Here is a 55,442-nt window from a genome sequence, read left to right as displayed (position 1 = left end):
TAGGGCACGAGGACGGCGGGTTTTTCCTGGGAGGCGAGCTCTGCCAAGGTGCTCGCCCCGGACCGGCACAGGACGAGGTCGCATGCCGCGTAAGCCCATTGCATCTCCTCGAGAAAAGGCAGGAGCTTCACCGCAAACGCCGAACCTTCGTAAGCGCGGCGGGTTTCCTCGAAGTTATTGACGCCAGTCAGGTGGAGAACTTGAAGCGCGCATCCAACCGGCAGCTTTTTGAGAGCTGCCGGCACGCTGCGATTCACAGATCTTGCGCCCTGGCTGCCGCCGAAGACTAGAAGTAGGGGCTGGCCGCAGGCCAGCCCCAGGCGTTTTCTTGCCTCCTCCTTGGGCTTTATTTCCCATAGGGATGGGCGTATCGGCGTGCCCGTGAGCATGCCTCCTCCATGGACCGTGGGCAGGCCCCAAAACAGCTTGGCGCCTAGGAGACGGGCGGCCCGGTTGGCCAGGCCCAGGACCGCGTTGGAATCATGGAGAACGCCCGGGATGCCTTGGAGCCTTGAGGCCAGCAAGCAGGGAAAAGTAAGATAGCCTCCCATGCCGATAGTGATGTCCGGCTTGAAATCCTTGGCGATTTGGCGCGCAAGAAGGAAGCCTTTCCACAGCTTCCACGCGAAAACGATGAGCCCGGGGCCGAGCGACCTTGGCAGGCCGGAAAGATCCATTTCCACCGAGGCGAGGCCCTCTTTCTCCAATACGGCCAAGGCGGGGTCGCCCCGTCTCACGCAAAGCAACGGCTCCCAGCCGCGCCCTCGCAGGGTCTTGGCCAGGACGAGACCCGGATAAAAATGCCCCCCGGTGCCCCCCGCCGCGATCAGGGCTCGCTTGCGCCGCTCCGCTAATGGCGTTGAGGGGGTTCCCATGGGGCGGACTGCCGCGAGATATTGAGGAGTATGCCGATGCCGATGAGGCTGGTCAAGAGAGAGGAGCGGCCGTAGGAAATAAAGGGCAGGGGAATGCCCTTGGTGGGCAGAAGGCCGATCGACATGCCCACGTTGAAGAAGGCCTGGAGGCAGAGCGTGAAGGTGATGCCGCAGGCGAGCAGGGTTCCGAACAGGTTGGGTGCCGAGCGCGCGATGCGCGCTCCGCGCACGAGGATCATGGCGAAAAACCCCAGCATCGTGAGCGCTCCCAAGAGCCCCAACTCCTCGCATATGACCGGGAAAATGAAGTCCGTGTGGGGCGTGGGCAAGTACATGAGCTTGAGCTTGGAGGCGCCCAAGCCCTTGCCGAACCAGCCTCCGGAGCCCACGGCCAGGATGGATTGGGCGAGCTGATAGCCCGCGCCGCGCGCGTCCTTGAACGGCGTTAGGAAATTGAAGAGGCGGGCACGTCGGTAGGGGTATTTGATGAGCTCGTAGGCCACGATCGGGAGCGCGGCCAGAATGGCCGCCAACAGATATTGGACGCGGCTTCCCCCGATGAAGAGGACGAGGATCGTTACCGAGAACATGAGCACGGGAGTGCCGAGGTCGGGCTCGCGCGATATGAGGAACCACAAAGCTGAGACCGCTCCTATGGGAACCGCGAGGCCCCAAACCGGCGATCCGATCTTGCTTTTCTTGCGGTCCAGGTAGCTGGCCAGGTAAATCGCGGCCGTGAGCTTGGCGAACTCCGCCGGCTGGAGGCCCAGAGGGCCGATCCTGATCCAGCGCTTGACCCCGGCTACGGCGGGGCAAAAGAGCACGACCACGAGAGCCAGGGTCGTCGCGGCCATCAAGGGAAAAACCCAGTCCATGAGGCGGTTGTAATTGAAGCGGCTTACGGCCGCCATCAGCGCCAGTCCCGCCGCGGCAGAGATCATTTGGCGCTTGAAGAAATAGAGGGGATTTCCCATATTCTGCTCGGCCCAAATGGCGCTGGCGGAATACACCATGACCAGGCCCCAGCAGACCAGGGCCATGGTGGCCGCGAGCAAGGTGTAATCGAGGCTATTTCTTTTTCTGAACACCATGGGTTTTGGCTCTGGCCCGGACCAGGGCCTTGAAGCGACTTCCCCTCTCCTCGAAATTCTTGAACTGATCAAAGGAGGCGCAGGCCGGGGAGAGCAGCAGGACGTCCCCAGGGGAGGCCACCTGGAAGGCGGTCTCCACGGCGGTTTCCAGGTCGGAGCAGGGCAGTAGGGGCTTGGTTCCCCGCAGATCCTCCTCGATTTTCGCCGCGGCGCTGCCGATGGTGAGAATCGCCTTGGCGCTCTTGGCGATGAAAGGGGCCAAGGGCTTGTAGGAACTGCCCTTGTGCAGGCCGCCCAGGATCAGGAAGACGCGATTTCCCACTGACTCGAGGGACTTGAGCGCCACCATGGTGGAGTCCACGTTCGTGGCCTTGGAATCGTTGAGGCAGCGCAGGCCCCCCAGGAGCCCCAAGTCCTCCAGGCGGTGCTCCACGCCGCGGAAGGCTGTGAAGGCCTTCTGTATCTTGGGTAGCTCAAGATCCAGGCCCAAGGCCAGGAGGGCCGAGGCCATGGCGTTTTCGAGATTGTGCCGCCCGGGCAAAGCCGGGGGCGAGAGCGAGAGTTCCCTCCGGCTTCCCGGAAGCCGGATCCTTATCTTGCCCCGGCTCATCCAGGCGTGGATGAAGGGCTGGGGAGTCAAGCCGAAGTAGAGTTTTTTTGCCGGGCAGTCCCGGGACATCTTGAGGCAGAGGGGATCCTCGGCGTTGAAAACGCATAGATCGGAGGCGGACTGCTCCTGGAAAATCCTGGCCTTGGCCGAGAGATACCGGTCCATCCCTCCGTGGTGGTCGAGGTGGTCGGGGGTGATGTTGAGGATGGCAGCGGCGCGCGGCCGAAAATGGCGGCTGTCCTCCAACTGGTAGCTCGAGACTTCCGCGACGAGGCAGTCCTTTGCGCCCAGTTTTGGGGCGGCCTCGGAAAAGGGGATGCCGATGTTGCCGCACACCGCGGCCCGGCGCCCGCGCGGCAGGGCCTGGCGGAATACTTCCCCGGTGAGGGTCGTCGTGGTCGTTTTGCCGTTGGTGCCAGTGACGGCCACGATGTCCCGAGCCTTGCAGAAGGCCAACGCTACCTCCAGTTCGCTGTAGACCGGGACGCGAGCATCGCGCAGGCGGCTCAGGATGGGAAGGTCCGGACTCAAGCCGGGGCTCTTTACCACGAAGGCGCATTGGAGCAGCTTGCGGCTGTGCCGGCCCCCTTCCCAATCTAGTCTTTTGGGGGCGCGCCCTAGCATGGCTTTTAGCTCGGGGGCTGGGCGCGAGTCGCTGGCGAAAACCGAGAAGCCTTTTGAGAGCAGTAGCTTGGCGCAGGCGGTGCCAGAGCGTCCCAAGCCCAGAACCCCGGCCTTGCGGCCCTTGAAGGCCCCGGGCTCGAAGCGCTCCATCAGCGGATTTTCAAGGAGGCTAGGGCCAGAAGCATCAAGACGATGCCGCCGATCCAGAATCTTACGGTGACCTTGGGCTCGGAGATCCCGGAGAGCTCGAAGTGATGGTGCAGGGGCGCCATGCGAAAAATCCGTTTTCCCTTGCGCAGCTTATAGGAGGACATTTGCAGGATGACGGACAATGTTTCGAGGACGAAAATCCCGCCGATGATGGGCAGCATGAGCTCGGCCTTGACGCAAAGGGCCACGGTGGCGATGATTCCTCCCAGGAACAGGGAGCCGGTGTCGCCCATGAACATCTCGGCGGGGTAGGCGTTGTACCACAGGAACCCCAGGCAGGAGCCCACCAGGGCCGCCAGGAACACGGTGATCTCCCCCGCTCCCTCCACCGGGATGATCCTGAGGTAAGAGGCGAACTTCGCGTTGCCCGCCGCGTAGGCGAAGACCCCGTAGGCTATGGCGCAGAAGATGAGGCTTCCGCAGGCCAGCCCATCGAGGCCGTCGGTCAGGTTGACCGCGTTGGAAGCTCCCACGATCATCAGGGCCGCGAACACGAAGTAGGCGGGCCCCAGGTCCCAGAACAGCTCCTTGGTGTAGGGAAGGTTCAAATGAGACGGGAACATGCCGTTGGGAGGCCGCACGGCCAGGTACAGGACCACGCCCAGGGCCACGGCGATCTGAACCGCGAACTTGGTCCGGGATGAGATGCCGGCCGAGTTTTTCAGGACCAGCTTCTGGTAGTCGTCCCAAAAACCCACGGCAGTGAGCAGGAAGACCACGCCCATGAGCAGCCACAGGAAGCGGTTGTCCCAGCGCATCCAGAGGAGCGCGCTCGAAACCAAGGTGAAGAAAATGAGAAGCCCGCCCATGGTGGGGGTGCCCTGCTTGCCCAGGTGGCTCTTGGGCCCGTCCCGGCGCTGAATCTGTCCGATTTTGTGCCGGCGCAGGCTTTCGATGAGGGAAGGCCCTATCAGGAGGGAGGCCAAGAGAGCGGTCAAGGCGGCGCCTCCGGCGCGGAAGGTGATGTACTGGAAGATGTTGAAGGCGCCGCCGAGCTCCTTGTAGCGGGCTAGGTAATAGAGCATGAGAGGGAGTCCAGGATGGATTCGAATTTCATGACTCGGGAGGCTTTGAAAAACACCGCGGTCCGGGCGTCGAGCCGCCGGCGCAGGTCATCGGTCCAAGCCAGGGGATCCAGGGCGTAGCGGAACGCGAATCCCGGCGCCTTGCGCTCCAGGGCGATCCGCGCGGCCGCCATCTCCGGACCCGCCAGGTAGACTCCGGCCAGCGGGAGCTCGGCGAGCCACTCCCCCAACTCCGCGTGGAAGGCGCCTGACTGGGGGCCCAGCTCTTTCATGTCGCCCAAAACCAGGATTTTATCGCGGGATTTGAACTCGTCGCAGAAGGCTTCGACGGCCGCGCGCATCGAGGCCGGGTTGGCGTTGTAGGCGTCGAGGACTATCTCGCTGCCAGAGGGGTGGCTCAGGCGCTCCAGTCGCATGGCGGAGGGGACATAGCTCTCGAGACCCAAGCGGATTTTCTCCGCGTCTATGCCTAAAGCCCAGGCCGCGGCCGCGGCCGCGGCCGCGTTGTAGCGGCTAAGGGTTCCGAAGGCCCTGAGCCGAACACGGGTCTTGTGGCGGTCGACCACGAGTTCATCGGGGCCAGCGAAATAGATCCTGGCCCGCGGGCTCATCCCGAAAGTGATGGCCCTGGCCCCGAGCCGCGGCTCCAAGCCCGCCAGCCAGCGGTCGTCGATGTTGATGACGGCCCTGCCCTCCTCGGGAAGGCTTTCGACGAGCTCCGATTTCGTCTTGAAATTCTGGTCGAGGCTTCCGTAGAATTCGAGGTGGTCCGGGCCGATGTTGGTGAGAACGGCCAGGCTCGGCTGGGCCACCCGCGCGACCTCCGCGATGTCTCCCGGGCGCGAGTCGGCCAGCTCGAAGATGCCGTAGCGATGCTCGCAGCCGAGCTCGAGCACGGACAGGGGAACCCCCACCTGGTTGTTCCAATTCCCCGGATTGGCGCAGGAGGGACCCACTTGGAGGCAGATGCTCTTGAGCATTTCCTTGGTCGTGGTCTTTCCGTTGGAGCCGGTGATGCCCACGACCGGGATGTCGAAGCGGCGCCGGTGTTGGGCCGCCAGGGCGGCCAAGGCCTTGAGGGTGTTGGGAACCTCCACCACGTGGGCGGGGCGCGGGGCGCTGTCCGGGAGCCTGTCTTTCTCGATCACCCACCCCGGGCAGACCCGCGCCAGCTCCGGGCTCAGGAGGTCGTGGGCGTCGAAGCGCGGGCCTTTCAAGGCCCAAAAGGCTTGGCCGGTCTTGAGGGATCGGGTGTCCGTGGAAAGGCAGTCCACCAGATCCTGCGCGCCGCCGTGGGTGAGCAGCCCTCCCGCCCCCCTGGCCAGCTCCGCCCACGTCATGTTCAAATTCATCGCAGCTTTTTCTCTAGAGCCTCGCGGGCCGCTACTCGGTCGTCGAAGAAAATGGTTCGATCCTTGAGGATTTGGCACTCCTCATGACCCTTGCCGGCGAGGAGGACTATGTCTCCCGGCCCGGCCTCGGCGATGGCTTCCTCGATGGCCTTTTCTCGCTCCGGGAGAATCTTATAATTTTTAAGGCCCGCTGTCTTGATGCCCTCGACAATGTCGGCGATGATGCGCAAGGGGTCCTCGCCGCGGGGGTTGTCGCTGGTGATGACGGCCAGATCGCTCAAGCGGCAAGCCGCGGCTCCGGTGGGTCCGCGCTTGCCGCGGTCCCGGTCCCCCCCGCAGCCGAAGACGGAGATGATCTTTCTGTGGGGAAGCCGGCGCAGGCAGTCGAGGACCGTTTCCATGGCGCTGTCGGTGTGGGCGTAATCGACCAGGACGTGGAAGTCTTGGCCGGCCGCGACGGACTCCAGCCGCCCCGGCACCCGCTTGAGCGCGCGCAGGCCCTCGAGCACCCCTTCCTCGGGCAGGCCGAGCCCCAGGGCGGCCGCCGCCGCGGCCAGTGCGTTGCGCAGATTGTGCTCGCCTAAAAGGGAAACCCGGGCGCGGAGCTTCCTGCCGCGAAACACGAGATCAAAGGAAGATCCTTCCATGGAGAGGGCCAGATTCTCGGCACGCACTTCAGCTGAATTTTTCAATCCGTAGAGAATGATTTCCGCTCCCCGGCAGAGGTCCTTCAAGGGAGTGCCGCGGGGATCGTCGGCGTTGAGCACGGCCAAGCGCCTGCGCTTGGAAGAGGAGGCTTTGACCAGAAGCTCGAAGAGGCGCGCCTTGGCGCGGAAGTATTCCTCGATGGACTTGTGGAAATCCAGATGGTCGCGCTTGAGGTTGGTGAAGATCGCGGCGTCGAAGTCCACCTCCTCGACGCGCTTCAAGGCCAGGGCGTGGGAGGAAACCTCTAGGGCGGCGTGGGTGGCGCCGGCCTCGCGGAAGCCGGCGAGGAGGCGCAGGAGCTCCAAGGAAACGGGAGTCGTGTTGGGGGCTTTTTGTAGGGTTTTTCCCCCCATCCGGTAGTCCACCGTTCCAACCACGGCGGGAACGCCGCCGCAGGCCCGCACGATGGACTCAAGGAAGTAGGTGGTCGTGGTTTTTCCGTTGGTTCCCGTGACCCCGAAGACGGACATGGCCCCGGAGGGATGGCCGAAAAAGAGATCCGAGATCTTGCCCATGGCCGCGGCGATGTCCCGGACTTGGATCCAGGCGGCCGGGATTTGGAGCGGGGCCGGGGGAGCCGCCAGTTCGCTTACTATCGCGGCCGCGCCGCGCTCTATGGCCTCCTTGAGGTGGCGGTTCCCGTCCGTCTTGACTCCGGGCAGGGCGAAGAAAAGCTCTCCGCGCTGGACCTGCCTGGAATCATGGCGCAGACCCGAGATAGCGGCGTCCTCCCGGCCGCTGAGAGCCAGGACTTCGGCGCCGCGCAGGAGCTCCTTAAGGGGCCGCGTCATATCTGCCTGGAGATTCCCTTGAGGGCGAGGAGGCGTTTGCCCAGCTTGGCGAACACGGGTGCCGCTACCTGGGCGCCGTAGTAAAGCCCCTTGGGATCCTCGATGACGACGAGGACGGTCCAGGAGGGCTTCCCGGCCGGGAGAAACCCGACGAAGGAAGCGTTGTATTGGGTCATGGAATATTTTTTCGTTTCTGGGTCGAGTTTGCGCGCGGTTCCCGTCTTGCCGGCCACGCGGTATCCCGGAATCTGGGCGGTCACGCCGGTGCCTTGGCGCACGATTGTCTCGAGCATGCGCGAGAGGGTTTCCATTGTCTTGGGGGAGGCCAGGCGTCTGACGCGGGAGGGCTTGGAGTTCTTAACGAGGAGGGGTTCCCATAGGGTCCCGCCGTTGGCCACCGCGCTGTAGGCGTCGAGCATCTGAAGTGGGCTCACGCCGATCCCGTAGCCGTAGGAGGCGGTGGCGAGATTGACCGGGTGGCCGAGGGAGGGCAGGGGCTTCATCATGCCCCCGGTTTCCCCGGGAAGGGAAACTCCGGTCTTGTTGGAGAAGCCGAAGGCCCTCACGTAGCGGTAGAAACGGACCGCTCCCAGCCGGGCCGCGACCTTGGCCATGCCTATGTTGGAGGATTTCTCCAGGATTTGCGCCAGGCTCAGGCTTCCGGCGGGCTCGTGGTCATGGATCACGACCCCGGGAGCGATTTGATAGGAGCCGTTTTCGCAGAAAAAAGTCTCATCAAGGTTGACCACCTCCTCCTCAAGAGCCGCGGCAGCCGCGACGATTTTGAAGGTGGAGCCCGGCTCATAGGAATCCTGGACGAGGGAGTTCCTGAGGGGATTCTCGGGGTAGGCGGCCATGGCCAGGATCTCCCCGTTGTTGGGGTCCTGGACCGCCACCACCCCGCTCTTGATGGAAAACTGTTCCGCGGCTTCCTGAAGGGCCTGCTCGGCGTAGAATTGGATGTTGCGGTCGATGGTGAGGCTCAAGGGCTCCGGGGGTGCTGGATCCTGCTCGGTTTCCTTGTGGATGGTGCGCCCGGAGCCGTCCCTGATGATCTTGAACTTGCGGGCTTTTCCCAGGAGCTTCTCGTTAAGAGAGAGCTCGATTCCCGAAAGCCCGTATCCTTCGCTGTTGACCTGGCCCAAGAGGCTTCTGGCAAGGCCGCCGTTGGGGTAGAAACGCTCCTGTTTGGAGGAAAGCCCGACTCCCTCGATGCGGGCCGCCGTGACGGCTGAGGCTTGGTCGAAGCTTAGTCGGTCGCTCAAGCGCACGAAGCGAACCTGGAGCTTGTATTGATTCAATATCTCGCTTTCCGGCATGCCGATGAGAGGGGCCAGACGGGCCGCCAAGGCCGCTGGCTTCTTGATCATCTTCTTATCGAGGAAGCAGGACCAAACCAGGACGGACTGGGCCAATATGTTGCCGTTTCGGTCCAGGATATCGCTGCGCGGCAGGATTTCCACCGAGCTCCGATTGAATTCCCCCCTGGCCATGCTCTCGAGGCTCTGGTGCTGCATGATTTGCAGATGCGCCAGGCGCAGGCTCAAGGGCAAGAGGGGCAGGAGAGCCAAGCACGCCGCAATATTCAGGCGCAGCCTGGTATCCATGAATTCGGGGTCTTGTCAGGCCAGGCGGACCATGAACAAGGCCCGGGATATCCAGCGCTTGAGGACCGTCTCCTGCGGCGTGCTAGACAGCGGAGCCTCGAGGATGCGCAGGGACTCTGGAGCGGCCGGGAACATCCCGAGCCTGTTTTTGGCCTTGGACGCCAACTGGGACGGAGAGAGGCTTGTCTCGAGCTCCATTTGAAGCAATCCTGTTTTCCCCCGCAGCTTGTGTATCTCCTGCCTGGATTTCTCGACTTGGTAGCCCAGCCGAGTGGCTTGAATGTGCTGCCACGCCAAGATTAGGATTAAAAAGCCGCCCGACACGATCTTGGCCGTCCTCTTTTTCGCGGGTTTCCCTGTCATTGGAGCGTCCGATTATATCACTTAATTATTTTCTTCTTTCAAATCAAGGCAGGCGCCCCGCCGAGTGGGCGCGCTGCCAAACGACGGTGAGCGCCCCGCCGAGTGGGCGCTCACCTAAAGCCGCTACAAATCCCGCTTCTGCCCCTTGCCTCTGAGAAAAATCCTGTGCCAGACGTAGCCGCGCGACCAGGCCGCGGGCAGGGCCGTGAGGCCGATGGCTTGGCGGCGGTCCGCCAGGAAATTGACCGTGCCGCAGTTCAGCATGGGATTGTGCTTCATATTATGGCCCTCCCCGTTCATGCCTTTTCCACGATCCTGAGCTTGGCGCTGCGGGCGCGCGGATTGCGCGCGACCTCTTGGCTCGCGGGCGCTACGGCGCCCTTGACGATGAAGCGGCACTGCCCTCTGGATACGAACTCCGAAAACAGGGTTTTGACGATGCGGTCCTCCAAGGAGTGGAAGCTGATCACGGCCAAGCGCCCTCCCTGCTGCAGAAGGGGCACCACGCCCTCGAGCCCGCGGGTGAGGTTCTCCAGCTCCGCGTTGACGGCGATGCGCAGGGCCATGAACGTCCTTGTGGCCGGATGAATACGTCCCCCGGGAAGCAGTCTTTCCAGATGGAGGGCCAGGTCGGTCGTGGTCGTGAAGGGAGTCTTCTCGCGCCGCGCCACGATGGCTCTGGCGATCCTGAGGGCCCGCGGCTCCTCCCCGAATTCGCGCAGGAGCAGGGCCAGCTGCTCCTCGGGCCAGCGGTTGACGATCATCTCCGCGGTCAGGGGATTGTCGGGGGACAGGCGCATGTCGAGAGGCCCCTCGGACGAAAAGCTGAAGCCCCTCTCTGGCTTGTCGAAATGAAGGGAGCTTACTCCCAGGTCCATTAGGATTCCCGCGACGGGAAAGAACTTCTGGGCATGCAGGATGTCTCCCAAGTTCCGGAAGTTGCCTCGAGCGGACATGAACTGCCCGGGAGCAATGGCCTTGAGCCGGCCCTCGGCATGGAGAAGCGCTTCGGGATCTAGGTCGACTCCGAGAAGCTTTCCCTGCGGCTCCAAACGGCGGAGGATCGCCTCGGAGTGTCCGCCCAAGCCCAAGGTGGCGTCCACGTACAGCCCGCCCGGATCGGTGACGAGGCCCTCCAGGGCCTCCGCAACAAGGACGGGCTCGTGCTTATAGCTTCTCGATGGTTCCATGAGCTCCAGTCGTCCCATTAGATTTCAATCTGTTTGCTGACCTTGCGCAAGGCCGGCTCCACTCGCGACCTGTGGTAGGACTTCCAGCGTCCGCTGTCCCAGATTTCGGCGCGCTTGCCCGCTCCCTGCAACAGCAGCTGGCCCTTGAGCCCCGCGTGGGCCTTGAGATACTGCGGAATCAGGATGCGGCCCGCCGAGTCGAGCTCGGCCTCGGTCGCCTCGGAGAAGAACTTCCGCTTGAAGGCGCGCTCCTCTTCCTTGTTCGGCAGCGTGAAGGACTGCAAATCGGTTTCCAAGAGGCGCTGCCATTGCGAGGGGAGGAAGAGATAGAGGCAGCCCTCGAGGCCGCTGGTGAGATAGCAGGAGCGGCCCTTCTCCCGCGACAGGGCCTCGCGGAATTTCGCCGGAAGGCTCACCCTGTTCTTGGAGTCGAGCGAGTGCTCGTAGCGGCCGATGAGTAGGACCATTAGCTCCCACTTTGAACCACTTTAATATTTTTTTGTCCCACTTTTCCCCACCGGGAGAAGAGTGTAAAGGATGCGCGGCGATTTGTCAAGAGGAGGGGTTATTCCGCGGCGGGGGGCGCGGACTTGGCGAGCTCGTGGCGCCAGGCGTACTCGAGGGCCTTGAGCCTGTTGAAGGGCAGGCCGTAGGCGCGTGAGAGCGATTGCGCGGGGTCGCGGCCCTCGCGCAGGTAGGAGGAAAATTTATAGAAGTTCGAGCGGTACTGAGCACGGATGAGGAAGCGCACGAGGCTGTAGGCTTGGGCGTACCAGAGGCGAACCTTCGCGTCGGGCGAACCAGCGGTGGTCGTAACACTCATGAAATCGGCGATGGGGAATCCACCTCCCCGTGAGAGAATGGCCATGTTTTCCCGCAGCCAGGCGGGCGCGGCCAAGCCGCGCTCCACCTGGACCAAGGTGGCCATCCCTTCGCTCAGCCACAGCGGATCCGGCTTGCCCTTCAAGAAGAAGCTGTCGTAATAGATGTGGCAGAGCTCGTGCGCCAGTATTCCCGGGAGCTCCTCGCTTTCATAAACGTAGACTTTGCGCCTGCCCACGGAGCTGGCCCCCCCGGACCAGGCCGGCCGCCCGGTGATGTCATGGTATGTTTCCTGGTCATTGAAAAGGAAGATCGTGACCTTCTGGTCGTTGGCCCACGGTGAGAAGGCGGCCAAGTCGAGCATGAGGTTCCCATGCAGATTCTCAAGAATGCGGACGAAATCCTCCGACGCCGGAGCGGCCTCGGCATAGACGTTGAAATGGGGGCTGGCGGTCTTGACAAAGCCGGTAGGGACCGGTTGATCGGGGATGCGGTTCCTGGCCTCTCGCCGGGCGGGACTAACCCGCCCGGCGCGGGGACGAGGCGTCAGGGCTCTGGGCGGCGTTTGAACCAAGGGCTTGATGAAGTCGAGGGACGAGGGCTGCGGCGAGGTCTGGCGTGGCTGCGGCGCCTGGCTTTCTTCCATCGAGCCAGGCGTGGGGAGCGGGCGGCCGCGGTAGGGGTTGGCCACGTACTGCATCTGTTGTTGAATTTGCCTCTCGTCCTCTCCCAGAAATTGGTAAAGCATCATGCCCCAAAGTCCCAGGATCGAGAGCCAAATCAATATCCGGATGCGAAGAATGATGTCCATCGATCAGCGAGGGTATCCTGGTATTTGTATGAAATTAGCGCTCTTTTTGAAAGACCGCGATGCAGCGGTCCCGGTCTTCCAAGGGCAGTCGGTAAGTCCGGATCGCCAGCAGTCGGGGCAAGGGGCTTGGAGGGCGGGATTGATAGCACAGGAAATATCCCCCCAGGAGCGTCAAGGGAAGGGCCAGCTCCAGGGCTTGGGGAAGCGGCGCCAGGGCGCGCGCGATCACGGCGTGGAACTTTCCTCCGGCCCCATGGCCCGCGCTTGCGCGGACGATCTGGAGGCCTTTGAGTCCCAAGCGCGCCGCGGCCAGGTTTAGGAAGTCATATTTGCGCTTGAGCGGCTCCATCAAGGTCACGGAGAGTTCCGGCCAGGCTATCTTTACGGCGATGCCGATAAATCCTCCGCCCGAGCCCAGGTCCAGAAGCTTGGATCCGGGCTCTGTCAGGAGCTCCTTGAGGATGGGGACCGCGGCCAAGCCGTCGGCCGCGTGGCGCAGGAGAAGAGTGTCCGGGCTCGCGTCGGCTGTGAGATTGACATTTTTATTGTAGGCGATGAGGTCCTCGCGATAGCGCAGGATGAGTTCGTGCTGGGCGGGGGAAAGGGAGAGCCCCCAGCCCCCGGCCGCCCGCTCAAGAAGTTGGGCAGCGTTCACGGCGCTTTTTCTCGGCGAAGACCCACAGAATCTGCACGTCGGCCGGGCTTACCCCGGGGATGCGGCCCGCCTGGCCCAAGGTGCGGGGACGCACCTTGCCGAGCTTTTGCCTGGACTCGGTGGGCAGCGCCGGTACCTCGTCGTAGCTTAGGTCTTGCGGGATCGGAACGTGCTCGAGCTTGCGCAGTTTGTCGGCTAGGGCGTTCTCCCTGGCGATGTAGCCGGCGTAGCTGTATTGGATTTCCCTCTGGGCCTGGGCTTTTTCCATGGACCATGGCGCCAATTCGGCGTCCGGGCGGGAGATTCCGTTTTCCACGGCTTCCTTATATAGAAGAAAGCGCGAGCAATCCTCCGTGCTCACGAGCCCCAGGTTTCGCCCTTTTTCCAGGAGGCGCAGGTCCGCGTTGTCGGCTCTCAGGCTCAAGCGGAACTCGGCCCGGGAGGTGAACATGCGGTAGGGCTCGTCGACTCCCTTGGTGACTAGGTCGTCGATGAGGACTCCGATGTAGGCCTCGTCGCGGGAGAGACAGAAGGGCTCTCTTCCCATGATTTTAAGCCCGGCGTTGATTCCGGCCATGAGGCCTTGGGCGGCGGCCTCCTCGTAGCCGGTGGTTCCATTGATTTGCCCGGCCAGGTAAAGGCCGGGGAGGACCTTGGATTCGAGAGCGGGTGTGAGCTGGGTCGGAGGGCAGTAGTCGTACTCTATGGCGTAGCCGTAGCGGGTGATCTGCGCTCTCTCAAGGCCCGGGACGCTGCGAACCAGGGCCAACTGGACGTCCTCGGGCAGGCTCGTGGAAAGGCCGTTGACGTAAATCTCTCGCGTGGAATAGCCCTCCGGCTCGAGGAATATCTGGTGCCTCTCCTTGTGCGGGAACTTGACCACCTTGTCCTCGACCGAGGGGCAGTAGCGGGGGCCTATGGATTTGATCACTCCGCTGTAGAGAGGCGAGCGGTCGAGCCCTTGCCGTATGGTTTCATGGGTGGCAGCATTGGTATAGGTTATGTGGCAGTCGAGGAGCTTGTTTGAAATGTTTCGGGTGAAATGCGAGAAAGGGCGGGGCGGGTCGTCGCTTTTTTGGAGCTCGCATTTCTCGAAATCGATGGAGCGGGCGTGCAGACGCATCGGAGTCCCAGTCTTCATCCGCCCGATCTCCAAGCCAAGCTGGGCCAGGCTCGCGCTCAAGCGCTCGGCGGGCGGCTCGCCGGCTCGGCCCGAGGGGAAGGAGCTCAGGCCCACGTGGGCCAGGCCGTTCAAGAACGTGCCGGTGGTGAGGATCACGGCTCGCGTCTCGTAGCGGATCCCCCTCTTGCTCAAGAGCCCCCGCAGGCGCCCTCCCTCCGCCCATAGCGCGGCGGCTTCCTCTTGCCGTGCCTCGAGGCGCTCCTGGCCCTCCACCGCCTCCTTCATGGCCGCTTGATAGAGCTTCTTATCGCATTGGGCGCGGGGTGAGTGGACTGCTTGGCCCTTGCTTGTGTTGAGGATCTTGAAGTGGAGCCCGGTCCGGTCCGCGGCCTTTCCCATTTCCCCGCCCAGGGCGTCCACTTCCCGGACCAGCTGGCCCTTGGCCACTCCGCCGATGGACGGGTTGCAGGACATGGCTCCTATGGAGTCCAGATTCTGGGTGAGGAGCAGGACCTCGAGCCCCATGCGGGATGCGGCCAGGGACGCCTCGATCCCGGCATGGCCCCCGCCCACCACGATCACGTCATATCTCTTAGGGTATGTCATCAGGCGTACAGGAGGGCTTTTAAGATTTCCTTGGGAACGGCTCCGGAGAGGTAAAGAGTGATGGCCAGCGACATCTGGAAGAACAGGGAGAGCAGCACTGCCATGAAGGCTCGCGGCAGGCGCAGGCCCGAGAGGGTCTTGACCCCTGTCGTGCCCGCCGCCAATATCCAGAGCCCTCCCAGGATTTGCGCGGCCTTGAAGAGGTTCGGCCAGTCCAGACCAACCGCCCCTTCCATGGGCAGAAGAAGGACGATGCCTATGGCGTTGAGGCCGAGGAGAAACGCGGCCAGGGACTTGGCCTCGGCCGCGTTTAACTTGCGCAGGAGGAAGGCGAAGGGAGAAAGGCAGGCGAGAGAGGCCGCGGCGTAGGCGGACTTGCCGATGGCGCCTTGCCCGTAGGCGATGGTGAGCCAGAAAACCGCGCCGGTCCAAAGCACGGCGCAAGAGAAGCGCAGGGGCCATGAGCCGTTCTTGAACCAGGCGATGAACCCGATAAGAAATGCGATCCAGGCCGCTTCCAAGGGCGGCTGCCATAGCATGACCTTGAGCCAGAAGAGGAGGTCGTGGCTCGCTGCGGGCTCGGCAGAGAGCTGGTCCGGGAAATCCCAGGGCTTGAGCCAATAAAAGATAGTCGAACAGGCCACGAAAGCGATATATATCTTCATGTTGGGGCCAAGCGCGCTTTCGTTTCGGCAGGCCTCTGCCGCCCGCCTGGGAGATTTCAAGAACAGCGGGAAATAAAGAGAGAAGCTTTTTGAGCTATCCATGGCGTTGTTTCGCGTCGTTTTCATAGTATCGGGCTCCCCAAAGACAGAAGGCCCCCCCCAGCCCCAGGGTCAGGCTCGCCAGGATGAGAGCCAGATTCAGGCCCCATAGGTCCGACATGAGCCCTATCACGGTCGGGGAGACGGCGTCGCCCAAGGCGTGTATGACCAGTATATTGGCGGCGAAGGCCATGGATCGGGAGGCGGGGTCGGACACCTCCACGATGATGGCGTTCAATGGCCCCATATTGAGGAAGAGGAAAAATTCGGCGAGCAGCAGCGTGGCGAGCGAAAGATGGAAGTTTTCGCACAGAACGGCGCACAGCACCAAGGGCAGGCCCGCCAGGAGTCCGGCTCCAGATACCAGAAAATGGGATTTCTTCGTGTAGGAAAGGCCCCAGTCCGAGAGCCACCCACCGGCCAGGCTTCCCAGAATGCCGGAGACCACCGTGACCCCGCCGAAAAGGGCTCCAGCCCGGCCGAGTTGAAGGCCCCATTGGCGGTGGAAGAATGTCGGCATCCAGACCGCGAAGCCCCCCAAGGCGAAGGTCATGGCCGCTCCCGCCAAAGTGACCAAGGCGAAGCTCTTGACCTTGAAGAGATCCGCATAGCTCCGCACCGCCGTGGCATAATGGAGGGACCGCCGCGGCGCGTGGTCGGGTCTTGGATCTCGCAGACGGGCCGAGAGCGCGGCCAAGATGAGGCCAGGGACGGCGACCCAGAGCAGAGCGTTTCTCCAGCCGAACGACTGGCCCAGGATTCCTCCGCAGATGTAGCCCAAGGCGCTCCCCACGGGGATGGCCATCGAGAAAAGCGCCAAGACCCTTCCCCTTTTTTCCGACGGGAAATGTTCGGCCACGAAGGAAGGGGATATGGCTCCATAGCAGGACTCTCCGATGCCCACGGCGGCCCGTGCTGCGAAAAGGGAGGAGAAGGTCTTGGCCCAGGCTCCCGCGGCAGTGGCCAGGCTCCAGAGTAAAACGCCCAGGGCCAGCCAGAGCGGGCGGCTCTGTCGGTCCGCCCAGTATCCTATGGGGGGTGCCGCGAGCATGTAGACGACCATGAAGGCCGAGGCCAGGCTGCCGGCTTGCGCGTCGGAAAGCGTTAAGTCGCGCTGAATCAGGGGCAGGAGGGAGTAGAGGATCTGCCTGTCCAGATAATTCAACAGGTTGACGCCGAGCAGCAGGGCGAGGACTCCGCGCGCGGCGGGGAACTTAGAGCTTGTAGACAGCATCGCCTTTGCGGGCTTTGTCGGCTACTTGTATCCCGACCCCCTCCCCCGGAGAGGCGCTGTGCACGCTGGAGTGGTCGAGCTGCATGTGCTCGACTTTCTGGGTAAGATCAGTGGTGTGGCCCTTGATCCTGATGGTGTCGCCCACCGCCAAGGGAGCCTCCAGGGTCAAGGTGATCACGCGGGCCTTGGAGTAGTAGTCGAGGACTTTCCCCAGGAACACGGCCCCGACGATCTGCTGTTCGGGAGTGATGCGCCATACCGGGGTCTTGGGCGCGGAAGGGATTTTTTTTGCGCGATGCGCCGGGTTTCTCTTTTCCATTCCTTTCCTCTTCCATTCTTCCAAATTATTTTCCGATGCAAAAGCGCGAGAATACCTCGCGCAGGACCTCGTCCGGCGCGCCCTGCCCCGTTATCTCGTCCAAGGCTTGCAGGGCTTGGCGCAAATGGCAGGCGGCGCGGTCCTCCCAGCGGCCGGGATGCCGCGCGGGAGTGTGTCCGGCCAGGGCCAGCTCCCTGGCCGCGTCATCGAGCGAGCGGATATGGCGCTGGGAGGTCACGACCAGCGTCTCTCCTTGCTCCTCGGGCGCGGCCAGGCGCTCGACCACGAGCCGGGACAGTCCGCCCAGGCCCTCTCCGGTCTTGGCCGAGACCGCGGCGTCGCAGGAGAGGCCATTGACCCGCGAAGGCAGGTCGGATTTGCTGCGCACGACCAGAGTCTGGCATCCCCCTTCCCGCGCCATGCCCAGGATAGAGTCGTGCACTTCCAGATCCTTGGGGTCCAAGGCGCTTGATCCGTCCACGACCAGGAGCACGAGATCCGATGATTTTAGAGCCTCTCGAGCCCGCTCCATGCCGATATTCTCCGCAGGATCCGAGGCGTTTTGGCCCAGGCCCGCGGTGTCGATCAGGAGGCAGGGCAGCCCCTGGATTTCCAGGCACTCCTCCAGCGTGTCGCGGGTGGTGCCCGGGCTCTGGCAGACGATGGCGCGCTCGATTCCCAATAGCGCGTTCAAGAGGCTGGATTTGCCGGCGTTGGGCCTTCCGGCCAGGCATACCCGCGCTCCTTGCCGCAGAAACCGGCCTTGGCGGAAGGTCTTTCCCAACTCCGCGAGGGTTTTTTCGGCTTCGGCGGCTTTCCGCTCGAGCTCCAAGGGGGATAGAGAAGGCAGGTCCTCCTCCGGATGGTCCAGGCAAGCCTCGAGCCGGACCAGTAGCTCCAATATCGGCTCGCGCAGGGCCGCTATCCGGCGGGACAGGCCTCCCTTCAGGTGGCAGAGGGCGTTGCGATGGGCTCTGCGGCTGCGTGCCCCGATGAGCTCGCAGACGGCCTCGGCCTGGGCCAGGTCCATGCGGCCGTTCAAGAAGGAGCGCAAAGTAAATTCCCCCGGGGCGGCGTGCCTGGCGCCGGCCTCGAGGCAGATCTGGAGGGCGCGGCCCAGAATGTACGGGGAGCCGTGGCAGGAGAGCTCGAGCAAGTCCTCTCCGGTCGGGCTTGCCGAGGCCGGGAAATAGGTGGCCACGCACTCGTCCAAGAGTTCCCCCATCCAGAAAATCTCGGCCCAGGCCGCTCTTCTGCCCGCCAGGGCTTTGTCGGCCTTGAGGCGGAGCAGGGACTGCCCGATCGGCAGGGCCGCGGGGCCGCTTAGGCGCACGATGCCCAAGGCGCCTGACCCGGCCGGAGTCGCCACGGCCGCGATGGTGTCCGTTAGGGGTCGCGTCATAATAATATGAGCCATTTGGAGGTTCGGCTTTGAGACAAGTTCGAGGCGCGAGGAGGGAGCATAGCGGTAGCTATGTGACCGACGAGCAACGATGGAATTGGCCAAAGACGAGCCTCCCCCGAGGGGGGCCAGGGCGCTATTGGGCTGCGACTTCGTCTCTCCTCGCTCACATACCGCTGCGGGTATGCTCGCTCCTCGATCCTTGTCTCGCTCCAATATCGCCCTGGCAAAGGGCTCATATTATTATGAAGCGACCCCTTAGCGCGGTTTTATCACGATTTTGCGCCAAGATCCCTCTCCCTCCGAGGCCGTGACTATGTCGGGGTGGTCGGCCAGTCTCCTGTGAACGAGCCGGCGCATGGCGGGCTCCATGGGCGGCAGGCGGTAGGGCTTGTGCGAACTTTTCACCAGGTCGATGCCGCGCTGAACCTGCTCCATGATTTCATTCTCTTTTTTGGCCCAATAGCCGAGCGCGTCGAGTTGAATCGCCACGGAGGCGCCAAGGCGGCGGTTGAGCATGATGGACAAAAGGAACTGCATGGCCTCAAGAGTCCGGCCGTCGCCGGAGGCGAGTTTCTTGGCATCGGCGGAGTCCACTTTCAACAGGAGCCTTTCTTGGATATCGTCCCACTCCGCGCTCAATACCGCGTCCTTGAAACCCATGAGCCCGAGAATCTCGGCGGCAAGGGCCTTGGCGGCGTGGCAAGCTTTTTGAGGATCCACGGCCGCGGCCGCTGGAGTCTGTTTCCGCGGTGCCTGACCGCCTTCCATACGGGCAGGCGCCGGCGCTTCTGCTCCCCATCTCTTTTCCGCGATGCGCACGCGCGCATTCCTGCCTCCGAGGCCCATGAAGCCGGCCGCGGCCTCTTGGAGAATCAGGACCTCGACTTGATCCCGGCGCAGCCCTGTCTTTTTCAATGCGTTCTCTACGGCTTGGGCGACTGTTTTTCCTTCGCTTTCGATGCCTTCCATCCTTCCTCCGGTTATTAGGGCCTTAGGAATTAAAGCGTTTCTTGAGCAGTAGCTGCTGGGTGGCGCTGAGAAGGCTGTTCGTCATCCAGTAGAGCACCAGCCCCGATGGGAATCTGAGGAACATGAAGGTGAAGATTACGGGCATCCATGTCATCATCGCCGCCTGGCTAGGGTCGGTGGACGGGGGGTTGAGCTTGTTTTGCGCGAACATCAGCCCTCCCATGACCAGCGGCAGTATGTAGTAGGGATCCTTGGCGGAGAGATCCTTGATCCAAAATATCCAGGGGGCGCCATGGAGCTCCCAGGCGTTTCGCAAGGCGTTGTAGAGCGCGATGAACACCGGCATCTGCAGGAGCATCGGGAGGCAGCCGCCCAAGGGATTGGCCCCGTGCTTCTTGTAAAGCTCCAGCATCTCCGCGTTCAGGCGCTGGGGGTCCTTGCCGTACTTCTGCTGGATGCGGGAGATATCCGGCTGCAGACGCTTCATGGCGGACATGGCTTTGAGGCTCTTGTAGGTCAAGGGGAATAATGCCAGTTGAAGAAGCGCGGTCAGAAGTATGATGGACCAGCCCCAGTTCCCGATCTTGGAATGCAGGAAGTTGAGGATCTGCAGGACCATCCGGCCGAGCTGCGCGAAGAATCCGAAGTCGATGGATCGTTCGAGCCCGGCTCCGTAGCGGGAAAGCCAGGTATGCCCCTTGGCTCCCACATAGAAGGGAAGCTCCCATGAGCGCGACTGGCCGGGCTCCAGAGCCATGCTTTTGGCCGTGAGGATGATTTGCGGGGGCCAGCGGCTCTCGACCAGCTCGAAGTCCTTGAAGTCGGGGATCACTGCGGCCAGGAAATAGCGGTTGTCGATTCCAACCCAGCGGTAGGGGCCCTGGTAATTTCCGGGCTTTAAAACCTCGATCTTGCCCTTGAGTCCCGCGCCGGGGTCCTTCAATGCCAAGGCCCGCCATACCTTGTGGTTCTCGGCGCTTTCGCTGGCGATGGTGCCCAGGCCCGGGCCCAGGCTGAGGCTCCAGGCTTGGGTCTGCTGAGGCTTGCGCGTCTGGTTGAGCAAAGTCAGCCGCAGGCGGGGCAGGCGTCCCTCGCTCTCTGGGATGAATTCCTTGATGATTTTGACCCCGTCCGGCCTGGCCGCCTGGTAAACGACCCCGGGAGCGGAGCGGTTCCTTTTGAATCGTAACTCGGGCCATGCGGCCAAGAAGCCGGGCTGGGGGTCCTCGATCAGCTCTACCGTTCCCAAGGGCTCCTCGTAGCGGTAACTGACCAAGGAGGCGCCCAGGGGATGCACTCGGGCCTGGGTTTTGCCCAAGGCCAGAATTTCCGCTTCAGCTTCGAGGCCGGCCCGCTCTGGCTTGGCGGGAGAATTCTGGGAAGAGGAGGGACTTCTAGGGGAGAGCGCCGCCGGCATCGACGGTGCCGGCCTGGGAGGAGCCAGGCGTTTCTCAACCAGGCCGAACCATAACGCGTAGACTCCCACGGAAAGTGTGACGGCGAGCAATAGATTTTTTTCCATTTTTATTTTTCCTAGGCGTTGGGAACGGGGTCGCATCCCCCGGCATGCCAGGGATGGCAGCGCAGGAGGCGGCCGGAAATGAGACGCAATGCCCGGCACAGAGAATGCCGGTCGAGGGCCAGGGCGGCGTATTCCGAGCAGCTGGGATGGAAGCGGCAGGAAGGCGGCATCAGAAATCTCGAGACTTTCCGATAGAGGCCGACGGCCCGGCGCAGAATCCATCGCGGTGATGTTATCATTCGAGAATGTCCGCTTTCCTGCAGATGGCCAAGAGATCCTTCTCGGCCTCCGGCAGCCCGGTCCAGCGGCATCCGGGGCGCAAATAAACGACCATGTCGCAGCCAAGCTTCAAGCTGGCTCGGTTGAGGCGGAAAGCCTCCCGAGCCAGCCTTTTGAGGCGGTTTCGCAGAACCGCATTTCCCAGTTTCGCGCTGACCGCCAGGCCCAGCCTCGCTGGTTCCGGCGGTTGGGGGGCGGCGGCGTCTCGGATGGGGCTGCGAAACCAAAGGACGATGTTGCGGCCCGCTATTCTGCGGCCCTCCGAGAACAGCCGCCCGAAGCGCTTGCGCCCGCTCAAGCGGGCGTCGGGCCCCAAGCCCTGCCGTTTAAGCGGCAATCAAGATATGCCGACCTTTCTGGCGCCTGCGCTTGAGAACTTTCCGTCCGCCCGTGGTGGACATCCTGGCTCGAAATCCGATTTTCTTGCGACGTTTGCGGTTATGCGGCCTATATGTGGGTAACATAAAGCTATTATACAAAAAATGTTAGAATGCGGCTCGGGAGGTGATTCATGTCCACGGAACAAGGAATCAGGGTTTTATTAAGGGAAAAGCGCCTGTATAAGCCGAGCTCCTCTTTCCGGCGCAAGGCGCATATCGGAAGTTTTTCGGCCCTCCAGTCCTTGCGGCTCAAGGCCCGCCGCGACCCCGATGCCTTCTGGACCGCGGCCGCGCTGGAGCTGGATTGGATGAGGCCTTTCAAGAAGGTGCTGAAGTGGAGCCCTCCCTTGGCGCAGTGGTTCCTGGGAGGAAGGCTCAACGCCTCGGCCAATTGCTTGGACCGCCACCTGGCCGGGCCTCGCCGCAACAAAGCCGCCCTCGTCTGGGAGGGAGAGCCCGGAGAAATCCGTACTTTGACCTACCAGCAGCTCCATGACGAGGTTTGCCGCTTCGCCAACGCGTTGAAATCCTTGGGCGTGGAGCCCGGCGACCGCGTGGCCCTTTACATGCCCATGGTGCCGGAGGCCGTGGTGGCGATGCTGGGCTGCGCGCGCATCGGGGCCGTGCACAGCGTGATTTTCGCCGGCTTCTCGGCCGAAGCGCTGCGAGACCGCATCAACGATGCCCAGGCCAAGGTCGTGGTCACCGCGGATGGCTCTTATCGGCGCGGCGCGGTCCTAAGGCTCAAGGATTCCATCGATGAGGCGTTGAGGTCGTGCCCGGGTGTGTCGACCGTCATCGTCCTGCGCCGTGCGGGCGTCGAGGTTTCCTGGCAGGAGGGGCGAGACGACTGGTGGCACGAGCTCTTGGCCAAGGCGTCGGTCGATTGTCCGCCAACGCCCCTCAACAGCGAGCACCCCCTCTTCATCCTCTATACCTCCGGGAGCACGGGCAAGCCCAAGGGAGTCCTGCACACCACCGGCGGCTACCTCACGCAGGTGGCGCTCAGCTGCAAATGGATCTTCGACCTGCGCGAAGAGGACGTTTTTTGGTGCACGGCCGACGTGGGCTGGATCACGGGGCATTCCTACGTGGTTTACGGGCCGCTGGCCAACGGCGCTACCGTCTTCATTTATGAAGGGGCGCCTCTGCATCCCCGGCCGGACCGCTTCTGGTCCATGATCGAGAGGCATCGGGTCAATATTTTTTACACCGCGCCCACGGCCATCAGGACCTTCATGCGCCTAGGCGAGGAATGGCCCGCCAAGCACGACCTTTCCTCCCTGCGCCTCTTGGGCACGGTCGGAGAGCCCATCAATCCGCAGGCTTGGCTTTGGTATCAACGCGCGATCGGCCGGGGATGCTGCCCGATCGTGGACACCTGGTGGCAGACCGAGACCGGGGCCATCATGATTTCCCCCCTCCCCGGAGCCACGGCGACCAAGCCTGGCTCTGCAACCTTGCCCTTTCCCGGAATCGAGGCTGAGGTCGTGGACAAGGAGGGCCGTCCCGTGCCGGCAAAGGTGGGCGGCTACCTCGTCATCAAAAGGCCTTGGCCCGCGATGCTGCGCACCATTCATGCAGATCCGGAGCGCTACCGCAGCCAGTACTTTTCTCAGATTCCCGGAATTTACTTCACTGGGGACGGCGCGCGCAAGGATTCGAGCGGCTATTTTTGGATTTTGGGCCGAATCGACGACGTCCTCAACGTCTCTGGGCACCGGTTGTCCACCATGGAGATCGAGTCGGCCCTGGTGAGTCACCCGGGCGTGGCCGAGGCGGCGGTGGTCGGCCGGCCGGACGAAATCCAGGGGCAGGCGATCACTGCTTTCGTTACCTTGGCCGGAAAGCGCGCCCCCAGCGATGATTTCAAGGAGGAGCTGCGCCAACACGTGGGCAAGGTGATCGGGTCCATAGCCAAGCCCTCTGAGATCCGCTTCACCGAGACTCTTCCCAAGACCCGCTCCGGCAAGATCATGCGCCGTCTCCTGCGGGAAATCGCGGCCGGACAGGGCGTTCTGGGAGACGTGACGACGCTAGAGGACCTCTCGATTCTCTCCAAGCTCCAGAGCGCCGAGGACTCTGAATAGAGGTAGAATCTCCATTTGTGCCAGCGCAACTCTTGGATTTGTTTCTGGGCTTGGCCTTGGCCGGTTTGTTCCATTTCCTGGTCCAGCATAAGCGCGATCCCGCGCACGGCTGCTACCGCCGCGCCGCGGCTTATTTCCTGCTGGCCCTGTGGTCGTGGCGCGGCCTTTCCTGGGTGAGCCTGCGCCACTACATTCCCTCTGGAGAGTTCGTCTCCTTGGAATGCGCGGAGGTCCTTTTCCGGACGATCGAGGTGACTGCCCTGGGAGGCCTCGTCTTCGCTTTTCTGCGCCCCCCGGAACGTAAATTTTCTGGAGCTTTCCTGGGCTCTGGCGCGGGCCTGGCCTTCTCGGGGTTCGGACTTCTTGGCCGGCTTTGGCTCTCCTACGCCGCGGCCCTGAATCTGCGGGGAAGCTTTTGGGGCTTGTTCCTGACGAGTCTTTCCCCATGGATTTTGGGAAGCGCCATGGTCCTCGTCATGATGACCCTTCTGCAGGATGATTTCCGTCCGGTGGCTTGGAGGATGATCGCCGCGGTTTTCGCGGTCTCTGTTGTTTGCACCGCGGCCATGGACCTGCGCTTGCGCAGGACCTGGGGCTACGGGCCTCAAAGCCTCTCGCAGGCCGCCGGGCTTTCCTCCGAGCCGGATGCCGCGATGAGCTTGGCCTGGCTCTACCCGAGAGCGGGAAAGCCTTACGCCGTCGAGATGCTGAAGGCGCGGTGGAATGGCTTGAGCATCGCCCCCGATAATCTGCGCAAGATCTTTTGGTACCTCAGGGAGAGGGACTTCCGGAGCATTTTCACCCGGGATGGGCTCGAAGCCCTGCGCCGAGGCTGGCTTTTCTGGTGGGAGCCGGATCCCGCCTTGGAGAGCGCTTCCCTCTGCTGCTCCTCCCAGGCTTATCCCGATTATCGCAAGGCCTTGGCCCTGATCCGGGCCGGACCCTTGACCCGGGAGCGCTACGAGAGCCTGGAGGCCTTGGCGGAGCTGGCCAGGACTCGCGCGGAGGGCTTCGAGGACGTGACGCAGTCTCAATACATTTTCGAGGCGTTCTCGGCCGCCTACGCGCGCTTCGGCGACGAGGCACGCGCCCGGGCCTGGCTGTACAAGATCGACAACCTCTGGCCCATCTACGAGAAGAAGGTGGAGGCCTCTCCGGTCGAGAATTTCCGGCGAGGTCGGGTGAGCGGCTCGGTATTGTCGGACTTGGCGCCCGCCGATTCCATGAAGGTGGGGCTCTTCTACGTCGCTGCTGGCACCTCTGCCGCGCCGGGCACCGGGGTCTTGAGTGCCAGCGCCTCCCTGGACTCATCAGGCCGCTTTGAGTTCGAGGATCTGGGGGCGGGGCTCTACTATTTGGGCCTTATGGGCCCGCCCAAGAGACTGCGCGGCAAGATCATCAACAGCCCCGGCTATTTCTCTCTTAGCGAGAGGTTTCCCGTACTGCGCTTGACTCCGATTCGGATCCGGGCTCGCTGAGCTCTCGGCGCTCATCCTCGGTGAGGAACGGGAAATCCTCGTTCATGAAGGGGCTCGTGAATATCTTGGCGCGCGAGCCCCAATCCACCAGGCCCCGGATGGCCCTTCTGCCCTCCTCGGCGCGCGCCAAGGCCCTGAGGCTTCCCAGGAACGCGGGCTTGAACCACCGGACCAGATGCTCGGTCTTTCCGGCCGCATCGCCTTGGATCACGGCGGTTCCCCCTTGGAGCTGAGGCAGTATGTATTTGAGCTCGCGCAGCGCGCGCAGGCGCCCGTAGGCCTCGGTCAATTTCCCCTCTGGTATCGCCACGAAAAGAGTTTCCGACCTCACCGCGTGGGCCCTCACGCCCTGCCTGTCCTCCTCGGGCCCGAGATAGGCCTTCATGAGGAGCTCTAGGACCCGGGCCTGGTCCAGGTAGCGGTTGAGTTCTGGGGAAAGCCGCGGGCGTGAATCTTTTAAGGCCAAGAGGGCTGAAAAGGACTTCCCCATGGCGCCGTCCCAGTCGCCGGCGGCCCGGGCCGGCCCGAGGCAGGCGCAAAGAAGGGCGAGCAGGGCGAAAATTCTCTTCATTGCCATGCGGGTATCATATATAATTTAGCGTGTCCTTATTTTTCAAGATGGCCGCGGGGATGCTCAAGGCCGGGGCCTACGGGGAATTGAAGGCGCTCCTGCTCGGAGCGGATTTGGACGGGTTGCGGGAGTCCTGGCCGAAATTCGAGCCCCTCGGCAAGCTCGTGCTTTTTAAGCTGCTGGAAGCCCCGCGGGCAGCGCAGTTGTACTTGGGGCTGGATTTTTCGGAAAGATACTTTTTATTTTGCGGCTTGCCCCTGGCCGCCATCGCTCCGGTGCTGGAGCGGCTTCTTCCCGCCGAGAGGCGCCTTTTCGTCCAGCTCCCTCAAGATTTCGAGAGACGGATGGCGTCCGCCCTTCTGCCATGATCGTCAACGCCTGCGCCATGGTGCTGGGGCGCCGCCCCTACCGCGAGGCAGACCGCCTGGCCACCCTTTACACGGACTCCTGGGGCAAACTCACCGTGCGCTTCGTGGGAGTAGATAAGCCCGGGCGCAAGCTTAAGGCCTTGTCGGAGCCCCTGGTCTGGGGAGAGTACCGCCTTTATTTGAGCCCGCGCCTGGACATGGGCAAGGTGATCGGCGGGCGCATCATCTCCACGTTCCCGTCCATTCGCCGCGATCTGCGACGCACGGCCCTGGCTCTCTCATTTTGCGAGTGGCTTTCGGGACTCGCGCCGGAACGCTCCCCTAACGAGGAGAAATACGAGCTCTTGAGCTCCGTCGTGGCCAGCATGGAAGAAGCAGAGGCATCGCCCTGGCACGAGCTTGCCTACGGCCTGCGCCTCATGCGTCTTTTGGGGTACGGGATGAGCCGCTGCCCGGACGGTCCGGAGCGCGCCCCGCTTTGGAGGGCCCTGCACGAGGCCCCTTGGCGGGAGTTGGAGACTTGTCCCGACCATCCTGGGCTCCGCGCGAAATGGACGAGCCGCCTCCACGAGGCGGTGCGGGCCCAGCTTGGGCGGCCCCTGAATTGCCAGGATTTTCTCGAGGCCCTGCCATGTCGGCGGCATTGACCTTCCAAGACCTGATCGTCGAGCTCCAGCGCTTCTGGGCGCGGGAGGGCTGCCTTTTGATACAGCCTTACGACATGGAGAAGGGTGCCGCGACTTTCAACCCGGCGACTTTCTTCGGGGCCCTGGGCCCGGCTCCCACGGCCGTTGCCTACCCGGAGCCCTGCCGCAGGCCCGCGGACGGGCGTTACGGGGACAACCCCAACCGCCTCGGGAAATACTATCAGTTCCAGGTTCTCTTGAAGCCAGTGCCTCCCAAGGTCACTGACATCTACCTGCGCTCCTTGAAGGCCGTGGGGCTCGATCCTAAGAAGCACGACCTGCGCTGGATCGAGGACGACTGGGAATCCCCCACCTTGGGGGCCTCTGGCCTGGGCTGGGAGGTGTGGCTCGACGGAATGGAAATCACTCAATTCACCTACTTCCAACAGATGGGCTCCATGCCGCTTTTCCCCGTGAGCGTCGAGATCACCTATGGCCTTGAGCGCATCGCGCTTTATCTGCAGAAGAAAAGCAACGTTTACGCGCTCGACTTTAACGACCGCCTCCTTTACGGGGACTTGCATCAGGAGAACGAACGGCAGTTTTCCCGCTACCATTTCGAGGAGTCCGACCCCGAGATGCTGGGCCGGCACTTTTGCGACTGGGAGCGGGAGGGCGAGCGGCTGGCCGCGGCGCGCCTGCCCCTGCCGGCCTACGATTGCGTGATGAGGGTCTCGCATCTCTTCAATATGCTTGAGGCGCGCGGGGCCATTTCCGTGACCGAAAGGGCTCAATACATCGCGCGGGTGAGGAATCTCGCGCGCAAGGTCATGACCCTGTACCTGGAGATGAATGCCCCGGCCGCGCCGGAGCCGAGCCATGGCTAAGGATTTCCTGCTGGAGATCGGGGTAGAGCCTTTGCCCGCGCGCTTTGTCGAGCCCGCCCTTCAAGACCTTTTGGCGCGCGTCGAGGCCGGGCTCAAGGAATCACGCCTCGGGTATTCCGCGGTCAGGGCCCTGGGAACCCTTCGGCGCCTGGCCGTGGTCTGCCAGGGCGTCGAGGATAAATCCCGGCCCTTGCTGCAGGAAGTCCAGGGGCCGCCCGCCCGCCTCTTGAGGGACGCGCAAGGCAGTTTCACTCCCCAGGCCGAGGGTTTCGCCAGGAAGTACGGACTCTCCCCGGCCGAGTTGCGGATCGTCTCCACGCCCAAGGGTGAGTTCCTGCAGGCGAGCGTGACCATTCCCGGCGAATCCGCGGCGGCGATCCTGTCCCGCGTGGCCGCCGCGGCCGTGGCTGCCCTGGAATTTCCGAAGTCGATGGAATGGGAAGAAAGCCGCTTCCGTTTCGGCCGGCCGATCCGGAGCCTCTTGGTCCTGCACGGCTCGCGGGTCCTCCCTCTCCAGGTCGCGGGCGCCAAAAGCGGCCGGCGCGTCGATGGGCTGGCCGGCCAGGGAAAGCGGCCTCAGCCCATCACGGAGCCCGGGCGCTACCAGGCCGTCCTCAAGAGCCTGTTGGTCATCGCCGATCCCCGGGAGCGCCGGGAGGCCCTGGAGAAGGGCCTTGAAGCCTGCGCGCGCAAGCTCGGGGGCCGCTTGGAGGCCGATGAGGAACTCGTGGCCGAGACGGTGTTCATGACTGAACATCCCGTGCCGGTGGCGGGAAGCTTCCGCAAGGAATTCTTGGCGCTGCCCGCGCCGCTCATCGTTTTGGTCCTCAAGAAGCAGCTCAAGTTTTTCCCCATCCGCGAGGGCGGAGCCCTGACTCCCTATTTCATCGCGGTGCGCGACGGCGTCTCCGAGGGCCAGAAGTTGGTCAGAGAGGGCTACGAGCGCGTCTTGGAGGCGCGCTTGAGCGACGCCGCCTTCTTCATCGCTCGCGACAGGCAGGCGGGTCTTGAGGGCAGGCTGGGCCTCCTGTCGCGGGTGACTTACCAGAAGGGGCTCGGAAGCATGGCCGATAAGGCCGTCCGCGTCGGGAAAGTCTCAGCTTGGCTTTGCGAGACCCTGCGCCAGGACCAGGCGCTGGAGGAGGCGGACGTCGCCCTCATCTCGCGACTCTGCTACGCGGACCTGGTTTGCGAGGTGGTCAAGGAGTTCCCGGAGTTGCAGGGAATCATGGGCGGGATCTACGCCCGCTCCGAGGGCTTGGCGGAGCGCGTGGCGCTGGGGATCGAGGAGTTCTACCTGCCCCTGGGCCCCCGTTCCAATGTCCCGGCCACGCGCGAGGGCGCGCTGGCCTCCTTGGCCGGGAAAATAGACACTTTAGCCGGCTCCTTCGCGGCCGGAGCCGTGCCCACGGGCAGCGCCGATCCTCTGGCCCTGCGGCGCCAGGCCTTGGGGTCGATCCGCATCCTTCTCGAGAAGCAATTTCCCGTGGATTTGGAGAAGGCCTTCGAGTTCGCCCTTTCCCTGCAGCCCATGCCCATGGCCGCGGCTCGGTCCAAGGAGCTGGGCGCTCAATTTCGCGACTTTACTTGGGCCCGCGCGCAATCCTTCCTCGAGGAGATGGGATACAAGGCCGACGAGATCCGTTCGGTCCGAGCGGAAGGCCTCAAGAATTTCCCGCGCACCCTGAAACGGCTCTCGGCTGTTCACGGCGTGCGCCAGGACCCGGAATTTGAAGCTCTTTCAGGGGCCTTCAAGCGGGTTTCCAACATCCTGAGGCAGGCTCGGATTCCCGGCGAGAATCCACCCCAGCTCGATCGGGCTCAACTGCGCGAAGAGGCGGAGCTGGCCCTTTACGACCGTCTGGCCCAGATCGAGGGACAGGTGCGCGAGAAGCTTAGCCGGGACAGCTTCGATGGCGGGCTCAAGGCCTTGGCTGCTCTGAAGCCCGACCTCGACGAATTCTTCGAGCATGTGATGGTCATGGCCGAGGACCCGGGCTTGAAGACGGCGAGGCTCGGCCTCTTGGGCAGGATCGCTCGGTTGTTCAACAGTGTCGCCGACCTCTCAGAGATCGGGCTCGTCGGCCCAGATGGCCGCTAGCGCGGCTAGCCAAAGAGCCAGGTTTTCGATGAAGGCGGGAAGCCGCCAGCGCAACAGCGCCTCAAGAATACGCTGGACCATGAAAAGTCCGGCGGCCGCGGGAACCAGAAAAATCAAGACGCTGGCGAGGCTGGCGTGCCGCGCCGATTCGCCGAGGAGGCTGCGGCCCAGCAGGAAGGCCAGGGCCAGCCCGCCCAATGCGAAGGCCGAGAGCCAGGCCAAGAGGAGGACAGGGGATTCAACTCCCGCCCGGGCCGAAGCGAAGGCCCCGGCAAGCCCCCCCAGGTAAAAGCCGAGCAGGGCGCAGGCAGAGAGGATGAATTTCGCCCGGGGGGCTCTGGTCATGCCCGGTAGGAGCCTCGGGCCAGAGGCATGCGGCGGCCCACGCCGAAGGCCTTCGAGGAAATCTTGAGGCTGGGCGGGGCTTGGCGCCGCTTGTATTCGCTCTTGTCGATGCGGTTGAGCATGTCTTCCACCAGTAGCGGGTCGAGCCCGGTCCTGGCGAGCTCCTCGGGGCCCAGACGGGCCTCGATGTAGGCTTCCAGGATTCTGTCGAGGGTCTCGTAGGCCGGCAGGTCGTCCTGGTCCTTCTGGTTGGGGCGCAGCTCGGCGGATGGGGCCTTTTCGATGGAACTCCTGGGAATGACCCCCGCCTTCCTGTTGAGCCATTGGGCCAGCTCATAGACCGTGCGCTTGGGCACGTCGGCCAGGACCGCCAGCCCGCCGCTCATGTCGCCATAGAGCGTGCAATAGCCCACCGAAAGCTCCGACTTGTTTCCTGTGGAAAGAAGCATGCATGCATGCTTGTTGCTCAAGGCCATCAGCAAGGTCCCCCGGATGCGGGCCTGGAGGTTCTGCTCGGCCAGGTTCTCCGGCTTGCCCGCGAAAGCCTCGCGCAGGACGCCCATGTAGCGGCGGTAGATGCCGGAGATGGGCAAGGTGAGGTGGCGGATGCCGAGGTTTTGGGCCAAGGCCCGGGCATCGGCGAGGCTGCCTTTCGAGGAGTACATGGAAGGCATGGAGACCCCCAGGACCTTGTCCGGCCCCAAGGCGCGCGCGGCCAGGGCGCAGACGACGGCCGAGTCGATGCCTCCGCTTAAGCCCACCAGCACCCGCTCGAAGCCGCACTTGCCGGCATAGTCCCGTATGCCGAGGCAAAGGGCTTCCCCCGCCTCAGAGATATCGCTCTCTGGCGATGGGGCGGCCAAGGGCTTGGGGACGTTGGCCAGATCCACCAGGAGCAGGTCCTCCGCGAAAGCCTTGGCCGCGGCCACGAGGCGACCGCGAGAGTCCAAGGCCAGGCTCCTGCCGTCGAATATGATTTCGTCGTTGCCTCCGATCAGGTTGCAGTAAAGAAGGGGCCTGCGGGCGGTCCTGGCGTGCTCGGAGAGAAGCCTGAGCCTGGCGTGGGCCTTTCCCCGTTCAAAGGGCGAGGCGGAGATGTTGACGAGGACTTCGGCTCCGGCCTTGGCCTGGGCTTGCACCGGGTCGCGCCTGTAAAGGCGCTTGCCGCCGGGTCCGCGGCTCCAAGCGTCCTCGCATATGGTGACGCCGAGTTGAACGCCCTTGAATTTGAGGGGCGGGTTCGAGAGCGCGGGTTCGAAATAACGGGCCTCGTCGAAGACGTCGTAGGTGGGAAGCAAGGTTTTCGAGCGCACGGATATCTTGCCTTTATGGAGAAGAGCCGCCGCGTTGCGGACGGGCTTGCCGGTTTTCCTGGGATTTCCGGCCGAGAGACCGACCAAGAGGCCCATCTCCGAGGCCTCGGTCTCCTTGGCCAAGCGGCGCAGGGCCCGCTCGTTGGCCTCGATGAAGCCCCGCTCCTCCCAGAGGTCGAGCGCCGGGTAGCCTCCCAGGCTCTGCTCGGGGAATACCGTCAGGTCCGCGCCGAGGGCCGCGGCCCTGGCGGCGAAAGCGCGGATGCGGGCGACGTTGCCGCGGATGTCGCTGACAGTTGTGTTGATCTGGGCGAGGGCTATTTTCACGGGTTCTCGGGGAGCTTCCGGCAGATTTCCTTGAAGGCCGCGCCTCCCCCCAGGAAGTTTTCCTCGATCGAGTCGATCATCTGGTTGCGCGCGGCGACTCCCAGCCGTAGGGTCGCGCAAGCGACACCCTCCAAGACCCAATTCACGAGGGTGGTCGGGTCAAGGCCGTTTTCATCGGCTATGGAAGAGGTCTGTTTCAAGAGCTGTACCGCCGTGTCGGGCGGACTCTTCTCCAGCACCAAGGCCGCGTTGATGACCTCTCGGCAGATTTCGCAAACCAAGGCCGCCGTTTCTCCGGAGCCCCCCTGAGAGAGAGCCTCGCGCAGGATTTCCCACCCGGCCTGGGCCAGGCTCTCGGGGTCGGCTGGTTTTGACTTGAAGCGGGTCAGCAGCTTTTCTCGGATTTGGCCATCCATTATTTTATTATACCAAGAGGCATCTTGAAGCGGGCGGGAAGTTCGCTGTCGGGCCAATAGCCCAAAGCCTCTCCCGAGAGAGCGTCGTACAGGGCCGCGCCTTCCCCGGAGACGATCACGGCCACGCGGCGGCCGTCGGCGCTGTAGAGGAGCTGGCTGCCATCTGGCCGCTCGTAGCCGCCTTGGCCCCAACGGTTGATGAGGGCTTGATAGCCCCAGGGCGTTCCTTGATGGAGAAGAAACCAGCGCTCCCCCTCCCTGAGCCACCAATGCCCCTGCTGCCAAGCCAGGGCGCCTGCCGAGGCATTGGCCCAGAGCCACCAGCGGGAGTCTTGCCGCTCGAGCCAGGACCAGTGCCCTCGGCTCCAACTGCCCCACAGGTCTCCATGATGCAGGTAGTGGCCCGAGTCGTTGCGGTGCCAGTGGACTTTCCCATGGTGGGCGCCCAGTTTTTTGAGTTGGGGAGGCTCGACGGCCTCCGCCTCGTCGAGGGATAGGCCGTACGGAAAGATCGGGGTTCCATCCTCCAAATGCCTGGGCAAGGGCCCGGCCCAGGGATTGCCCGATGGCGGCGCCAGAGACGCCTCCGGCGGCCTCAAGGGCTTGGCTCCCAGGGAGCGCGAGAATGAAGGAGGCTTCAACCGCCGGAGCCGCTCGTAGGCTCCGGCGGCCGGGAGCTGGCCCCGGCGCATCCCGCTGTTTTTCTCCGGAGAGGGATTGAAGAAAATCCGCCAGGCGGCGCTTTCCGGGGCCGGTCCGTGGGATGGGGCACCGGTTGCGGGAGAGGGCCGCGGCCGTGCCTTGCCGACAGCTTCCTCCGCGGCGGCGGGATCAGGAGCGCGCCCATGAACGCCTTCGCGCGGATTTGCCGCGCCGCGGATGGAGGGCGCCGCGGAGCCGGAGAACCGGGGTTCTCCCGAGAAGCCTCGAGCGGGCGGATTTTCTCGCGCTTTGGGCTGCCTGTATTTGGAGCCACTGCTTAGCGCGGGCGATGCGGTTTGGCGCTTGGCGCCTGCCGGCGCCTTTGGCCGCGATGCGTACGGCGGCTCGGGGGTGCGCATAGAAACGAGAGATTCTTCTCCAACCCTCGCAGCCGGAGGCCAGCGGGGCAGGGAGGCCACGGCCTCTCCGATTCTCCTCTGTTGGCTCGAAGTCTCCGGGTGCCCGCCCGTTTCGGGTTTTCCTTGGAGTGGCGAGATCGCCGCGGAGCCGGTCGCAAGCGGCGGGTTCTGGATGAAGCGAAAGAAGCTTTCGCGATCCTGCCGATCGCGCAGGGCCAGGGTCACCGCTATGAGAAGAACGCCTGCGAGAACTCGAGTTCTCTTTTTTGCTCCCATGAAACAGCATATTCCCCGGAGGTTCGACAGGGGCAGGGTCTTTGGGCCCAAGGGCGCATAGCCCATAAGACCTAGACTTATCCACCAAAACTTCGCGGGAAGTTTCTGTGGATAACTTCTAGTGGTAATCTTCCTGGCGGAGGGAGGAAAGGCCCCGCTTGCGGCGCAGGGCGTCGAAGCGGGCCAGGGAGAGGTCGGTGCGGACCATTTCCGCGACCAGCTCCTTGAAGGTCGCGCGCGGCTTCCAGCCCAGGAGCCGGCGGGCCTTGGCGGCGTCGCCCCACAGAGCGTTGACCTCGGTCGGGCGGAAGTAGCGGGGGTCGATCGAAACGATTTCCTTTCCAGAGCCCGAGAGAACCCCGCGCTCCTTGAGCCCCTTGCCCCTCCAGGAGAGGGACAAGCCCAATTCCTTGGCTGCGGCCTCGACGAATTGACGCACCGAGTGCTGCAGACCCGTGGCGATGACGAAGTCCTGGGGCTCCTTCTGCTGGAGCATCAGGAACTGCATCTCCACGTAATCCCGGGCGTGGCCCCAGTCGCGCTTGGCGTCGAGATTTCCAAGATAGAGCTTCTCCTGCAGGCCGAGTTTGATGCGGGCCAGGCCCCGGGTGATTTTTCTCGTGACGAAGGTTTCCCCCCGCACCGGGGACTCGTGGTTGAAGAGGATGCCGTTGCAGGCGTATAGCCCGTAGGCCTCCCGGTAGTTGACGGTGATCCAGTAGGCGTAGAGCTTGGCGACCCCGTAGGGCGATCGGGGATGGAAGGGGGTGCGCTCGCTTTGGGGCCCGGGGGCGTTGCCGAAGAGTTCCGAGGTCGACGCCTGGTAGAAGCGGGTCTTATGCTTGAGGCCCAGGATGCGGATGGCCTCGAGCACGCGCAAGGCCCCCAGGGCGTCGGCGTTGGCCGTGTATTCCGGCTCCTCGAAGCTCACCGCCACGTGGCTTTGGGCGGCCAAATTATAGATCTCATCTGGTTGGACCTGCTGGATGACTCGGATGAGGCTCGTGGAGTCGGTCATGTCTCCATAGTGGAGGATGAAGCGCAGGGGCCTCTCGTGGGGGTCCTGGAAGAAATGGTCGATGCGGTCGGTGTTAAAAAGGGAGGCGCGGCGCTTGATGCCGTGGACCTCATAGCCCTTGCCGAGCAGGAGCTCGGCAAGATAGGCGCCATCCTGGCCCGTGACTCCGGTGATGAGGGCCCGCTTCATCGGCAAGGCCGTCGTCTATTGCAAAGTGCCGGTGGAGGAACTGACCGGGATGGCCGCGTATTGCTGCATGGACCGGGTCGAGCGCAGGAAGTCCGTGACCCTGGAGCGGTAGAACATCTGCACCTTGCGCACGTAATCCCGGGTCTGGCGGTACCAGCGATCCCTATAGAGGAACTTCGGGCCAGCGTTGTAGGCGGCAACGATCCGGGCCTTGAGCCACACAGGCGCGTTCTGAAAGCGCACGCCCTTGAGCTTGTAGCGGCGCCAGGCGCGTTGGAAGAGGTGGGCCAGATAGCGGGCACCGGCCTTGATGTTGAATTCCGGGTCGGTCAATCTGTCCTGGGACACGCCCATTTCCTTGGCCGTTCTAGGCATCACCTGCATGAGGCCGCGCGCGCCTCGCGGGGATCGCGCGCCGAAGAAGAACTCGGACTCGGCGGCGATGATGGCCTTGAGGAGCCGGGGATCCAGGTGGTAGGCTTGGGCGTGCTTGAGGATGATCGCGTCAAAACGGTCGGTTTTTTCCGGATGGCCCAGAAGGCGCATGAAAGTGCGCCGGTAGGCCTTGTCCTGGTGCGGAGGCGGCGGCACCACGATGGGCGCCCAGCGCTTCCTGGGCTGGCTGGGAAGCTTCGCGGGGTCGAAGCCCGCGGGGGCCGCGAATGCCCGTGGAGCGGGAGCGGGAGCGGCCTGCTGGTGGCGCACGGCCGCCGCGTCGTAGTAATGGCGCAGCTGCATGTAGTCGAGGCCCACGGTTTGCGCCGCGGCCAAAATCAGAGGAGAACGTTCCTTGGCGCCCAAGGAGGCGGATTCCAGAGGAGCTTGAGCGTCCGCCGCTCGGCAGAGAAACGCCAGGGCCGCGAAGGTAAGGAGTTTGCAGACGGTTCGTTTTGCCATAGGCCTCGTAATTATAACACCTCCTGCAACGCTCGCATGGGCCATAAGGCCCACGCCATGGGTCCCAAAGGACCTAAGGTTAGGAAAATGCATCCTCATTGTCAAGAAAATATTTCGAGGGCCTTGAGCGCAGGAGAGTATTTGTTATAATAGCGCTCCTTCCCGAATGAAAAAAAAGCCCCGCATCCTCGTTATAGGCGCCACCGGCCTCGTCGGCCAGGCGTTGCTCCGGGCCTGGGAGAAGCGCGCCGTTCCCGGCGCGGCCGGCACCTCGCTTGCTCAGTCGTTCGAGAACTGCCTTCCTTTGGACATCACGGACGCGTCCTCGGTGGAGAGAATCCTGGCCGAGCTCCGACCCGACGCCGTTTTCCTTCCCGCGGCCAATCCCCACGTGGATTATTGCGAGTCTCACCCGGAGGAGACTCGCAGGGTGAATATAGATGGAAGTCTTAATGTCCTCCGGTGCTGCCGCCGGCATGGATGCAAAATGGTCTTTTTTTCCTCAGACTACGTCTTCGACGGTCTCCGGGGACCTTACGCCGAGAAGGATTCCGTCAGCCCCATCAACGAGTACGGCCGGCAGAAGGCCGCGGTCGAGGAGGAGATGCTCAAGGAGGCCGGCGGTCATCTTGTGCTGCGGATTTCGGCCGCTTACGGCTGGCATTGGCTGCCCAAGAATTTCGTGCTCCAAATAAGGGAGAAGCTGGGAGCGGGGCAGAGCCTGCCAGTGGCCGCGGATATCCGCTCCAACCCCACCTACGCGGAGAATCTGGCCGAGCTGGCCGTGGATCTGGTGCTCAAGGGCGAGAGCGGGCTTTTCCACTTGGTCGGGAGTGAATGCCTGTCGCGCTACGATTTTGCCGTGGCGGCGGCGCGGACCTTCGGCCTCGAGGCCGGCCTTGTGCGCCCCGTCCCGAGCCGGTCCTTGTCGCTCGCGGCCAGGCGTCCCCCGTTTTCCTCCCTGAAGACGGACAAGCTGCAGAGGGCCTTGGGAGTTTCACCCTTGGGCGCCGGCGAGGGACTGCGCGCCATGGCCTCCTTTGAATCTCAATGGCGAATTTGGTACAATAAAAAGATAAAGTAATATCCTATAAAAGGAAGGAGAAGCGCATCGAATGATCAACGTATCCATGAAGGCCATGCTGGAAGCCGGGGTCCATTTCGGGCATCAGACCCGCCGCTGGAACCCGAAGATGGGAAAATTCATTTTTGGCGAGCGCAACAGCATACACATCATTGACCTCCAAAAGACGGTCAAGGAGATCAAGAAAGTTTACGCTTTCGTCAAGGATCAGGCGGCGCTGGGCAAGGCTTTCCTGTTTGTGGGAACCAAGAAGCAGGCCCAGGAAATACTCAGGGCCGAGGCGGAGCGCTGCGGCGCCTCCTACGTCTGCGACAAATGGCTGGGAGGGACTCTCACCAATTTCTCCACCCTGCGCAAGTCGGTGGCCAGGCTCGAGGAGCTCGAGAAATGGCAGAACGAGGGCGTGTTCAATATTCTCTCGAAGAAGGAAGTGGCTCGCTTGAGCAAGGAGATGGCTAGGCTCAAGAAGGTTCTTGCCGGCATCCGGCACATGGACAAACTGCCCCAGATCCTTTTCGTCATCGACCCCGTGGAAGAGGATCTGGCCGTGGCAGAGGCCCGGCGCCTCAAGATCCCCATCGTGGCCGTCTGCGACACGGACTGCGACCCGGATCTCATCGATCATCCCATCCCCGGCAATGACGATGCCGCCAGGTCCATCAAGCTCTTCTGCGGCATCATCGCCAGCGCCGTGGCCGAGGGCAAGGCCGCGCACGAGGCGCAGAAGAGTGCTGGAGTGCAGCAGGCGGAGCAGGCCATGCTCGCGTCACAGGAGGCTGTGGTTTCCGAGGATGCCGCTCCCGTGGAACCTGCTCCGGGAGCTTGAGATGGCCGACATGAACCGATTGATCGTGGATTTACGCGAAAAAACGGGGGCTGGCATCATGGACTGCAAAAAGGCCCTGGTGGAGTCCAATGGCAAGTTCGAGGACGCCCTCGTGGCCTTGCGCAAGAAGGGCTTGGCCGACGCGGCCAAGAAGTCGGCTCGGGTCACCAAGGAGGGCCTGGTGGCCTACTCCGTCGTGGGCAAGGCCGGAGCCATCATCGAGCTCAACAGCGAGACCGATTTCGTGGCCCGCACCCCCGAGTTCGGCAAGCTCGCCTCTGATCTGGCCCGGAAGGCCGCCGCGGGCGAAATCAGGAGCTCAGAGCAGGCCCAACCCCTGATCCAGCCGGCTTTCGAGAAGCTGGGAGAGAACATCGTCCTCAGGCGCTTGGAGCGCCTGGAGCTCGAGGGCGCGGGCCTTATCTCCGGCTACATCCATCTCGGCGGGAAAAAAGGCGCCTTGGTCCAGCTTTCCTGTCCCCCGACCCCCGCCAATCCGGAAGCTCTCGCGGAGCTCGCCAAAGAGCTCTTGCTGCAGATCGTCGGTTTTTCCCCCCGCTATCTCAGGCGCGAGGACGTCCCCGCCGCGGACGTGGAGCGGGAGAAGGAGATATATACCGAGCTCCTGCGCAAGGAGGGCAAGCCAGAGGCCTCGATTCCGAAAATCATCGAGGGAAAGATCAATAAGCTTTTCTACCAGTCCTTCTGCCTTCTCGAGCAGGTGAGCGTACGGGACAATAAGACCCCCGTGGCTTCGCTCATCAAGGACGCCGGCTCCAAGCTCGGAGGCCCGGTGGCCGTGACGCGCTTTGCGCGCTATCAGCTCGGCGAATAATGGATTCCAGAAGGGTCCTGCTCAAGCTGTCAGGAGAGTCTCTTTGCGGGGAATCCGGCCACGGCATCAATTCCGGGGCCTTGGCCAGGATTGCCAAGGAGATCAAGCTCGCCCACGACCGAGGAGTGCAGATGGGAGTGGTGGTGGGTGCCGGCAACATATGGCGGGGCGCCTCAGATCGCGGTGAAGCCATCGGCCGAGTGACCGCCGACTACATGGGGATGCTTGCCACCATTATCAACGCCCTGGCCCTGCAGGATGCCCTCGAGCATCTGGGCGTTCCCACCCGGGTCCAAACCGCCATTGAGATTTCCAAGCTCGCCGAGCCCTACATCCGCCGGCGGGCCATACGTCACCTCGAGAAGGATAGGGTTGTTATCTTTGCGGGCGGTACTGGAAACCCCTATTTCACCACGGACACTGCCGCGGCCCTGCGCGCCGTGGAGATAGAGGCGGAGGTCTTGCTCAAGGCCACCAAGGTCGACGGCGTTTACACGGACGACCCACGCGTCAACAAGAAGGCCAAGAAGCTGGAGCATGTCCGCTTCATGGATTCGATCCGCAACCGTCTGAGGGTCATGGACACCACGGCTCTGACCCTCTGCATGGAGAACCGCATGCCGGTTCGCGTCTTCAACCTGAGCGTGGCGGGGAACATTTCGCGCGCGGTGGCGGGACAAAAGGTCGGGACTTTGATCACGGAGTGAACCTTATGCCGATCACTGAAGGCGTCAACGCGGTCTTGAGCCGGATGGAAAGCCAGATGCAGGAAAAAGTGTCCAAGCTCGCCAAGGAGTATTCCGTGCTCCGCACGGGCCGCGCCAATCCCCTCATTTTGGAGTCCGTCAAGATCGAATATTACGGTCAGGTGGTGCCCTTAAAGCAAGTGGCCGCGGTTTCCGTGCCTGAGGCGCGCGTTCTAGAGATCCGACCCTGGGACCCCGCGGTCCTTCCTGATTTGGAAAAGGCCCTCCAGAAGGCCGACCTGGGGGCCCAGCCCCAGAACGACGGCAAGCTCATCCGCCTAAGCCTGCCCGCCATGACCGAGGAGCGCCGCAAGGACATGGTCAAGGTGGTCAAGCGCATGGGCGAGGAATTCCGTGTGGCCGTGCGCAACGAGCGCCATGACGCCCTTTCCAAGATCAAGCAGGCCGAGAAGGCCAAGGAGCTCACCCAGGACGACGTCAAGGGCTTGGAAACTCGCATCCAGAAGATCACTGACGGCTACGTGAATCAGATCGACGAGCAGGTCGTCCAGAAAGAGAAAGAGATCACCACCATCTAAGGCCCTCGCCACCAAATAAGTGCTGGATCCCAAGAAGCTCCCCCGCCATATCGCTATCATCATGGACGGCAACGGGCGCTGGGCCAAATCTCGGGGGTTGCCTCGATTGGCCGGACATAAGAAAGGAGTCGACTCCGTGCGCGAAATCGTGCGGGCCTGCGCCGAATTCGGCATAGAGGCCCTCACTCTTTACGCCTTCTCGACGGAAAATTGGCTGAGGCCCGCCCAAGAAGTGTCGGAGCTCATGAAGCTTCTTTCCCACGCGCTACGCCATGAGACTTTGGAGCTCGAGAAGAACAATATCCGATTGAGGGCGATCGGCAGACTCGAGAGACTGCCCGTCGCGGTCCGGGAGGAGCTTGAGCGCTCTACAGAGCGCCTGTCAAAGAATTCCGGCCTGCGCTTGAACATAGCCTTGAATTACGGCGGCCGGCAGGAGATCGTGGACGCGGTCAACCGCCTCTGGGAATCTGGGGCCAAAAAGGTCCGAGAGGAGGATATTTCGGCGGCTCTCTACACCGGGGACCTGCCGGAACCGGATCTCCTCATCCGCACCTCCGGTGAAATGCGGGTTTCCAACTTCCTCCTCTGGCAGATCGCCTACGCGGAGCTGTACGTGACTCCGGTGTTTTGGCCGGATTTCCGGCGCCAGAACCTGGTCGAGGCCCTGCTCGACTTCCAGGGCCGGCGAAGGCGCTTCGGAGGCCTGTAGTAGGGCATGCTTCTTCCCCGCGTCTTGACGGCCTTGGCGGGAGTTCCCCTCCTCCTCTTCGTGATCCATTGGGGCGGCTGGAGCTTCTCCTTCTTGGTCCTGGCGGTTTGCTGCCTGTCCTTGTACGAGTACGGAATGATCCTGCGTATCGGCCGCAAGCCCGTGCAGAGGCTTTTCGTGATCCTGGCGGGCCTCGCCTTGGCTTTGTGCCTCATCCTCTCTGGCCCGCTCAACCTGACCGTTTCGGGGCTCATGGCCGCGATAGTCCTCCGGGAGATGTTCAGCAGCGACCGTTCGCTCGAGCGGATGGCCTTGACCATATTCGGCGCGGTGCTTCTAGGCTGGATGCCGGCTCATCTCGCCTTGATTCGGGATTTGAGGCCGCACGGGGAGAAGTTCACCTTCCTCTTTTTCCTTGTCGTTTGGGCTATGGACAGCGCCGCCTACTTCGTGGGCAGGAAATGGGGCGGCCGCAAGCTCGCGGAGGGCATCAGCCCCAAGAAGACCTGGGCCGGAGCCGCGGCGGGTTTTTCCGCGGCCGCGCTTCTCGTGTTTTGCTTTCGGGCGGCCGAACCCCTGCTCCTTTCCAGGGGCCAAGCCGCGGCCCTGGCCCTGATCATAGGCGCGGGAGGCCAGCTTTCGGATCTGGCCGAGTCCATGATCAAGCGCGCCGTGGGCGCCAAGGATTCCGGCAACCTCCTGCCCGGACACGGGGGCGTCATGGATCGCTTCGATTCCTTCCTGCTCACGGCCCCGGCCGTATACTACTGCCTGCAGGCTTTTATATACTAACCCGTTGCGCAATCAGATGAAGAGAATAGCGATATTGGGCTCCACGGGATCCATCGGAGTCAATGCATTGAGAGTCGTCGAGCGCATGCCGGAGCGTTTTCAGGTCGTGGCCCTGGCGGCGCACAGCAACTCCCGGCTCCTGGCCCGCCAGGCCCGTAAATTCAAGCCTAAGATGGTCGCCCTGTTCGACACCAAGGCCGGCCAGTCCCTGACGGGCCTCGATGGCTCCTGCAAGTGCCTTGCGCCCGGAGTGGAGGGCTTGGCCGAGATGGCGGCCCATCCCGACGTAGACCTCGTGCTCACGAGCCTGGTGGGCGGAGTGGGGTTTGCCCCGCTTCTTTCCGCCATTCGCGCGGGCAAGACCGTGGCCTTGGCCAACAAGGAGCCCATGGTGATGGCCGGCGCGCAGTTCATGCGCGAGGCAGAGCGCTGGCAGGCCCGCATCATCCCCGTCGATTCCGAGCCCTCGGCCATCTTCCAGTGCGTGCAAGGCCATGCCTCGGCCCGCAAGGCAGGCCCTTTGACGGACGAGATACGGCGCGTGTTCCTGACCGCCTCCGGCGGGGCTTTCTACCGGCGCAAGGGCGGTCTCTCTCGCGTGACTCCGGCCGAGGCTTTGAGGCACCCGACCTGGAAAATGGGCAAGAAGATCACTGTCGACTGCGCCACCCTCATGAACAAGGGTTTCGAGTCCATCGAGATCATGGGCCTCTTCTCCCTGTCCCAGGACCGCATCGAGATCGTTATCCACCCTCAATCCATCATCCATTCGGGCGTGGAATTCTTGGACGGCTCGACCATGGTCCAGATGTCCCCTCCCGACATGAGGCTCCCCATTCAATACGCCATGAGCTATCCGGAGAGGGGTGAGCGCGTCATAGAGCCATTAAATCTCTTCGCAATCAAGAAATTGTCCTTTCACAAACCTGATTTTCGCCGCTTCCCATGTCTGGGATTGGCGCGCGAAGCGGCGAATGCCGGCGGGGCCATGCCCGCGGTGCTCAATGCCGCCGACGAGGTCGCGGTGGAGGCATTCCTTTCCGGGGCCATTGGATTTACCGACATCCCGCGCGTCATCGAGACCGTGATGTCTCGTCACTCTCCGACATCGCGCCTCCCCGGCTTTGGGGAGGTGGTCGAGGTCGATCAATGGGCCAGGCATAAGGCCCAGGAGGCTTGCCGCTCTTTATGATCCATTACCTTATTCATCACCTGCAATCGGCCTTGGCCGTGATACTGACTTTCGGGGTGGTCATCTTCCTCCATGAGTCGGGGCATTTCTTCGTCTGCCGCTGGCTCGGGGTGAAAGTGGAGCGGTTCGCCTTCGGCTTCGGGCCGGAGCTGCTGGGGATTACCAGCAACGGCACGAGGTTCTCCGTCTGCGCGTTCCCCCTGGGGGGCTTCGTCAAGCCCGCCGGCGAGGAGCTGGAATCATGCTCGGGTAAGCCCGACGAGTATTTCGCGCAGTCGTGGAACCGGCGCCTGGCCATAGTCGCGGCGGGCCCGGCCATGAATTACGCGCTTGCCTTCGTCTTGTTTACCGGGGTCATCTTCGTCAACGGCGTCCCAGAGCCGGGTCGGCAGGCCGTCATCGGGAATATGATGATAGGGTTTCCCGCGGACCGAGCCGGGCTCAAGGTGGACGACGTCGTCACGGCCGTGGGCGGCCAGCCGGTCTCGAGTTGGGAAGAGCTGGCCGGCGCGATCCACAAGTACCCCAATCAGGAGATTGAGCTGCGCTACCGCCGGGGCGGGCAGGAGGGCTTGCTCAAGGTCGTCCCCAGGAAGGACGAGGCCAGCGGCCAGGGCCTCATCGGCATCACTCCGAAGCCGGTGTACCGTCCCGTGGGCTTCTTCGAGGCGGGGCGCCAGGGCGCCCGGCAGTGCTGGGTTCTGACCCTCTTCACGGTCAAGACCATCGCCTCCAAGATCATGCGCCGGGAAAGGCCGGACCTAGCCGGTCCGGTCGGCATCGTCCAGATGGTGAGCCAAGCCGCGCATTCGAGCCTCGAGGATTTAATATCGCTCATCGGCCTTATCTCCGTGGCCATCGGCTTCTTCAACATCCTCCCGGTGCCCTTGCTCGACGGCGGGCACGGCGCCATGTACCTCTGGGAGGGCCTTTCCGGGCGCAAGCTCACCAGGGACGCCATGAACCTAGCCAACAGCGTCGGGATCGCATTCCTGGTCTCGCTTCTTCTCTTCGCCACCTACAACGATTTCCTGCGCATCCGCGGCGAGCGCTCCGTCGGTAGGCCCCCGGCCTCCCAAGCGCGATGAAGCTCAGCCGCTACTTCCTTGCCACCCTGCGCGAGGCTCCGGCAGACGCGGACAACGCCTCCGCCAAACTCATGCAGCGGGCAGGAATGATCCGCAAACTCTCCTCGGGGATTTACGAGTGGCTTCCCTTGGGCCTGCGGGTTCTGCGCAAGGTCGAGGCCATCGTGCGCTCGGAGATGGACGGCATCGGGGGGCTTGAGGTCTCTCTTCCCGTGATCCAGCCCAAGTCTCTCTGGGAGGAGACCGGGCGCTGGGGAGTCTACGGAAAGGAGCTTTTGAGGATCAAGGACCGCAAGGATGGGGATTTTTGCTTTGCGCCCACGGCAGAGGAGGTGATCACGGACCTTGCGCGCCGGGAGGTCCGCTCCTGGCGCCAGCTCCCGGTCATGCTCTACCAGATCGGCCTCAAGTTCCGCGACGAGATCCGGCCGCGCTTCGGAGTGATGCGCGCTCGGGAGTTCCTGATGAAGGACGCATACTCCTTCCATGCCGACGAGGCAGAGGCCTCGGCCTACTACCAGAAGATTTATGAGGCCTACCAGCGGGTATTCTCCCGCTGCGGCCTCAAGTTCAAGCCGGTGGAGGCCCAGTCCGGGGCGATCGGGGGCTCGTTTTCGCATGAGTTCATGGTCCTGGCCGAGACCGGCGAGGAGACCGTGGTCTCGTGCGCGCGCTGCTCCTACGGCGCCAACCTCGAGAGGGCCGAGGTGAAGGACTCGTTTGCCCGGCCGGACGGGTCGGACTTGAAGCCCATCGAGGAATTCCCGACCCCGGGCCTTTACAGCGTGGAGGACGTTTCCAAATTCACCGGAGAGCCCTCATCCCGCTTCCTGAAAATACAGCTTTACGTCGCCGACAAGAAGCCAGTGCTCGCCCTCTTGCGCGGCGATCACGAGCTCCACGAGGCCAAACTCGCGGCGGCCTTGGGTACGCCCCTCGTTTTCCGCGCCACTCCCGAGCAATACGCGGAGCATTTGGGCTGTCCCGTGGGCTTCGCCGGCCCCCAGGGCCACGCCCAAGTGCCGATCTACGCGGATTTCGCGGTCAAGTCCGTCAAGAACGGGGTCACTGGAGCCAATAAGCCGGAGACCCACGCTCGGAACGTCAACCTCGGCAGGGACTTCGAGCCGCGAGGATTTTTCGACCTGCGCCAAGCACGCCCCGAGGACCCCTGTCCGCGCTGCGGCGGCCCAACGGAATTTTTCCGCGGCATAGAGGTCGGGCACACCTTCAAGCTCGGGACCAAGTATTCCCAGGCCCTGGAGGCTTGCTACCTCGACAAGGAGCAGAAGCCCCACCCCATGATCATGGGCTGCTATGGAATCGGGGTTTCCCGCGTGGTCGCCGCCGCCATCGAGCAGGGCCACGACGGCGATGGGATCATATGGCCTCTAGCCTTGGCCCCTTTCCAAGCCTGCGTCATCGCCATCGACGAGTCCGACGACGCCCGGGTCCGGCCCGCCGTGGACGCCCTGGTCGCCGAGCTCGAGCGCGCGGGCCTGGAGGTTCTCGAGGACGACCGCGACGTCAAGCCCGGCGTCAAGTTCAAGGACGCCGACCTCGTCGGCATCCCTTTTCGCCTGGTGGTGAGCCGAAAAACCCTCGACCAGGGCCAGGTCGAGTTCAAGAGGCGCAATTCTCCCGAGACCCTGCGCTGGCCCATCGCCGAGGCTGTGTCCCGCCTGCGAGCGGTCAAATAGGCCTAAAGGCCTATTTGACCATAGGTCTAAAGACCTCCCGTGCATAGGTCTTATGGCCTATATTGGGATTGGGCCTAATCGCTAGAATCCGCACATCAGTGCAGCGCATTCCGGGCACAGGAGGCTAGCGATGAGACTGGGGAAAGTGGCGATGGTCGTGGCCGTGGCCGCTGGTGCGTCGTCGTGGGGCGGGCTGGGCTTGGCGAGGGCGGAGGTCAAGCCCGCGGGCTTCGAGACCGAGCTGGGCAAGGTCGAGGGCAAGGTGGTTTTTCAGTCGCGGGACCGCCGTGGCGGGGTTCCCGACTCGTTCCCGTACTACCGAGACGGACGGCGCTACCTGTGCACCTTGGACGAGTACGGCGACGGCCAGGATAACTGCGTCAAGCGTTGCTTGAACCGATACTCCGACGGCTCCTGCGCGCGCTACGGGGCGGACTTCTGCGGACGGGGCGTGGAATGCGTTCCCCAATGCCTCTCTCGCTACTCCGACGGCGATTGCGCCGGCTACGGCCCGGACATTTGCGGCCGCCACGTCCGCTGCGTGCCCTATTGCGAGAGCCGCTATTCCGACGGTTCCTGCGCCCGCTATGGCCGGGACCGCTGCAGCGGAGATATCCAAACAAATTAAAAGGGGAGAGCCCGTCAACCGGGTCCCGCTTTATCACGCGGGACCCGGTTTTCTTTTGACAAACTCTCTTTAATCTTGCTACAATTAACTGGGTATTTTTGTTCATGACAAGTGGCAGCCGTCGGGCCACTTTTTTTATTAACCATGGGAATAGGCCAAATCGAGCAATTAATCGCCCCCCTCCTGGAGCAGGAGTCCGTGGAGCTGGTGGATTTGAAATTCGCCAAGGAAGGCTCCGGCTGGGTCCTGCGCTTCTTCCTCGACAAGGAGGGAGGCATCACCATGGACGATTGCGCCTACCTTTCGGAGCGCATCGGCAGCCTCCTTGACACGAGCGATATCATCAGCCACTCCTATACCTTGGAGGTCTCCTCTCCCGGGCTCGATCGCGTCCTTAAGAAGGAGCGCGATTTCGAGCGTTTCTTGGGAAAGACCATACGGTTGAGGCTCAAGGCCCCCCTCAAGGGCCAGCGCAACTTCAAGGGCCGGCTCCTGGGCTTTAAGGAAGGCAAGGTCCTGATGGAGGAGGGCGGCCAGGCCCGGGAGTTCGAGCTCTCCCAGATCGAGGAGACCCGGCTCGATTATGCGGCGGACATCTCATGGTAGGAGCGTGTTGAACGCTATGGCAAAATCGGAATTGATACTGGCTTTGGAGCAGATCGAACGCGAGAAGGGCATCAAGAAGGACGATGTCCTCAAGATGATCGAGGGTGCGGTGGTGAGCTCCCTCAGGAAGCACGTGGGTAAGGACGCGGTGGTCGAGGCTTCCATCGATCCAGAGACCGCGGAGTTCCGCGCGGCCGTCGTCAAGAAGGTGGCAGAGACCGTGGCGAACCCCGAGCTGGAGATTTCCCTGGGCGAGGCGAAGCTCTACAAGCGCGACGCGGCCGTGGGCGAGGACGTGAGGCTGCCGGCGCCCGCCGCGGATTTTGCCCGCATCGCCGCCCAAACCGCGAAACAGGTCCTGACGCAGAAGATTCGGGAAGTGGAGCGGGATAATCTCTATGAGGAATTCAAACCCAAGGAGGGAGAGATCGTGACGGGTTCTGTCCACCGCTTCCTCGAGCGCAACATCATCGTGGACTTGGGCAAGACAGAGGCCATACTTCCCATCCGCGAGCAGATCCGCCGCGAGCGTTACGCCGTGGGCAATCGGGTGCGCGCCGCGATTCTTCGCGTGGACAAGGCCCAGAGAGGCCCCCAGGTCGTCCTGTCGCGGGCGGCCCCCCTCTTCTTAAGAAGACTTTTCGAGCTCGAGGTCCCAGAGATCGGGGATAGGATCGTGGAGATCGTGGAGGTCGCCAGAGATCCGGGGTTCCGGGCCAAGGTGGCCGTGAAGTCCAATGATCCCAAGGTGGATGCCGTCGGGTCCTGCGTCGGGATACGGGGGTCTCGCATCAGAAGCATCATGAATGAGCTTTCCGGGGAGCGCATTGACCTCATCGCCTACAGCCCGGATCTGCCCACGTACCTGAGCAACTCCTTGGCTCCGGCCAAGGTCTCCTCGGTGCGCGTCATCGACGGCGAGAACAAGAAGGCGGAGATTCTGGTCTCTGATGAGCAGCTTTCCTTGGCCATCGGCAAGGATGGGCAGAACATACGCCTGGCGGCGCGGCTCACCGGGTGGGAACTGGAGATCAAGTCAGAGGGCCAAAGAAGCGCCGAGGCCAAGGCCGGCCAAGATGAGGCGGCCAAGGTCCTGGCCGAGCTTGAGGGCGTCGGGCCCAAGACCATAGAGATCCTCGTCAAGGCAGGGTTTACCGACATCTCGAAGCTCGCCCAATGCAAGCCTGAGGAACTCATGACCTTGCAGGGCATCGGCGAGAAAACGGCCGCCAAGATCATCGCCAGCGCCAAAGCACGCAGGTCAGGCTAAAATGCTATTATAATATAAGTGGATAAAAAGAAGAGGCCGGCCAAGGAAACAAAGGAAAAGGAACCCAAGAAGACTTCGGGCAAGGCTGCCCCTAAAAAAATGGGCAAGTCCAAAAAACCGGGAGAGAAGCTCGGCATCCGCAAGCACGAAGCCGAGGTTCGTTCCGTCCAGGAGGAGGGCTCCATAGCGCCGCCCTCCAAGAATCTCGTTTCGGCTTTCTCCCTTTTCAGGCAGACCAAGCGCTCCATTCCATCGGCGCCCGTCGTGACGCGCCTGGCTCCGGGAAGCTCTTTCCCGAAACCGCCGGCTCCGAAGCCCGCCGCTCCCGAGGCGCCCCCGCGGAACAAGGAAGGCGTTCCCGCGGTGCCTGTCCCCCTTCCACAGGGCCAGGCGAAGACGCCCGCAGCGCCGGCCAAGCCTGCGGTGCCCCAGGCTGCGGCCCCCGCGGCACCGCAGGCGCCGGTGCTCCCGAGGCCGGCTGCGGCTCCCGCTCCGCGTCCTTTCGTCCCGCGCCCCGGTGAGCCTCCGGGCGGCGGCCAGCGGCCGCCACCCCCTCAAGCCCGTCCTGCCGCCCCACAAGGCAAGCCCGCGCAGAAGGCCCCGCCCCCCAAGGAGTCTTCCAAACCCGCGGCCGAGGCCGCCCAGTCCAAGTCCGCCTTGAAGCGCTTGGAAATTTCCTCCATGATCACTGTGCGCGAAATCGCCGAGAAAATGGAGGTAAAGCCGAACGATTTGATCAAGGAACTGATGGCGCTGGGCATTTTCGCCACGATCAACCAGCGCCTGGAGACGGACGCCGCGGCCATCGTGGCCCAGGAATTCGGCTACGAGCTCAAGGTCATGGCCATGTACAAGGAGGAGGAACTGGAGAGCAGATCTTCTCGATCCGAGAAGCCCGAGAATCTCAAGTCGCGCCCCCCGGTGGTCACGATCATGGGCCACGTGGACCACGGCAAGACCAGCCTCCTGGATGCGATCCGGTCCACGCGCGTGGCCGAGGGCGAGTCCGGGGGCATTACCCAGCATATCGGCGCCTACAAGGTCGGGACTCCCAAGGGCGACATCGTTTTCCTGGACACTCCTGGCCACGAGGCTTTTACGGCTATGAGAGCCAGAGGCGCCAAGGTCACTGACATCGTGATCCTGGTGGTTTCCGCGACGGACGGGGTGATGCCCCAGACGATCGAGGCCATCGATCACGCCAAGGCCGCGAGCGTGCCAATAATCGTTGCTGTCAACAAGATCGACTTGCCGGGCGCCAATCCCCAGCGCATACGCCAGGAGCTGTCCAAGCATGGGGTCATGTCCGAGGAATGGGGCGGAAAGACCATTTTCGTGGATGTTTCGGCCAAGAAGAGGCTCCATCTCGACGTCCTTCTCGACATGATCTCCTTGCAGGCGGAAATGCTCGAGATCAAGGCCAATCCGGATCGTCCCGGCTACGGAGTGATCTTGGAGGCGAGGCTCGATCCCAAGCGCGGCAACGTGGCCACTCTTCTGGTCCAAGTCGGCAGCGTCAAGATTGGGGACTCTTTCGTCGCGGGCCTTTGCTACGGAAAAATAAAAGCCTTGATTGATGACACTGGCAAGCGTCTGGGAGCAGCTGCGCCCTCCACCCCGGTCGAGATATTGGGTTTCATGGAGACCCCTCAGGCCGGAGACGTGTTCAGCGTGGTCTCCGATGAGCGTCAGGCCCGCGACATCGCGGAGAAGAGGCGCCTGCTCCACCGCGAGCAGTCCTTCGCCCATCAGCGCCACATGACCTTGGTGGGACTCAAGTCCCAGGTTTCCGGCCCCGCGGCCAAGGACCTCAATATCGTGCTCAAGGCCGACGTGCAGGGCTCCCTGCAAGCCTTGAAGGACTCCCTCGAGGGCCTCACGGGCCCGGAGTGCAGGGTGCGCATCATTCATTCCGGCATCGGCAACGCGAGCGAGTCGGACGTGCTCCTGGCCTCTGCTTCGGATGCCGTGACCCTTCTTTTTCATGCCGATGTCGAACCCCGGGCCCAGGAACTGGCTCAGCGAGAGGGCGTCGAGATCAGGCGTTACCAGGTGATCTACGACCTCATCGCCGACGTGAAGGCCGCGCTTGAGGGCCTCTTGGAGCCGGAGATCGTGGATGTGGTGGCCGGCAAGGGGGAGGTCCGCGAGGTTTTCAGCGTCAAGGGCGGAGCCCGCATCGCCGGCTGCTTTGTCCGGGAGGGCAAGGTGGTGCGTGGGGGCCTGGCTCGTGTGGTTCGCGGGGCCTCGGTTGTGCATGAGGGCAAGATTTCCTCTCTCAAGCGCTTCAAGGACGACGTCAAGGAGGTCGAGAAGGGCCTTGAGTGCGGCTTGGGTTTCGACAACTTCGCCGACTTCCAAAAGGGCGATCAGTTGGAATTCATCGTCAAGGAATCCAGAACCCGCCGGCTCACCCAGCCCTCCTAAGGCCCTGTGTTTGCGCGCAGCGAGCGTTTAAAGGAACTTTTCAAGATCGAGATCATACAGGCCTTGCGCGGCGTCAAGGATCCTGGCGTTTCTGGCCTCATGACGGTCACCGACCTCGCCCTGAGCCCCGACATGAAGACGGCCACGGTCTACTATTCCGTATTGGGCAGCGCGCGCCAGCGCGCCGGCACGGCCGGCGCCTTGGAACGGGCCGCTCCGTATCTGCGGCAGGTTTTACGCAAGAGGCTCAGCCTCAAATTCATCCCCCACTTCGTGTTCCTCTACGACGACACTCCCCGCAAGGCCTCGCGCATCGACCAGCTCCTGATGCGCATCGAGGGCGAGCAGGAGGGCGGCTGATGACGGGGCCGGCTGGAATGATCCTTTTCGACAAGCCCCAGGATTGGACTTCCCATGACGCGGTGGCGGTTCTCCGGAGGATGCTCCCTCCCAACACCAAGGTCGGCCATTGCGGCACCTTGGACCCCTTGGCGACCGGCCTCCTCATACTGCTCGTCGGCTCCTGCACGCGCCTCCAAGGGGCTATGCAGGGCTTGGACAAGGTTTACTCTGGCGCCATCCGCTTCGGGATCATGACAGACACAGGAGACCGCCTGGGCCATGTCGTGGGGGAGCGCCCGGTGCCCGATCTAGATCTTGAGTCTCTGCGGGAGCTCCTGCGCGGTTATTGCGGCAAGGTCGAGATGCCGGCGCCGGCCTACTCCGCGGTCAAGCATAAGGGGAAGGCCTTGTATAAATACGCCCGTCAGGGCGTCGCCGTTCCGGCCAAGCTCCGGGTGAGCCGTATCTATGACTGGCAGGCTCTTTCCTACGAGGCTCCCCTCCTCGGGCACCGCCTGTCCTGCTCGAGCGGCACCTACGTGCGCTCATTGGCGGAGGTCTTGGGCCGTAAGGTGGGCTGCGGGGCTACCGTTGAATGCCTGCGCCGGGAGAGCATCGCTGGCTTCGACGTCAAGGATTCCCTGGGCTTGGAGAGGCTCAAGGCCATGAGCTCCACCGAGCTTTCGGCGATGCTGGCCAAGTCCCTTCCCCGCCTTCAGGCGGCCCTGGGCCGCCCTTCCCGCGTTTGATCCCTTCCCCGCTTTGCGGCACCGTGGTCTCAGGCGACGGCTTGGGGCGGAAACTGGGATTTCCCACGGCCAACATTGAAACCCAGGATGCGCTTGCTCCCCTCGGAGTCTATGAAGTTCGAGTCTCGGGCCCGGGCCTCTGCGGCCGGGCCGCGCTCTGCAACGTGGGCGCGCGCCCTACCGTGAAGTCGGGCGCCACGATCCTGGTGGAGGTCCACATCCCGGGCTTTAAGGGCGACCTCTACGGCCGGGAGTTGACGGTGTCTTTCGTGCGCAAAATTCGCGATGAGAAGAAGTTTCCCTCCCTCGGGGCATTGAGGGAGCAGATCCGCCGCGACGTCGGAGGCATCATGGGAAGCAAGTTCAATCAGGACGGCAATCTCTTGGGCCGCGCCGGGGCGCTCCTGGCCCTGGCCGCGCTGGGGCTTTGGCTTAAGTGCCTCATATCTCCCGCCTGCGTCCATTGTCATAGGCCCGAAGTGCTGCGTTCCCGGCCAAGAGGACGATAGTCAGGCCTACCAGGCAGGAGGCCATGGCGTTGATCTCGGGGGTGACCCCGAATTTCATCATCGTGTAGATTTTGACCGGCATGGTCACGATGCCGATCCCGGCGATGAAGAAGCTCGTAACGAAATCCTCGAAGCTGACGGTGAAGGCGAGCAGGCTCCCGGAGAGAAGCGCCGGCCCGGCCAGGGGCAAGGTCACCTTGAGGAAGGCTTGCCATTCCGAGGCGCCCAGGTCCATGGCCGCCTCCTCTAGGCGGCAGTCCTTGAGGGAGAGAAGCCGCGCCCGGATGGAGCTTGTGGTGTAGGGCAGGGCTATGAGGGCGTGGGCGCAGGCCAGGCTCCAGAAATTAAGGGCGATCCCCAGGCGCGCGAAAAAACTGAGCAGCCCCACTCCCATCACTATTTCGGGCATCATGAGGGGGACGCTCACCAGGCAAGAGTAAAGCCCCCGGCCCTTGAAGGGGGCGTGGCGGGCCATCGCGTAGCTGGCCAAGAGGCCCAAGAGGCAGGCGATGAGGCTTGCGGCAAGGGCCAGCTTGAGGGAGGTGGCCAGCGCCGTCAAGAGCTCCGCGTCCTGGAACAGGCTCGAATACCATTTCAGGGTGAAGCCCCTCCAGGCGACGTTGCGGCGCGCGTTGTTGAAGGAGAAGGCGAACATCACGGCCAAGGGCAGGTAGAGCAAGCCGTAGAGAGCGGCGCAGTAGACGGAGAGGGCCTTGCCCCTCATCCCCTCATCTCCAATTCGCGACCCTCGAACCTCTGATGAAGGAAAATGGCCCAGGTGAGGCAGAAGGTCAGGACCGTGGTCAGGGCCGCCCCGAAGGGCCAGTCCTGTGCCATCAGGAATTGGTTCTGGATGAGGTTGCCGAGAAGATAGGTGCCAGACCCCCCCAGGAAGTCCGCGGTCAGGAAATCCCCCAGGCAGGGCACGAAGGTCAGGAGGCAGCCCGCGAACACTCCGGGCAGGCAAAGGGGCCAGGTAACCTTGCGGAAGGTCGCCCAGGTCCCGGCCCCGAGGTCGTAGGAGGCCTCGATGTAGGAGCGGGGAATCTTCTCGAGCGAGCCGAAAAGGGGCAGCACCATGAAGGGCAGATAGAAATAGACCAGCCCCAGCAGCACCGAGAAAGGGGTGTTGAGAAGCGCCAGGGGATTCTCGGCCAGCCCGAGCTTCAAGAGCAGATGATTCAGAAGACCCTGGCGGCCCAGGATGATCATCCAGGAGTAAAGCGATACCAAACAGGAGGTCCAAAAGGGGACCATGAGAAGGACGAGAAGCGTTCCCCGGCTCCTGCCCGCCCCGAAGCTCAGATAATAGGCCAAGGGGAACCCCAGGAGCAGACAGAGAAAAGTCGCGCTCGAGGCGTAGCCCAAGGTTCTCAAGAGGACCGGGAGGTATTTGGGGTTGAGGGCGCGGGAGAAATTGCCCCAGGTGAAGGACCAGAGCAAGGTCCCGTAGGGCCCGCGCTGGATAAAGCTCAGCGCCAGAAGCCCGATAATCGGGAGGATCAAGAAGATCAGGAGCCAAAGGGCGGCCGGTGCTAGCATCAGGTGGCTGGCCTTGGGGGATTTCCCGCGGATGAGCCAGGAGAGAAACCGCATCAGGAGACCTTGACGTCCGACCACAGTTCGTTCCAGAGCTGGGTCGTGTCGGGATCGAGAAGGGCGTGGAACCTGAGGCGGGTCTTCACCGCGGCCAGCGGGAACACCCGGGGGTCCTTGAGAAGGGCGGGGTCCAGGAGCGGTCGCGCGGCCGCGTTAGGGCTGGCGTAGCGCACGGTATTGGCGATCTCCGCGGCCACGTCCTTGCGGATGAGGTAGTCCACGAGCTTGAGGGCGTCCTCGCGGTGGCGGGATCCCCGGACCAGGCACAGGTTGTCCGCCCACATGAAGCTTCCTTCCCTTGGAATCACGTAGTCGATCTGGGGATTCTCCCGGCGCGCCTGGAGGGCGTCCCCAGACCACGCCATGGCGAGAGTGAGCTCCCCCGCCACCAAGCCGTCGATGTAGGTGGCGCTGCTGTACTGGCGCACGAGGGGCTTCTGCGCCAGAAGGAGCTGTTTGGCCTGCTCGAGTTGTCTCTCGTCGGTCGTGTCCTCGGGGTAGCCCTTGAGGAGGAGGGCCATGCTGATGCAGTCCCTGGCGTTGTCGAGCATGGAGATCTTGCCGCTCTGCTTCTCATCCCAGAGCGCCTCCCATGAGGAGGGCGTCTGGGGCACCTTGTTCTTGTTGTAGGCGATCCCGGTGGTGCCCCAAAGATAGGGAACGCTGTAGGCGTTGTCGGGATCGTAAGGGGTATTGCGAAATTGAGGATCGATATTTCCTTGGTTGAACAAGACTCCCTGCGGGATGGGATCGATGAGATTGGATGCCTTGAGGCGCGGGATCTGGTAGTCGGCCGCCACGATCAAATCGTAGCCGCGCGCCCCGGAGCGGAGCTTGGCCGTCATCTCCTCCTCGTCGGCGAATTCCTCGTAATTGACCGAGACCCCCGACTCGCGCAGGAAGCGCGGTAAAGTGTCCTTGCCGATGTACTTGGACCAATTGAAGAAATTGACGACACGCTTCTCGGCTTCTTTGGCGCAGGAGACAAGGAGCCCTGGCGCAGCCAGGGCGAGGAGACTTGTTCTCAGGAACTCCCGGCGCGTGACTTTTTCAGGCATCGAGCAAGAGGAAGTCCGCGGCACTGACATCCGCCCAGACCGGCGAGCCCGGCTCGTGCTTTTGATGGTGGCGGGTTTCCATGGAAAGGGCCAGCAGACTCTTGCCGGAGACGCTGAAGGGCGAGAAGAAAATTTGGCTTGCGGATCCAAGGTAGACTTTTTCGCGGAGAAGTCCCTTGATGCGAATTCTGTCGAAGGCCAGGGGAACGTCGTCTTGGTAATGAATCGTGATCCTCTCGGGGCGCAGGGCGATCTTGACCCCGGCTCCCGCGGGAGCCGGGGACGGGCCCAGGCAGGGCAGGTTCAAGTCGAGCTCCCCCTCCAAGCGCAGGCGCAGGCTTGCCTGGCAGGACGAGAGGATTTCGGCGGACATCACGTTGGCCGAGCCGATGAAATCCGCCGCGAAGCTGGTGAGGGGCCGCTCATAGATCTCCCTGGGAGTCCCCACCTGCTCCACGAGACCTTGATTGAAGACGGCGATGCGGTCGGAGATCGTCATCGCCTCCTCCTGGTCGTGGGTAACGTAGACGAAGGCCAGGCCAAGCTTTCTTTGGAGGCTCTTGAGCTCGAGCTGCATTTCCTTCCTGAGCTTCAGATCCAAAGCTCCGAGCGGCTCGTCCAGTAGGAGGAGGGAGGGTCTGCCCACCAAGGCACGGGCGAGGGCGATTCTCTGCATTTGACCCCCCGAAAGCTCGGTGGTTCGGCGCTTCTCGAAACCGGAGAGCTTGACCAAGGCCAGGGCCTCGGAGCATCTGCGCCGGATATCGTCCTCGGCAAGATTCTTGATCCGCAGGCCAAAGGCGATGTTCTCGTAGACGCTGTAATGGGGGAAGAGGGCATAATGCTGGAAAACCGTGTGCACGTCCCTGCGATAGGGAGGGAGGGCGCTCACTTCCTCCCCGGAGAGGATAATTTCCCCGGCGTCGGGCCGCTCGAAGCCCGCGATGATGCGCAAGGTCGTGGTTTTTCCGCAGCCGGAGGGTCCCAGGAAAGTGAGGAACTCCCCTTTGCGCACTGAAAGGGAAATCCCTCTCAGGATGGGCGCGCCCCCGAAGGATTTCTTGATGCCCTTGAGTTCCAGAAGTCCTTCGGGAGGGGAGGGGCGATCTCTATCTTTCGAAGGGGGCGAGTGGTTTCCCATCGCAACTTCTTGCATTAGAGGCAAATCATACAAAATCACGGCGGTAAGGGCTCGCAATGGAATAATATGACCAACTGGCGGGGGCAATTTTGGAGCGAGACGAGGATCGAGGAGCGAGCATACCCGCAGCGGTATGTGAGTGACGAGGGACGAAGTCGCAGCCCAAAAGTGCCCCGGCCCTCCGGGCAGGCCCATCTTCGGCCGATTTCTTCGTTGCTCGTCGGTCACAATGCGCTGCGGCATTGCTCCCTCCTCGCGCCTCGAAATCAACTCGAATCTGGGCCTGCCAGTTGGTCATATT

At 63.0% G+C, this 55,442-nt stretch carries 57 protein-coding genes (1 of these 57 running past the window's edge); 23 read left to right on the top strand and 34 right to left on the bottom strand.

Annotated features, from left to right (window positions below):
• The 23 genes from HY921_01700 to rpmH form a co-directional block, all read right to left on the bottom strand.
• Positions 1-875, bottom strand: partial view of a UDP-N-acetylglucosamine--N-acetylmuramyl-(pentapeptide) pyrophosphoryl-undecaprenol N-acetylglucosamine transferase gene (locus tag HY921_01700; protein MBI5629578.1) — the 5' portion only. It extends 250 nt beyond the left edge of the window; the window shows 875 of its 1,125 coding nt (coding positions 1-875); it begins with the start codon at positions 873-875; its stop codon lies off the left edge, out of view.
• Positions 851-1,966 (bottom strand): putative lipid II flippase FtsW, encoded by a 1,116-nt coding sequence (gene ftsW / locus HY921_01695; GenBank protein ID MBI5629577.1) that lies wholly within the window; start codon positions 1,964-1,966, stop codon positions 851-853. Before ftsW ends, HY921_01700 begins: the two co-directional genes overlap by 25 nt.
• Positions 1,944-3,350 carry a UDP-N-acetylmuramoyl-L-alanine--D-glutamate ligase gene (gene murD / locus HY921_01690; GenBank protein MBI5629576.1) on the bottom strand — a complete coding sequence of 469 codons (1,407 nt, stop codon included), beginning with the start codon at positions 3,348-3,350 and terminating at the stop codon, positions 1,944-1,946. Before murD ends, ftsW begins: the two co-directional genes overlap by 23 nt.
• Positions 3,350-4,435: a phospho-N-acetylmuramoyl-pentapeptide-transferase gene (locus tag HY921_01685; protein MBI5629575.1), complete on the bottom strand. Its 1,086-nt coding sequence runs from the start codon at positions 4,433-4,435 to the stop codon at positions 3,350-3,352. The genes murD and HY921_01685 overlap by 1 nt, the downstream gene beginning before the upstream one ends.
• Positions 4,420-5,775 carry a UDP-N-acetylmuramoyl-tripeptide--D-alanyl-D-alanine ligase gene (locus tag HY921_01680; protein ID MBI5629574.1) on the bottom strand — a complete coding sequence of 452 codons (1,356 nt, stop codon included), beginning with the start codon at positions 5,773-5,775 and terminating at the stop codon, positions 4,420-4,422. The genes HY921_01685 and HY921_01680 overlap by 16 nt, the downstream gene beginning before the upstream one ends.
• Positions 5,776-5,783: 8 nt before the next feature.
• On the bottom strand, positions 5,784-7,286 hold the full coding sequence (locus HY921_01675; GenBank protein MBI5629573.1) for a UDP-N-acetylmuramoyl-L-alanyl-D-glutamate--2,6-diaminopimelate ligase: 1,503 nt from the start codon (positions 7,284-7,286) through the stop codon (positions 5,784-5,786).
• Positions 7,283-8,893, bottom strand: a complete 1,611-nt coding sequence (locus tag HY921_01670) for a penicillin-binding protein 2 (protein MBI5629572.1) — start codon at positions 8,891-8,893, stop codon at positions 7,283-7,285. The genes HY921_01675 and HY921_01670 overlap by 4 nt, the downstream gene beginning before the upstream one ends.
• 15 nt (positions 8,894-8,908) lie before the next feature.
• Positions 8,909-9,256 (bottom strand): hypothetical protein, encoded by a 348-nt coding sequence (locus tag HY921_01665; protein ID MBI5629571.1) that lies wholly within the window; start codon positions 9,254-9,256, stop codon positions 8,909-8,911.
• A gap of 123 nt (positions 9,257-9,379) precedes the next feature.
• Positions 9,380-9,535, bottom strand: a complete 156-nt coding sequence (locus HY921_01660; protein MBI5629570.1) for a hypothetical protein — start codon at positions 9,533-9,535, stop codon at positions 9,380-9,382.
• 17 nt (positions 9,536-9,552) lie between these two features.
• Positions 9,553-10,446 (bottom strand): 16S rRNA (cytosine(1402)-N(4))-methyltransferase RsmH, encoded by an 894-nt coding sequence (rsmH, locus tag HY921_01655; protein MBI5629569.1) that lies wholly within the window; start codon positions 10,444-10,446, stop codon positions 9,553-9,555.
• A 17-nt stretch (positions 10,447-10,463) separates the two neighbouring features.
• Entirely contained in the window at positions 10,464-10,913 is a 450-nt protein-coding gene (mraZ, locus tag HY921_01650) for a division/cell wall cluster transcriptional repressor MraZ (GenBank protein ID MBI5629568.1), read from the bottom strand.
• Positions 10,914-11,011: 98 nt separating this feature from the next.
• A complete protein-coding gene (locus HY921_01645) occupies positions 11,012-12,079 on the bottom strand; it encodes a hypothetical protein (protein MBI5629567.1) in 1,068 nt (355 codons plus the stop codon).
• A gap of 34 nt (positions 12,080-12,113) precedes the next feature.
• Entirely contained in the window at positions 12,114-12,734 is a 621-nt protein-coding gene (gene rsmG / locus HY921_01640; protein MBI5629566.1) for a 16S rRNA (guanine(527)-N(7))-methyltransferase RsmG, read from the bottom strand.
• Positions 12,712-14,463 (bottom strand): tRNA uridine-5-carboxymethylaminomethyl(34) synthesis enzyme MnmG, encoded by a 1,752-nt coding sequence (gene mnmG / locus HY921_01635; GenBank protein MBI5629565.1) that lies wholly within the window; start codon positions 14,461-14,463, stop codon positions 12,712-12,714. Before mnmG ends, rsmG begins: the two co-directional genes overlap by 23 nt.
• Complete coding sequence (locus HY921_01630) at positions 14,463-15,254, bottom strand: hypothetical protein (GenBank protein ID MBI5629564.1); 792 nt, start codon at positions 15,252-15,254, stop codon at positions 14,463-14,465. Before HY921_01630 ends, mnmG begins: the two co-directional genes overlap by 1 nt.
• Positions 15,223-16,461 (bottom strand): MFS transporter, encoded by a 1,239-nt coding sequence (locus HY921_01625; protein MBI5629563.1) that lies wholly within the window; start codon positions 16,459-16,461, stop codon positions 15,223-15,225. Before HY921_01625 ends, HY921_01630 begins: the two co-directional genes overlap by 32 nt.
• Positions 16,442-16,681, bottom strand: coding sequence for a translation elongation factor-like protein (locus tag HY921_01620; protein MBI5629562.1), 240 nt, complete (start codon positions 16,679-16,681; stop codon positions 16,442-16,444). The genes HY921_01625 and HY921_01620 overlap by 20 nt, the downstream gene beginning before the upstream one ends.
• 124 nt (positions 16,682-16,805) lie before the next feature.
• Positions 16,806-18,182, bottom strand: a complete 1,377-nt coding sequence (mnmE, locus tag HY921_01615; GenBank protein ID MBI5629561.1) for a tRNA uridine-5-carboxymethylaminomethyl(34) synthesis GTPase MnmE — start codon at positions 18,180-18,182, stop codon at positions 16,806-16,808.
• 258 nt (positions 18,183-18,440) lie between these two features.
• Positions 18,441-19,154, bottom strand: coding sequence for a Jag N-terminal domain-containing protein (locus tag HY921_01610; GenBank protein MBI5629560.1), 714 nt, complete (start codon positions 19,152-19,154; stop codon positions 18,441-18,443).
• A gap of 22 nt (positions 19,155-19,176) precedes the next feature.
• Positions 19,177-20,676, bottom strand: a complete 1,500-nt coding sequence (gene yidC / locus HY921_01605) for a membrane protein insertase YidC (protein MBI5629559.1) — start codon at positions 20,674-20,676, stop codon at positions 19,177-19,179.
• Between the two features lie 11 nt (positions 20,677-20,687).
• The gene (gene yidD / locus HY921_01600; protein ID MBI5629558.1) at positions 20,688-20,915 is read right to left on the bottom strand and encodes a membrane protein insertion efficiency factor YidD; all 228 of its coding nucleotides are present in this window, start codon (positions 20,913-20,915) and stop codon (positions 20,688-20,690) included.
• On the bottom strand, positions 20,912-21,292 hold the full coding sequence (gene rnpA, locus HY921_01595) for a ribonuclease P protein component (protein MBI5629557.1): 381 nt from the start codon (positions 21,290-21,292) through the stop codon (positions 20,912-20,914). The genes yidD and rnpA overlap by 4 nt, the downstream gene beginning before the upstream one ends.
• Complete coding sequence (gene rpmH, locus HY921_01590) at positions 21,282-21,419, bottom strand: 50S ribosomal protein L34 (protein ID MBI5629556.1); 138 nt, start codon at positions 21,417-21,419, stop codon at positions 21,282-21,284. Before rpmH ends, rnpA begins: the two co-directional genes overlap by 11 nt.
• 47 nt (positions 21,420-21,466) lie before the next feature.
• Between rpmH and acs the strand changes: the two genes are divergently transcribed.
• Together acs and HY921_01580 are read left to right on the top strand one after the other, a co-directional pair.
• Positions 21,467-23,425 (top strand): acetate--CoA ligase, encoded by a 1,959-nt coding sequence (gene acs, locus HY921_01585; GenBank protein MBI5629555.1) that lies wholly within the window; start codon positions 21,467-21,469, stop codon positions 23,423-23,425.
• Positions 23,426-23,442: 17 nt separating this feature from the next.
• On the top strand, positions 23,443-24,903 hold the full coding sequence (locus tag HY921_01580) for a hypothetical protein (GenBank protein MBI5629554.1): 1,461 nt from the start codon (positions 23,443-23,445) through the stop codon (positions 24,901-24,903).
• Here the strand turns inward: HY921_01580 and HY921_01575 are convergent.
• Complete coding sequence (locus HY921_01575) at positions 24,848-25,480, bottom strand: hypothetical protein (GenBank protein MBI5629553.1); 633 nt, start codon at positions 25,478-25,480, stop codon at positions 24,848-24,850. The genes HY921_01580 and HY921_01575 overlap by 56 nt on opposite strands.
• Before the next feature lie 23 nt (positions 25,481-25,503).
• Between HY921_01575 and HY921_01570 the strand changes: the two genes are divergently transcribed.
• From HY921_01570 to HY921_01555, 4 genes are read left to right on the top strand one after another with little or no spacing between them, the layout of a single operon-like run.
• Complete coding sequence (locus tag HY921_01570) at positions 25,504-25,842, top strand: hypothetical protein (GenBank protein ID MBI5629552.1); 339 nt, start codon at positions 25,504-25,506, stop codon at positions 25,840-25,842.
• The gene (recO, locus tag HY921_01565) at positions 25,839-26,489 is read left to right on the top strand and encodes a DNA repair protein RecO (protein ID MBI5629551.1); all 651 of its coding nucleotides are present in this window, start codon (positions 25,839-25,841) and stop codon (positions 26,487-26,489) included. The genes HY921_01570 and recO overlap by 4 nt, the downstream gene beginning before the upstream one ends.
• Positions 26,486-27,355, top strand: coding sequence for a glycine--tRNA ligase subunit alpha (locus HY921_01560; GenBank protein MBI5629550.1), 870 nt, complete (start codon positions 26,486-26,488; stop codon positions 27,353-27,355). Before recO ends, HY921_01560 begins: the two co-directional genes overlap by 4 nt.
• Positions 27,348-29,456: a glycine--tRNA ligase subunit beta gene (locus HY921_01555; protein MBI5629549.1), complete on the top strand. Its 2,109-nt coding sequence runs from the start codon at positions 27,348-27,350 to the stop codon at positions 29,454-29,456. The genes HY921_01560 and HY921_01555 overlap by 8 nt, the downstream gene beginning before the upstream one ends.
• On the opposite strand, the gene HY921_01550 is transcribed toward HY921_01555, so the two are convergent.
• The 6 genes from HY921_01550 to HY921_01525 form a co-directional block, all read right to left on the bottom strand.
• Positions 29,421-29,801, bottom strand: coding sequence for a hypothetical protein (locus HY921_01550; GenBank protein ID MBI5629548.1), 381 nt, complete (start codon positions 29,799-29,801; stop codon positions 29,421-29,423). The two genes, HY921_01555 and HY921_01550, sit on opposite strands and share 36 nt — an antisense overlap.
• Positions 29,798-31,441 carry an NAD+ synthase gene (locus HY921_01545; protein ID MBI5629547.1) on the bottom strand — a complete coding sequence of 548 codons (1,644 nt, stop codon included), beginning with the start codon at positions 31,439-31,441 and terminating at the stop codon, positions 29,798-29,800. Before HY921_01545 ends, HY921_01550 begins: the two co-directional genes overlap by 4 nt.
• Positions 31,438-31,857 carry a hypothetical protein gene (locus HY921_01540; protein MBI5629546.1) on the bottom strand — a complete coding sequence of 140 codons (420 nt, stop codon included), beginning with the start codon at positions 31,855-31,857 and terminating at the stop codon, positions 31,438-31,440. Before HY921_01540 ends, HY921_01545 begins: the two co-directional genes overlap by 4 nt.
• The gene (locus tag HY921_01535; protein MBI5629545.1) at positions 31,857-33,194 is read right to left on the bottom strand and encodes a hypothetical protein; all 1,338 of its coding nucleotides are present in this window, start codon (positions 33,192-33,194) and stop codon (positions 31,857-31,859) included. Before HY921_01535 ends, HY921_01540 begins: the two co-directional genes overlap by 1 nt.
• A gap of 118 nt (positions 33,195-33,312) precedes the next feature.
• Positions 33,313-34,401 (bottom strand): GDP-mannose 4,6-dehydratase, encoded by a 1,089-nt coding sequence (gene gmd / locus HY921_01530; GenBank protein ID MBI5629544.1) that lies wholly within the window; start codon positions 34,399-34,401, stop codon positions 33,313-33,315.
• Between the two features lie 15 nt (positions 34,402-34,416).
• The gene (locus HY921_01525) at positions 34,417-35,298 is read right to left on the bottom strand and encodes a transglycosylase SLT domain-containing protein (protein ID MBI5629543.1); all 882 of its coding nucleotides are present in this window, start codon (positions 35,296-35,298) and stop codon (positions 34,417-34,419) included.
• 166 nt (positions 35,299-35,464) lie between these two features.
• Here HY921_01525 and HY921_01520 point away from each other — a divergent pair, with 166 nt between their 5' ends.
• The 17 genes from HY921_01520 to HY921_01440 all read left to right on the top strand — a co-directional run bounded on the left by HY921_01520 (position 35,465) and on the right by HY921_01440 (position 51,343).
• Positions 35,465-36,382, top strand: a complete 918-nt coding sequence (locus HY921_01520; GenBank protein MBI5629542.1) for an SDR family oxidoreductase — start codon at positions 35,465-35,467, stop codon at positions 36,380-36,382.
• A 31-nt stretch (positions 36,383-36,413) separates the two neighbouring features.
• Entirely contained in the window at positions 36,414-37,208 is a 795-nt protein-coding gene (gene rpsB, locus HY921_01515) for a 30S ribosomal protein S2 (GenBank protein ID MBI5629541.1), read from the top strand.
• Positions 37,174-38,043, top strand: coding sequence for a translation elongation factor Ts (gene tsf / locus HY921_01510; GenBank protein MBI5629540.1), 870 nt, complete (start codon positions 37,174-37,176; stop codon positions 38,041-38,043). The genes rpsB and tsf overlap by 35 nt, the downstream gene beginning before the upstream one ends.
• Complete coding sequence (locus HY921_01505; GenBank protein MBI5629539.1) at positions 38,043-38,750, top strand: UMP kinase; 708 nt, start codon at positions 38,043-38,045, stop codon at positions 38,748-38,750. The genes tsf and HY921_01505 overlap by 1 nt, the downstream gene beginning before the upstream one ends.
• A 5-nt stretch (positions 38,751-38,755) precedes the next feature.
• A complete protein-coding gene (gene frr, locus HY921_01500) occupies positions 38,756-39,328 on the top strand; it encodes a ribosome recycling factor (GenBank protein ID MBI5629538.1) in 573 nt (190 codons plus the stop codon).
• 61 nt (positions 39,329-39,389) lie between these two features.
• A complete protein-coding gene (gene uppS / locus HY921_01495) occupies positions 39,390-40,040 on the top strand; it encodes a di-trans,poly-cis-decaprenylcistransferase (protein ID MBI5629537.1) in 651 nt (216 codons plus the stop codon).
• A gap of 6 nt (positions 40,041-40,046) precedes the next feature.
• A complete protein-coding gene (locus HY921_01490; protein MBI5629536.1) occupies positions 40,047-40,832 on the top strand; it encodes a phosphatidate cytidylyltransferase in 786 nt (261 codons plus the stop codon).
• Positions 40,833-40,848: 16 nt separating this feature from the next.
• On the top strand, positions 40,849-42,024 hold the full coding sequence (locus HY921_01485) for a 1-deoxy-D-xylulose-5-phosphate reductoisomerase (GenBank protein MBI5629535.1): 1,176 nt from the start codon (positions 40,849-40,851) through the stop codon (positions 42,022-42,024).
• Complete coding sequence (locus HY921_01480; protein ID MBI5629534.1) at positions 42,021-43,112, top strand: site-2 protease family protein; 1,092 nt, start codon at positions 42,021-42,023, stop codon at positions 43,110-43,112. The genes HY921_01485 and HY921_01480 overlap by 4 nt, the downstream gene beginning before the upstream one ends.
• Positions 43,109-44,812 (top strand): proline--tRNA ligase, encoded by a 1,704-nt coding sequence (locus HY921_01475; GenBank protein ID MBI5629533.1) that lies wholly within the window; start codon positions 43,109-43,111, stop codon positions 44,810-44,812. The genes HY921_01480 and HY921_01475 overlap by 4 nt, the downstream gene beginning before the upstream one ends.
• A 130-nt stretch (positions 44,813-44,942) precedes the next feature.
• A complete protein-coding gene (locus tag HY921_01470) occupies positions 44,943-45,440 on the top strand; it encodes a hypothetical protein (protein MBI5629532.1) in 498 nt (165 codons plus the stop codon).
• Positions 45,441-45,590: 150 nt separating this feature from the next.
• The gene (locus HY921_01465) at positions 45,591-46,046 is read left to right on the top strand and encodes a ribosome maturation factor RimP (protein ID MBI5629531.1); all 456 of its coding nucleotides are present in this window, start codon (positions 45,591-45,593) and stop codon (positions 46,044-46,046) included.
• Positions 46,047-46,062: 16 nt separating this feature from the next.
• Entirely contained in the window at positions 46,063-47,316 is a 1,254-nt protein-coding gene (nusA, locus tag HY921_01460) for a transcription termination/antitermination protein NusA (protein ID MBI5629530.1), read from the top strand.
• 18 nt (positions 47,317-47,334) lie between these two features.
• Positions 47,335-49,743, top strand: a complete 2,409-nt coding sequence (gene infB, locus HY921_01455) for a translation initiation factor IF-2 (GenBank protein MBI5629529.1) — start codon at positions 47,335-47,337, stop codon at positions 49,741-49,743.
• 6 nt (positions 49,744-49,749) lie between these two features.
• Positions 49,750-50,103 (top strand): 30S ribosome-binding factor RbfA, encoded by a 354-nt coding sequence (gene rbfA / locus HY921_01450; GenBank protein MBI5629528.1) that lies wholly within the window; start codon positions 49,750-49,752, stop codon positions 50,101-50,103.
• The gene (gene truB, locus HY921_01445) at positions 50,103-50,834 is read left to right on the top strand and encodes a tRNA pseudouridine(55) synthase TruB (GenBank protein MBI5629527.1); all 732 of its coding nucleotides are present in this window, start codon (positions 50,103-50,105) and stop codon (positions 50,832-50,834) included. The genes rbfA and truB overlap by 1 nt, the downstream gene beginning before the upstream one ends.
• Positions 50,831-51,343, top strand: coding sequence for a riboflavin kinase (locus tag HY921_01440; protein MBI5629526.1), 513 nt, complete (start codon positions 50,831-50,833; stop codon positions 51,341-51,343). The genes truB and HY921_01440 overlap by 4 nt, the downstream gene beginning before the upstream one ends.
• On the opposite strand, the gene HY921_01435 is transcribed toward HY921_01440, so the two are convergent.
• From HY921_01435 to HY921_01420, 4 genes are read right to left on the bottom strand one after another with little or no spacing between them, the layout of a single operon-like run.
• Positions 51,276-52,067, bottom strand: coding sequence for an ABC transporter permease (locus HY921_01435; protein MBI5629525.1), 792 nt, complete (start codon positions 52,065-52,067; stop codon positions 51,276-51,278). The two genes, HY921_01440 and HY921_01435, sit on opposite strands and share 68 nt — an antisense overlap.
• Positions 52,064-52,939 (bottom strand): ABC transporter permease, encoded by an 876-nt coding sequence (locus HY921_01430; GenBank protein MBI5629524.1) that lies wholly within the window; start codon positions 52,937-52,939, stop codon positions 52,064-52,066. Before HY921_01430 ends, HY921_01435 begins: the two co-directional genes overlap by 4 nt.
• The gene (locus HY921_01425) at positions 52,939-54,000 is read right to left on the bottom strand and encodes a spermidine/putrescine ABC transporter substrate-binding protein (protein ID MBI5629523.1); all 1,062 of its coding nucleotides are present in this window, start codon (positions 53,998-54,000) and stop codon (positions 52,939-52,941) included. The genes HY921_01430 and HY921_01425 overlap by 1 nt, the downstream gene beginning before the upstream one ends.
• Positions 53,993-55,141 (bottom strand): ABC transporter ATP-binding protein, encoded by a 1,149-nt coding sequence (locus HY921_01420; GenBank protein ID MBI5629522.1) that lies wholly within the window; start codon positions 55,139-55,141, stop codon positions 53,993-53,995. The genes HY921_01425 and HY921_01420 overlap by 8 nt, the downstream gene beginning before the upstream one ends.
• Positions 55,142-55,442 lie beyond the last annotated feature (301 nt).

The sequence above is a fragment of the Elusimicrobiota bacterium genome, assembly GCA_016218575.1.
GTDB lineage: Bacteria > Elusimicrobiota > Elusimicrobia > UBA1565 > UBA9628 > JACRDN01.
Note: the sequence above shows the minus strand (reverse complement) of the source record. Positions and strands in the feature narration are given on the sequence as shown.

What these genes read in the sequence shown, in the direction of transcription:
- ftsW (MBI5629577.1), bottom strand. Translation starts at nt 1,966, where the DNA reads ATGGTGTTCAGAAAAAGAAATAGCCTCGATTACACCTTGCTCGCGGCC.
- murD (MBI5629576.1), bottom strand. Translation starts at nt 3,350, where the DNA reads ATGGAGCGCTTCGAGCCCGGGGCCTTCAAGGGCCGCAAGGCCGGGGTT.
- HY921_01685 (MBI5629575.1), bottom strand. Translation starts at nt 4,435, where the DNA reads ATGCTCTATTACCTAGCCCGCTACAAGGAGCTCGGCGGCGCCTTCAAC.
- HY921_01680 (MBI5629574.1), bottom strand. Translation starts at nt 5,775, where the DNA reads ATGACGTGGGCGGAGCTGGCCAGGGGGGCGGGAGGGCTGCTCACCCAC.
- HY921_01675 (MBI5629573.1), bottom strand. Translation starts at nt 7,286, where the DNA reads ATGACGCGGCCCCTTAAGGAGCTCCTGCGCGGCGCCGAAGTCCTGGCT.
- HY921_01670 (MBI5629572.1), bottom strand. Translation starts at nt 8,893, where the DNA reads ATGGATACCAGGCTGCGCCTGAATATTGCGGCGTGCTTGGCTCTCCTG.
- HY921_01665 (MBI5629571.1), bottom strand. Translation starts at nt 9,256, where the DNA reads ATGACAGGGAAACCCGCGAAAAAGAGGACGGCCAAGATCGTGTCGGGC.
- HY921_01660 (MBI5629570.1), bottom strand. Translation starts at nt 9,535, where the DNA reads ATGAAGCACAATCCCATGCTGAACTGCGGCACGGTCAATTTCCTGGCG.
- rsmH (MBI5629569.1), bottom strand. Translation starts at nt 10,446, where the DNA reads ATGGAACCATCGAGAAGCTATAAGCACGAGCCCGTCCTTGTTGCGGAG.
- mraZ (MBI5629568.1), bottom strand. Translation starts at nt 10,913, where the DNA reads ATGGTCCTACTCATCGGCCGCTACGAGCACTCGCTCGACTCCAAGAAC.
- HY921_01645 (MBI5629567.1), bottom strand. Translation starts at nt 12,079, where the DNA reads ATGGACATCATTCTTCGCATCCGGATATTGATTTGGCTCTCGATCCTG.
- mnmG (MBI5629565.1), bottom strand. Translation starts at nt 14,463, where the DNA reads ATGACATACCCTAAGAGATATGACGTGATCGTGGTGGGCGGGGGCCAT.
- HY921_01630 (MBI5629564.1), bottom strand. Translation starts at nt 15,254, where the DNA reads ATGAAAACGACGCGAAACAACGCCATGGATAGCTCAAAAAGCTTCTCT.
- HY921_01625 (MBI5629563.1), bottom strand. Translation starts at nt 16,461, where the DNA reads ATGCTGTCTACAAGCTCTAAGTTCCCCGCCGCGCGCGGAGTCCTCGCC.
- mnmE (MBI5629561.1), bottom strand. Translation starts at nt 18,182, where the DNA reads ATGACGCGACCCCTAACGGACACCATCGCGGCCGTGGCGACTCCGGCC.
- HY921_01610 (MBI5629560.1), bottom strand. Translation starts at nt 19,154, where the DNA reads ATGGAAGGCATCGAAAGCGAAGGAAAAACAGTCGCCCAAGCCGTAGAG.
- yidC (MBI5629559.1), bottom strand. Translation starts at nt 20,676, where the DNA reads ATGGAAAAAAATCTATTGCTCGCCGTCACACTTTCCGTGGGAGTCTAC.
- yidD (MBI5629558.1), bottom strand. Translation starts at nt 20,915, where the DNA reads ATGATAACATCACCGCGATGGATTCTGCGCCGGGCCGTCGGCCTCTAT.
- rpmH (MBI5629556.1), bottom strand. Translation starts at nt 21,419, where the DNA reads ATGTTACCCACATATAGGCCGCATAACCGCAAACGTCGCAAGAAAATC.
- acs (MBI5629555.1), top strand. Translation starts at nt 21,467, where the DNA reads ATGTCCACGGAACAAGGAATCAGGGTTTTATTAAGGGAAAAGCGCCTG.
- HY921_01575 (MBI5629553.1), bottom strand. Translation starts at nt 25,480, where the DNA reads ATGGCAATGAAGAGAATTTTCGCCCTGCTCGCCCTTCTTTGCGCCTGC.
- recO (MBI5629551.1), top strand. Translation starts at nt 25,839, where the DNA reads ATGATCGTCAACGCCTGCGCCATGGTGCTGGGGCGCCGCCCCTACCGC.
- HY921_01555 (MBI5629549.1), top strand. Translation starts at nt 27,348, where the DNA reads ATGGCTAAGGATTTCCTGCTGGAGATCGGGGTAGAGCCTTTGCCCGCG.
- HY921_01550 (MBI5629548.1), bottom strand. Translation starts at nt 29,801, where the DNA reads ATGACCAGAGCCCCCCGGGCGAAATTCATCCTCTCTGCCTGCGCCCTG.
- HY921_01540 (MBI5629546.1), bottom strand. Translation starts at nt 31,857, where the DNA reads ATGGATGGCCAAATCCGAGAAAAGCTGCTGACCCGCTTCAAGTCAAAA.
- HY921_01535 (MBI5629545.1), bottom strand. Translation starts at nt 33,194, where the DNA reads ATGGGAGCAAAAAAGAGAACTCGAGTTCTCGCAGGCGTTCTTCTCATA.
- gmd (MBI5629544.1), bottom strand. Translation starts at nt 34,401, where the DNA reads ATGAAGCGGGCCCTCATCACCGGAGTCACGGGCCAGGATGGCGCCTAT.
- HY921_01525 (MBI5629543.1), bottom strand. Translation starts at nt 35,298, where the DNA reads ATGGCAAAACGAACCGTCTGCAAACTCCTTACCTTCGCGGCCCTGGCG.
- HY921_01520 (MBI5629542.1), top strand. Translation starts at nt 35,465, where the DNA reads ATGAAAAAAAAGCCCCGCATCCTCGTTATAGGCGCCACCGGCCTCGTC.
- rpsB (MBI5629541.1), top strand. Translation starts at nt 36,414, where the DNA reads ATGATCAACGTATCCATGAAGGCCATGCTGGAAGCCGGGGTCCATTTC.
- tsf (MBI5629540.1), top strand. Translation starts at nt 37,174, where the DNA reads ATGCCGCTCCCGTGGAACCTGCTCCGGGAGCTTGAGATGGCCGACATG.
- HY921_01505 (MBI5629539.1), top strand. Translation starts at nt 38,043, where the DNA reads ATGGATTCCAGAAGGGTCCTGCTCAAGCTGTCAGGAGAGTCTCTTTGC.
- frr (MBI5629538.1), top strand. Translation starts at nt 38,756, where the DNA reads ATGCCGATCACTGAAGGCGTCAACGCGGTCTTGAGCCGGATGGAAAGC.
- uppS (MBI5629537.1), top strand. Translation starts at nt 39,390, where the DNA reads ATGGACGGCAACGGGCGCTGGGCCAAATCTCGGGGGTTGCCTCGATTG.
- HY921_01490 (MBI5629536.1), top strand. Translation starts at nt 40,047, where the DNA reads ATGCTTCTTCCCCGCGTCTTGACGGCCTTGGCGGGAGTTCCCCTCCTC.
- HY921_01485 (MBI5629535.1), top strand. Translation starts at nt 40,849, where the DNA reads ATGAAGAGAATAGCGATATTGGGCTCCACGGGATCCATCGGAGTCAAT.
- HY921_01480 (MBI5629534.1), top strand. Translation starts at nt 42,021, where the DNA reads ATGATCCATTACCTTATTCATCACCTGCAATCGGCCTTGGCCGTGATA.
- HY921_01475 (MBI5629533.1), top strand. Translation starts at nt 43,109, where the DNA reads ATGAAGCTCAGCCGCTACTTCCTTGCCACCCTGCGCGAGGCTCCGGCA.
- HY921_01470 (MBI5629532.1), top strand. Translation starts at nt 44,943, where the DNA reads ATGAGACTGGGGAAAGTGGCGATGGTCGTGGCCGTGGCCGCTGGTGCG.
- nusA (MBI5629530.1), top strand. Translation starts at nt 46,063, where the DNA reads ATGGCAAAATCGGAATTGATACTGGCTTTGGAGCAGATCGAACGCGAG.
- truB (MBI5629527.1), top strand. Translation starts at nt 50,103, where the DNA reads ATGACGGGGCCGGCTGGAATGATCCTTTTCGACAAGCCCCAGGATTGG.
- HY921_01435 (MBI5629525.1), bottom strand. Translation starts at nt 52,067, where the DNA reads ATGAGGGGCAAGGCCCTCTCCGTCTACTGCGCCGCTCTCTACGGCTTG.
- HY921_01430 (MBI5629524.1), bottom strand. Translation starts at nt 52,939, where the DNA reads ATGCGGTTTCTCTCCTGGCTCATCCGCGGGAAATCCCCCAAGGCCAGC.
- HY921_01425 (MBI5629523.1), bottom strand. Translation starts at nt 54,000, where the DNA reads ATGCCTGAAAAAGTCACGCGCCGGGAGTTCCTGAGAACAAGTCTCCTC.
- HY921_01420 (MBI5629522.1), bottom strand. Translation starts at nt 55,141, where the DNA reads ATGGGAAACCACTCGCCCCCTTCGAAAGATAGAGATCGCCCCTCCCCT.